This window comes from Streptomyces sp. NPDC051636 (genome assembly GCF_044453765.1).
Lineage (GTDB): Bacteria > Actinomycetota > Actinomycetes > Streptomycetales > Streptomycetaceae > Streptomyces.
Genome location: NZ_JBITDA010000001.1, coordinates 529669 through 587339, shown reverse-complemented (window position 1 = coordinate 587339; position 57671 = coordinate 529669). Strand labels below are relative to the sequence as shown.

49 protein-coding genes and 2 pseudogenes (2 of these 51 only partly in view) are annotated in these 57671 nt (G+C 70.8%); 19 read left to right on the top strand and 32 right to left on the bottom strand.

Annotation, left to right across the window (positions count from 1 at the left end; all coding sequences use genetic code 11):
- Window positions 1-892 carry the 5' portion of a 2,3,4,5-tetrahydropyridine-2,6-dicarboxylate N-succinyltransferase gene (dapD, locus tag ACIBBH_RS02760; protein WP_399401196.1) on the bottom strand. 98 nt of this gene lie to the left of the window's left edge, so only the first 892 of its 990 coding nucleotides appear in the window; it begins with the start codon at window positions 890-892; its stop codon lies off the left edge, out of view.
- A gap of 484 nt (window positions 893-1376) precedes the next feature.
- Between dapD and ACIBBH_RS02755 the strand changes: the two genes are divergently transcribed.
- On the top strand, window positions 1377-1601 hold the full coding sequence (locus ACIBBH_RS02755; RefSeq protein ID WP_399401194.1) for an AbfB domain-containing protein: 225 nt from the start codon (window positions 1377-1379) through the stop codon (window positions 1599-1601).
- A gap of 61 nt (window positions 1602-1662) precedes the next feature.
- Here the strand turns inward: ACIBBH_RS02755 and ACIBBH_RS02750 are convergent, their stop codons facing one another.
- The 8 genes from ACIBBH_RS02750 to ACIBBH_RS02715 all read right to left on the bottom strand — a co-directional run bounded on the left by ACIBBH_RS02750 (window position 1663) and on the right by ACIBBH_RS02715 (window position 8230).
- Window positions 1663-1995, bottom strand: a complete 333-nt coding sequence (locus ACIBBH_RS02750) for a metal-sulfur cluster assembly factor (protein WP_399401192.1) — start codon at window positions 1993-1995, stop codon at window positions 1663-1665.
- Entirely contained in the window at window positions 1992-2459 is a 468-nt protein-coding gene (sufU, locus tag ACIBBH_RS02745) for a Fe-S cluster assembly sulfur transfer protein SufU (protein ID WP_399401190.1), read from the bottom strand. Before sufU ends, ACIBBH_RS02750 begins: the two co-directional genes overlap by 4 nt.
- A gap of 16 nt (window positions 2460-2475) precedes the next feature.
- The gene (locus ACIBBH_RS02740; RefSeq protein ID WP_399401188.1) at window positions 2476-3732 is read right to left on the bottom strand and encodes a cysteine desulfurase; all 1257 of its coding nucleotides are present in this window, start codon (window positions 3730-3732) and stop codon (window positions 2476-2478) included.
- Window positions 3729-4493: a Fe-S cluster assembly ATPase SufC gene (gene sufC, locus ACIBBH_RS02735; protein ID WP_399401186.1), complete on the bottom strand. Its 765-nt coding sequence runs from the start codon at window positions 4491-4493 to the stop codon at window positions 3729-3731. The genes ACIBBH_RS02740 and sufC overlap by 4 nt, the downstream gene beginning before the upstream one ends.
- 7 nt (window positions 4494-4500) lie before the next feature.
- Window positions 4501-4824 (bottom strand): non-heme iron oxygenase ferredoxin subunit, encoded by a 324-nt coding sequence (locus ACIBBH_RS02730; RefSeq protein WP_399401184.1) that lies wholly within the window; start codon window positions 4822-4824, stop codon window positions 4501-4503.
- Entirely contained in the window at window positions 4821-6005 is a 1185-nt protein-coding gene (gene sufD / locus ACIBBH_RS02725) for a Fe-S cluster assembly protein SufD (protein ID WP_399401182.1), read from the bottom strand. The genes ACIBBH_RS02730 and sufD overlap by 4 nt, the downstream gene beginning before the upstream one ends.
- 63 nt (window positions 6006-6068) lie before the next feature.
- Window positions 6069-7490, bottom strand: coding sequence for a Fe-S cluster assembly protein SufB (sufB, locus tag ACIBBH_RS02720; RefSeq protein ID WP_399401180.1), 1422 nt, complete (start codon window positions 7488-7490; stop codon window positions 6069-6071).
- Window positions 7487-8230 (bottom strand): helix-turn-helix transcriptional regulator, encoded by a 744-nt coding sequence (locus ACIBBH_RS02715; RefSeq protein ID WP_399401178.1) that lies wholly within the window; start codon window positions 8228-8230, stop codon window positions 7487-7489. The genes sufB and ACIBBH_RS02715 overlap by 4 nt, the downstream gene beginning before the upstream one ends.
- A 162-nt stretch (window positions 8231-8392) precedes the next feature.
- Between ACIBBH_RS02715 and ACIBBH_RS02710 the strand changes: the two genes are divergently transcribed.
- From ACIBBH_RS02710 to ACIBBH_RS02695, 4 genes are read left to right on the top strand one after another with little or no spacing between them, the layout of a single operon-like run.
- Window positions 8393-9208 carry an aminoglycoside N(3)-acetyltransferase gene (locus ACIBBH_RS02710; protein WP_399401176.1) on the top strand — a complete coding sequence of 272 codons (816 nt, stop codon included), beginning with the start codon at window positions 8393-8395 and terminating at the stop codon, window positions 9206-9208.
- 31 nt (window positions 9209-9239) lie between these two features.
- Window positions 9240-10163: an ABC transporter ATP-binding protein gene (locus tag ACIBBH_RS02705; protein ID WP_399401174.1), complete on the top strand. Its 924-nt coding sequence runs from the start codon at window positions 9240-9242 to the stop codon at window positions 10161-10163.
- A gap of 50 nt (window positions 10164-10213) precedes the next feature.
- Window positions 10214-10930, top strand: a complete 717-nt coding sequence (locus ACIBBH_RS02700) for an ABC transporter permease (RefSeq protein WP_399401485.1) — start codon at window positions 10214-10216, stop codon at window positions 10928-10930.
- Window positions 10931-10964: 34 nt separating this feature from the next.
- A complete protein-coding gene (locus tag ACIBBH_RS02695) occupies window positions 10965-11975 on the top strand; it encodes a heme A synthase (protein WP_399401172.1) in 1011 nt (336 codons plus the stop codon).
- Window position 11976: 1 nt separating this feature from the next.
- Here the strand turns inward: ACIBBH_RS02695 and ACIBBH_RS02690 are convergent.
- The 4 genes and pseudogenes from ACIBBH_RS02690 to ACIBBH_RS02675 form a co-directional block, all read right to left on the bottom strand.
- Window positions 11977-12734 (bottom strand): annotated as a pseudogene (locus tag ACIBBH_RS02690) (nucleotidyltransferase domain-containing protein).
- 18 nt (window positions 12735-12752) lie between these two features.
- Entirely contained in the window at window positions 12753-13859 is a 1107-nt protein-coding gene (locus tag ACIBBH_RS02685; protein WP_399401170.1) for an amidohydrolase family protein, read from the bottom strand.
- Window positions 13860-13927: 68 nt separating this feature from the next.
- Window positions 13928-14260, bottom strand: a complete 333-nt coding sequence (locus tag ACIBBH_RS02680) for a hypothetical protein (protein ID WP_399401168.1) — start codon at window positions 14258-14260, stop codon at window positions 13928-13930.
- Between the two features lie 46 nt (window positions 14261-14306).
- Window positions 14307-15293, bottom strand: coding sequence for a heme o synthase (locus ACIBBH_RS02675; protein ID WP_399401483.1), 987 nt, complete (start codon window positions 15291-15293; stop codon window positions 14307-14309).
- Window positions 15294-15672: 379 nt separating this feature from the next.
- Here ACIBBH_RS02675 and tkt point away from each other — a divergent pair, with 379 nt between their 5' ends.
- From tkt to pgl, 5 genes are read left to right on the top strand one after another with little or no spacing between them, the layout of a single operon-like run.
- Window positions 15673-17760, top strand: a complete 2088-nt coding sequence (gene tkt / locus ACIBBH_RS02670; protein WP_399401166.1) for a transketolase — start codon at window positions 15673-15675, stop codon at window positions 17758-17760.
- Window positions 17761-17793: 33 nt separating this feature from the next.
- Window positions 17794-18912, top strand: coding sequence for a transaldolase (gene tal, locus ACIBBH_RS02665; RefSeq protein WP_399401164.1), 1119 nt, complete (start codon window positions 17794-17796; stop codon window positions 18910-18912).
- Between the two features lies 1 nt (window position 18913).
- Window positions 18914-20452 carry a glucose-6-phosphate dehydrogenase gene (gene zwf, locus ACIBBH_RS02660; protein WP_399401162.1) on the top strand — a complete coding sequence of 513 codons (1539 nt, stop codon included), beginning with the start codon at window positions 18914-18916 and terminating at the stop codon, window positions 20450-20452.
- Complete coding sequence (gene opcA / locus ACIBBH_RS02655; RefSeq protein ID WP_399401161.1) at window positions 20449-21519, top strand: glucose-6-phosphate dehydrogenase assembly protein OpcA; 1071 nt, start codon at window positions 20449-20451, stop codon at window positions 21517-21519. Before zwf ends, opcA begins: the two co-directional genes overlap by 4 nt.
- Window positions 21516-22298 (top strand): 6-phosphogluconolactonase, encoded by a 783-nt coding sequence (pgl, locus tag ACIBBH_RS02650; protein ID WP_399401160.1) that lies wholly within the window; start codon window positions 21516-21518, stop codon window positions 22296-22298. The genes opcA and pgl overlap by 4 nt, the downstream gene beginning before the upstream one ends.
- Before the next feature lie 50 nt (window positions 22299-22348).
- On the opposite strand, the gene ACIBBH_RS02645 is transcribed toward pgl, so the two are convergent.
- The 5 genes from ACIBBH_RS02645 to ACIBBH_RS02625 all read right to left on the bottom strand — a co-directional run bounded on the left by ACIBBH_RS02645 (window position 22349) and on the right by ACIBBH_RS02625 (window position 29065).
- On the bottom strand, window positions 22349-23188 hold the full coding sequence (locus ACIBBH_RS02645) for a carbohydrate ABC transporter permease (RefSeq protein WP_399401158.1): 840 nt from the start codon (window positions 23186-23188) through the stop codon (window positions 22349-22351).
- A complete protein-coding gene (locus ACIBBH_RS02640) occupies window positions 23185-24558 on the bottom strand; it encodes an ABC transporter permease subunit (RefSeq protein ID WP_399401156.1) in 1374 nt (457 codons plus the stop codon). The genes ACIBBH_RS02645 and ACIBBH_RS02640 overlap by 4 nt, the downstream gene beginning before the upstream one ends.
- Window positions 24559-24566: 8 nt before the next feature.
- Window positions 24567-25895 (bottom strand): ABC transporter substrate-binding protein, encoded by a 1329-nt coding sequence (locus ACIBBH_RS02635; protein ID WP_399401154.1) that lies wholly within the window; start codon window positions 25893-25895, stop codon window positions 24567-24569.
- 40 nt (window positions 25896-25935) lie between these two features.
- Complete coding sequence (locus ACIBBH_RS02630) at window positions 25936-27558, bottom strand: alpha-amylase family glycosyl hydrolase (RefSeq protein WP_399401481.1); 1623 nt, start codon at window positions 27556-27558, stop codon at window positions 25936-25938.
- A 208-nt stretch (window positions 27559-27766) separates the two neighbouring features.
- Window positions 27767-29065, bottom strand: a complete 1299-nt coding sequence (locus ACIBBH_RS02625; protein ID WP_399401152.1) for an ABC transporter substrate-binding protein — start codon at window positions 29063-29065, stop codon at window positions 27767-27769.
- Between the two features lie 123 nt (window positions 29066-29188).
- Between ACIBBH_RS02625 and ACIBBH_RS02620 the strand changes: the two genes are divergently transcribed.
- Genes ACIBBH_RS02620 through ACIBBH_RS02610 form a run of 3 tightly spaced genes read left to right on the top strand, consistent with a single transcriptional unit; the run spans window position 29189 to window position 32770 of the window.
- Window positions 29189-29704: a PadR family transcriptional regulator gene (locus tag ACIBBH_RS02620; RefSeq protein WP_399401150.1), complete on the top strand. Its 516-nt coding sequence runs from the start codon at window positions 29189-29191 to the stop codon at window positions 29702-29704.
- Entirely contained in the window at window positions 29701-30480 is a 780-nt protein-coding gene (locus ACIBBH_RS02615) for an ABC transporter ATP-binding protein (RefSeq protein WP_399401148.1), read from the top strand. The genes ACIBBH_RS02620 and ACIBBH_RS02615 overlap by 4 nt, the downstream gene beginning before the upstream one ends.
- 7 nt (window positions 30481-30487) lie before the next feature.
- Window positions 30488-32770 carry an FtsX-like permease family protein gene (locus tag ACIBBH_RS02610; RefSeq protein WP_399401146.1) on the top strand — a complete coding sequence of 761 codons (2283 nt, stop codon included), beginning with the start codon at window positions 30488-30490 and terminating at the stop codon, window positions 32768-32770.
- Window positions 32771-32987: 217 nt separating this feature from the next.
- Here the strand turns inward: ACIBBH_RS02610 and pgi are convergent, their stop codons facing one another.
- The 12 genes and pseudogenes from pgi to uvrC all read right to left on the bottom strand — a co-directional run bounded on the left by pgi (window position 32988) and on the right by uvrC (window position 48450).
- Entirely contained in the window at window positions 32988-34640 is a 1653-nt protein-coding gene (pgi, locus tag ACIBBH_RS02605; protein WP_399401144.1) for a glucose-6-phosphate isomerase, read from the bottom strand.
- A gap of 73 nt (window positions 34641-34713) precedes the next feature.
- Window positions 34714-35792: pseudogene (locus ACIBBH_RS02600) on the bottom strand (MFS transporter).
- Between the two features lie 190 nt (window positions 35793-35982).
- Window positions 35983-36318: an RNA polymerase-binding protein RbpA gene (locus ACIBBH_RS02595; protein WP_003976875.1), complete on the bottom strand. Its 336-nt coding sequence runs from the start codon at window positions 36316-36318 to the stop codon at window positions 35983-35985.
- A 212-nt stretch (window positions 36319-36530) separates the two neighbouring features.
- Window positions 36531-36767 carry a preprotein translocase subunit SecG gene (gene secG / locus ACIBBH_RS02590; protein WP_399401142.1) on the bottom strand — a complete coding sequence of 79 codons (237 nt, stop codon included), beginning with the start codon at window positions 36765-36767 and terminating at the stop codon, window positions 36531-36533.
- Between the two features lie 108 nt (window positions 36768-36875).
- On the bottom strand, window positions 36876-37652 hold the full coding sequence (gene tpiA / locus ACIBBH_RS02585) for a triose-phosphate isomerase (RefSeq protein WP_399401140.1): 777 nt from the start codon (window positions 37650-37652) through the stop codon (window positions 36876-36878).
- Window positions 37653-37658: 6 nt separating this feature from the next.
- The gene (locus ACIBBH_RS02580) at window positions 37659-38870 is read right to left on the bottom strand and encodes a phosphoglycerate kinase (protein ID WP_399401138.1); all 1212 of its coding nucleotides are present in this window, start codon (window positions 38868-38870) and stop codon (window positions 37659-37661) included.
- A gap of 137 nt (window positions 38871-39007) precedes the next feature.
- Window positions 39008-40015 (bottom strand): type I glyceraldehyde-3-phosphate dehydrogenase, encoded by a 1008-nt coding sequence (gene gap / locus ACIBBH_RS02575; protein ID WP_399401136.1) that lies wholly within the window; start codon window positions 40013-40015, stop codon window positions 39008-39010.
- A 248-nt stretch (window positions 40016-40263) separates the two neighbouring features.
- Window positions 40264-43218 (bottom strand): M14 family zinc carboxypeptidase, encoded by a 2955-nt coding sequence (locus ACIBBH_RS02570; RefSeq protein WP_399401134.1) that lies wholly within the window; start codon window positions 43216-43218, stop codon window positions 40264-40266.
- Between the two features lie 150 nt (window positions 43219-43368).
- On the bottom strand, window positions 43369-44358 hold the full coding sequence (whiA, locus tag ACIBBH_RS02565; protein ID WP_399401132.1) for a DNA-binding protein WhiA: 990 nt from the start codon (window positions 44356-44358) through the stop codon (window positions 43369-43371).
- Window positions 44349-45416, bottom strand: a complete 1068-nt coding sequence (gene yvcK / locus ACIBBH_RS02560; RefSeq protein WP_399401131.1) for a uridine diphosphate-N-acetylglucosamine-binding protein YvcK — start codon at window positions 45414-45416, stop codon at window positions 44349-44351. Before yvcK ends, whiA begins: the two co-directional genes overlap by 10 nt.
- Window positions 45413-46414 (bottom strand): RNase adapter RapZ, encoded by a 1002-nt coding sequence (gene rapZ / locus ACIBBH_RS02555; RefSeq protein WP_399401129.1) that lies wholly within the window; start codon window positions 46412-46414, stop codon window positions 45413-45415. Before rapZ ends, yvcK begins: the two co-directional genes overlap by 4 nt.
- Entirely contained in the window at window positions 46411-48450 is a 2040-nt protein-coding gene (gene uvrC / locus ACIBBH_RS02550) for an excinuclease ABC subunit UvrC (protein WP_399401127.1), read from the bottom strand. The genes rapZ and uvrC overlap by 4 nt, the downstream gene beginning before the upstream one ends.
- Window positions 48451-48741: 291 nt before the next feature.
- Here uvrC and ACIBBH_RS02545 point away from each other — a divergent pair, with 291 nt between their 5' ends.
- The 3 genes from ACIBBH_RS02545 (at window position 48742) to ACIBBH_RS02535 (ending at window position 51957) form a co-directional block, all read left to right on the top strand.
- Window positions 48742-49689, top strand: a complete 948-nt coding sequence (locus ACIBBH_RS02545; protein ID WP_399401125.1) for a hypothetical protein — start codon at window positions 48742-48744, stop codon at window positions 49687-49689.
- 328 nt (window positions 49690-50017) lie between these two features.
- A complete protein-coding gene (locus ACIBBH_RS02540; RefSeq protein WP_399401123.1) occupies window positions 50018-51049 on the top strand; it encodes a LacI family DNA-binding transcriptional regulator in 1032 nt (343 codons plus the stop codon).
- Window positions 51046-51957, top strand: a complete 912-nt coding sequence (locus ACIBBH_RS02535) for a carbohydrate kinase (protein WP_399401121.1) — start codon at window positions 51046-51048, stop codon at window positions 51955-51957. Before ACIBBH_RS02540 ends, ACIBBH_RS02535 begins: the two co-directional genes overlap by 4 nt.
- 63 nt (window positions 51958-52020) lie before the next feature.
- On the opposite strand, the gene uvrA is transcribed toward ACIBBH_RS02535, so the two are convergent.
- Complete coding sequence (gene uvrA, locus ACIBBH_RS02530) at window positions 52021-55017, bottom strand: excinuclease ABC subunit UvrA (RefSeq protein ID WP_399401119.1); 2997 nt, start codon at window positions 55015-55017, stop codon at window positions 52021-52023.
- Window positions 55018-55241: 224 nt separating this feature from the next.
- Between uvrA and ACIBBH_RS02525 the strand changes: the two genes are divergently transcribed.
- The gene (locus tag ACIBBH_RS02525) at window positions 55242-55931 is read left to right on the top strand and encodes a maleylpyruvate isomerase family mycothiol-dependent enzyme (RefSeq protein ID WP_399401117.1); all 690 of its coding nucleotides are present in this window, start codon (window positions 55242-55244) and stop codon (window positions 55929-55931) included.
- A gap of 46 nt (window positions 55932-55977) precedes the next feature.
- Window positions 55978-56634: an MBL fold metallo-hydrolase gene (locus ACIBBH_RS02520; RefSeq protein WP_399401115.1), complete on the top strand. Its 657-nt coding sequence runs from the start codon at window positions 55978-55980 to the stop codon at window positions 56632-56634.
- A 313-nt stretch (window positions 56635-56947) separates the two neighbouring features.
- Here the strand turns inward: ACIBBH_RS02520 and aroQ are convergent, their stop codons facing one another.
- A complete protein-coding gene (gene aroQ, locus ACIBBH_RS02515) occupies window positions 56948-57421 on the bottom strand; it encodes a type II 3-dehydroquinate dehydratase (protein ID WP_399401113.1) in 474 nt (157 codons plus the stop codon).
- Between the two features lie 145 nt (window positions 57422-57566).
- Here aroQ and ACIBBH_RS02510 point away from each other — a divergent pair, with 145 nt between their 5' ends.
- Window positions 57567-57671, top strand: partial view of a S66 peptidase family protein gene (locus ACIBBH_RS02510; RefSeq protein ID WP_399401480.1) — the 5' portion only. The gene runs 897 nt beyond the window's last position; 105 of the gene's 1002 nt are visible here — the first part of the coding sequence; its start codon is at window positions 57567-57569; the stop codon falls past the right edge of the window.

Sequence of the window (57671 nt, the reverse complement as noted above, 5' to 3'; positions counted from 1 at the left end):
TGTTGGAGGCGCCGGAGAGTTCGCGGGCCTTGACGATCTGGCCGTCGGGCATGGTGACGCGGGTGCCCGCGGTGACGTACAGGCCGGCCTCGACCACGCACTCGTCGCCGAGGGCGATGCCGACGCCCGCCTCGGCGCCGATCAGGCAGCGCTCGCCGATGGAGATGATCACGTTGCCGCCGCCGGACAGGGTGCCCATGGTGGAGGCGCCGCCGCCGATGTCGGAGCCGTCGCCGACCACGACGCCCGCGGAGATGCGGCCCTCGACCATGGAGGTGCCGAGGGTGCCGGCGTTGAAGTTCACGAAGCCCTCGTGCATGACCGTGGTGCCCTCGGCGAGGTGGGCGCCGAGGCGGACCCGGTCGGCGTCGGCGATGCGGACGCCCTTGGGGGCGACGTAGTCCGTCATGCGCGGGAACTTGTCGATCGAGGTCACCTGGAGGTGCAGGCCCTCGGCGCGGGCGTTGAGCCGCACCTTCTCGATGTCGTCCACGGCGACCGGGCCCAGCGAGGTCCAGGCGACGTTCGCGAGGTGGGCGAACATGCCGTCCAGGCTCTGGCCGTGCGGCTTGACCAGCCGGTGCGACAGCAGGTGCAGGCGCAGGTAGACGTCGTGCGCGTCGATCGGCTTGTCGTCGAGCGAGGCGATGACCGTGCGGACCGCGATCACCTCGACGCCCCGGCGGGCGTCCGGGCCGGTCGCCGCGGTCGCGCCACCGCCGAGCAGCTCCGCGGCCTGCTCGGCGGACAGCCGCTCGGTGCCGGCGGGGCCGGGTTCCGCCACCAGCTCGGGTGCGGGGAACCAGGTGTCGAGGACGGTACCGTCGGCGGCGATCGTGGCGAGGCCGGCGGCGACGGCACCGGTGGTGCGGGGAGCGTTCGTGTCGGTCATAAGGGCAACCTAACGTGGCCGGGGCGGCTTGGGCGAACCGTGTCTCACGTGCCGGGCCGGCACATACCGGTCCGCGCTGCGAGGGCGCCCCCGCAAGGACCGGCGCCGGCGGTGGCTCAGCCCGGCGATGCCCTTCCTGCCGGCCACCCGGGGGCGCCGCGACGGTGATCCGCTGCCGCCGCTCGGGGCCGTACCGCCGCGGCATCGGTGCGCCCCCGGATCGAGCACCACCACTCCCCCGGCGACCGGCAGGATCCCGGTGGTGCCGAGCCTGCTGAAGCCGTCGCCCTGTGCTCGGTCACCGGGCCCGGCTCGCGCAGCCGGGTCAGGCGGTCGAGCGTCCGCCGCTTGGCGCGGGCCTCGCGGCGCAGGGCGGCGACGCGGTGGTAACGGAGCCGTTCGGCCGGGTCGGGCCGGACCGCGCCGCGCGGCTCGCAGCCGTGCCGGGCCAGTCGTCGCGGCGGGCCGGGGCGGAGAGCCGGCTGTGCGACGCGGTGCTCGGCGCAACGACGGCTCGTCCCTGTTCCGGCGGGACGCCACCTTCTGCCCCCGGGCGTCCTCGTTCTCCGGCGCGGTCATGCTGGAGTCGGTCAACTACCCGGGCCGCTTCCTGCGCCACCAGGACCTCCAGCTGAAGCTGGACCCGTACCAGGACAGCGACCTGTACCGAGCCGACTCGGCGTTCCTGCTGGTGGACGGGCCGGCCTGAGCACCGGCAAAAGAAACGGCGAGGTCCGGTCGGACCTCGCCGCTCTTCACGCATCGAACGCTCAGACGTTGAAACCGAGCGCACGCAGCTGCTCGCGTCCGTCGTCCGTGATCTTGTCGGGGCCCCACGGCGGCATCCAGACCCAGTTGATGCGCAGCTCGCTGACCAGGCCGTCCGTGGCGGACTTGGCCTGGTCCTCGATGACGTCGGTCAGCGGGCAGGCCGCCGAGGTCAGGGTCATGTCGACGGTCGCGATGTTGGAGTCGTCGATGTGGATGCCGTAGATCAGCCCCAGGTTGACCACGTCGATGCCCAGCTCGGGGTCGACGACGTCCATCAGGGCCTCGCGGAGTTCCTCCTCAGAGGCCGGCTTCATCTCCACGGTGTCACTCATGCCGTCTTCCTTTCGGCGTCGGCTCCGCCCAGGGCCTGGGCCGTCGCGTCCTTCCACGCCATCCAGCTCAGGAGGGCGCACTTCACCCGCGCCGGGTACTTGGAGACACCGGCGAACGCGACCGCGTCCTCCAGGACCTCCTCCATCGCGTCGTCGGGCTCGATCTTGCCCTTGGACTGCATCAGCTCCAGGAAGGTCTCCTGGATCTTCCGCGCCTCTGCCAGATCCTTGCCGACCAGCAGTTCGTTCAGCACGGAGGCCGAGGCCTGGCTGATGGAGCAGCCCTGGCCCTCGTAACTGACGTCCTCGATCGTCGTGCCGTCGTACTTCACGCGGAGGGTGATCTCGTCGCCGCACGTCGGGTTCACGTGGTGTACCTCGGCGTCGCCATCCCGCAAGCCCCGCCCGTGCGGGTTCTTGTAGTGATCCAGGATGACTTCCTGGTACATCGAGTCCAGCTTCACGGTTTCAGCACGCCCTTCAGCCGAAGAAGTTCCGTACGTGCTCCAGGCCGTCGACCAGAGCGTCGATCTCGGCCGGCGTGGAGTACAGATAGAACGACGCTCGCGTGGTCGCGGGAATTCCGTAGCGGAGGCAGACGGGCCGCGCGCAGTGGTGGCCGACGCGGACCGCGATGCCCTGCTCGTCGAGGACCTGGCCCACGTCGTGCGGATGGATGTCGCCCAGGGTGAAGGAGATCGCCGCGCCCCGCTCCTCGGCCGTGGTCGGGCCGATGATCCTGAGGTCGGGGACCTCCGCCAGCTTGCGCACCGCGTACTCGGTGAGCGCGTGCTCGTGGGCGAGGATCTTGTCCATGCCGATCAACGACAGGTAGTCGATCGCCGCTCCGAGGCCGACCGCCTGCGCGATCGGCGGGGTGCCCGCCTCGAACTTGTGCGGCGCCGGGGCGTACGTCGAGGAGTGCATCGACACCGTCTCGATCATCTCGCCGCCGCCGAGGAACGGAGGCAGGTCCTCCAGCAGCTCCTGGCGTCCCCACAGCACGCCGATGCCGGTCGGGCCGCACATCTTGTGGCCGGTGAAGGCCACGAAGTCGGCCTGGAGGGCCTGCACGTCCAGCGGCATGTGCGGCGCGGCCTGGGAGGCGTCGACGCAGACCAGCGCGCCGACCTCCTGGGCTCGGCGGACTATCGCCTCGACCGGGTTCACGGTGCCCAGGATGTTCGACACCAGCACGAAGGAGACGATCTTCGTCTTCTCCGTGATGATCTCGTCGATGTTGGACAGGTCCAGGCGGCCGTCGTCGGTCAGGCCGAACCACTTCAGCTTCGCGCCCGTACGCTGCGCGAGCAGCTGCCAGGGCACGATGTTGGAGTGGTGCTCCATCTCCGTGATGACGATCTCGGTCTCGTGGTCCACCCGGTAGGGCTCGTCGGCCCAGCCGAGCATGTTCGCCACCAGGTTGAGCGACTCGGAGGCGTTCTTGGTGAAGATCACCTCGTCGCGGCTCGGCGCGTTGATGAACGCGGCGACCTTGTCGCGCGCGCCCTCGTACAGCGCCGTGGCCTCCTCGGCGAGCACATGCACACCGCGGTGGACGTTGGCGTTGTAGCGCTCGTAGTAATCGCTGAGAGCGTCCAGCACCTGGCGCGGCTTCTGCGAGGTCGCCGCGTTGTCCAGGTACACGAGCTTCTTACCGTCGTGGACCTGCCGGTCCAGGATGGGGAAGTCCTTGCGGATCGCCTCGGTGTCGAGGAGGCCCGGCAGCTGTGTCACGCGGATGCGCCACCCTTCGTGTATGCCTCGTAGCCCTCGTCCTCCAGCTTGTCGGCGAGCTCGGCGCCGCCGGACTCCACGATCCGGCCGGCGGAGAAGACGTGGACATAGTCGGGCTTGATGTAGCGCAGGATGCGCGTGTAGTGCGTGATCAGCAGGGTGCCGACCTCGCCGGTCCCGCGGACGCGGTTCACGCCCTCCGACACGATCCGCAGCGCGTCGACGTCCAGGCCGGAGTCCGTCTCGTCCAGGATCGCGATCTTCGGCTTGAGCAGCTCGAGCTGGAGGATCTCGTGGCGCTTCTTCTCACCGCCGGAGAAGCCCTCGTTGACGTTGCGCTCGGCGAAGGACGGGTCCATGTTGAGGCGCTCCATGGCCTCCTTGACCTCCTTCACCCAGGTGCGCAGCTTGGGGGCCTCGCCGCGGATGGCGGTGGCGGAGGTGCGCAGGAAGTTGGAGACCGAGACGCCGGGGACCTCGACCGGGTACTGCATCGCCAGGAACAGGCCCGCGCGGGCGCGCTCGTCGACGCTCATCTCCAGGACGTCCTCGCCGTCGAGGGTGACGGTGCCGCCGGTGATCGTGTACTTCGGGTGACCCGCGAGCGAGTAGGCGAGGGTCGACTTGCCCGAGCCGTTGGGGCCCATGATGGCGTGCGTCTCGCCCTGCTTCACGGTGAGGTCGACGCCCTTGAGGATCTCCTTCGTGGCGTTGTCGGCCTCGACGGTGACGTGCAGGTCTCGGATTTCAAGCGTTGCCATGGGTGCCTCAGGACTCCTGGGTGAGGGAGACGAGAACGTCGTCCCCTTCGATCTTTACGGGGTATACGGGGACGGGGCGCGTCGCGGGCAGGCTGTCGGGCTTGCCGGAGCGGAGGTCGAAGCGCGAGCCGTGCAGCCAGCACTCGATGTGGCAGTCGTCGACCTCGCCCTCGGAGAGCGAGACGTTCGCGTGGGAGCAGACGTCGTTGATGGCGAACACCTCGCCCTCGGTCTTCACGACCGAGACCGGCGTGCCGTCGAGTTCCACCCGCTTCGGGGTGTCCTCCTCCAGCTCGCCCAGCCCGCAGACGCGTACGAATGCGTCGCTCATGCGACCGACGCCTCCAGCTCTTCGTCGATCTTGGCGATGAGGCGCTCCTCGATGTCCGCGACGCCGATCTGCTGGACCAGTTCGGCGAAGAAGCCGCGGACGACGAGGCGGCGGGCCTCGTGCTCGGGGATGCCGCGGGCCATGAGGTAGAAGAGCTGCTCGTCGTCGAAGCGGCCGGTGGCGCTGGCGTGGCCGGCGCCGACGATCTCGCCGGTCTCGATCTCCAGGTTCGGCACCGAGTCGACCCGGGCGCCGTCCGTGAGGACGAGGTTGCGGTTCATCTCGTAGGTGTCCGTGCCCTCGGCCTTGGCCTCGATGAGCACGTCGCCGATCCACACCGCGTGGGCGTTGTCGCCCTGGAGCGCGCCCTTGTAGGCCACGTTCGACCTGCAGTGCGGGGTGTTGTGGTCGACGAGGAGGCGGTGCTCCTGGTGCTGGCCCGCGTCGGTGAAGTACAGACCGAACAGCTCGGCCTCGCCGCCGGTGCCGGCGTAGGCGACGCGCGGGTGCAGCCGTACGAGGTCGCCGCCGAAGGTGACCACGAAGGACTTGAAGGTGGCGTCCCGGCCGACCAGCGCGTTGTGCTGGCCGACGTGGACGGCCTTGTCGTCCCAGTCCTGGACGGAGACGACGGTCAGCTTGGCGCCGTCGCCCAGGATGTAGTCGACGTTGGCGGCGAGTACGGCGTCACCGGTGTGGTCGATGACGACGACGGCCTCGGCGAAGGCTCCGAGCTCCACGACCTGCTGGCCGTAGGCGACCCCGCCCTCGCCGTGCACGGCGATGCGGATCGGCTCGGTGAGCACCGTCTCCTTGGGGACGGTGACCACGCCGGCCTTCTCGAACGCCGAGTACGCCTGGGCGGCGACGCGGTCCACGGGGGTGCCGGCCCTGCCGAGGCGCGCGTCGTCGCGGCCGACGGTCTCGACGGTCACGCCCTCGGGGGCCTGGACGTCCACCTTCACGCCGTCGCCGGTCGCGACCGCGGTGCCGTCGTGCAGGCCGCGCAGCCGCTCCAGCGGCGTGAACCGCCACTCCTCCTCACGGCCGTGGGGGACCGGGAAGTCCGCCACGTCGAAGGACGGGGGCGCACTCATGCGCGTGGCGACGGTCGACTCGGCGGCCACCGCGATCTGGCCCGCGGTGGTGGACCCCACGGGGATGTTCTGAGCCTCAGCCATGGCTGTCGGTCTGCTCTCTTTCCTACGTCAGAATTCCGCTAGCTGTTTTCCGGAGGACGGGCCTCAGCCGACCGCGCCTTCCATCTGCAGCTCGATCAGCCGGTTGAGCTCGAGGGCGTACTCCATGGGCAGCTCCTTGGCGATGGGCTCGACGAAGCCGCGCACGATCATCGCCATCGCCTCGAACTCGCTCAGACCGCGGCTCATCAGGTAGAAGAGCTGGTCCTCGGAGACCTTGGAGACGGTCGCCTCGTGGCCCATGGACACGTCGTCCTCCCGGACGTCCACGTAGGGGTACGTGTCGGAGCGGGAGATGGTGTCGACGAGCAGCGCGTCGCACAGCACGTTGGACTTCGAGCCGTGGGCGCCCTCGCCGATCTCGACGAGACCGCGGTAGGACGTACGACCGCCACCGCGCGCCACCGACTTGGAGACGATGTTGGAGGAGGTGTTCGGCGCCATGTGGACCATCTTGGAGCCGGCGTCCTGGTGCTGGCCCTCGCCCGCGAAGGCGATGGACAGGGTCTCGCCCTTGGCGTGCTCGCCCATCAGGTAGACGGCCGGGTACTTCATCGTCACCTTGGAGCCGATGTTGCCGTCGATCCACTCCATGGTCGCGCCCTCGTACGCCACGGCGCGCTTGGTGACCAGGTTGTAGACGTTGTTCGACCAGTTCTGGATGGTCGTGTAACGGCAGCGGGCGTTCTTCTTGACGATGATCTCGACGACCGCGCTGTGCAGGGAGTCCGACTTGTAGATCGGGGCCGTACAACCCTCGACGTAGTGCACGTAGGCACCCTCGTCGACGATGATCAGGGTCCGCTCGAACTGGCCCATGTTCTCCGTGTTGATGCGGAAGTAGGCCTGGAGCGGGATCTCCACGTGGACGCCCGGCGGGACGTAGATGAAGGAGCCGCCGGACCACACGGCGGTGTTCAGCGAGGCGAACTTGTTGTCACCGACCGGGATGACCGTGCCGAAGTACTCCTTGAAGAGCTCGGGGTGCTCCTTCAGGGCGGTGTCGGTGTCGAGGAAGATGACGCCCTGCTCCTCCAGGTCCTCGCGGATCTGGTGGTAGACGACCTCCGACTCGTACTGGGCCGCGACACCGGCGACGAGGCGCTGCTTCTCCGCCTCGGGGATGCCGAGCTTGTCGTACGTGTTCTTGATGTCCTCGGGCAGGTCCTCCCAGGACTCCGCCTGCTTCTCCGTGGAGCGCACGAAGTACTTGATGTTGTCGAAGTCGATGCCCGACAGGTCCGAGCCCCAGTTCGGCATGGGCTTCTTCTCGAAGAGCCTCAGGCCCTTCAGGCGCAGCTTGGTCATCCACTCCGGCTCGGACTTCTTCGCCGAGATGTCGCGGACGACCTCCTCGTTCAGACCGCGCCTGGCAGAGGCGCCGGCCGTGTCGGAGTCGGCCCAGCCGTATTCGTAATTGCCCAGGCCCTCGAGCTCGGGGTGGGCAGTCTCCGTGGGGAGAGTCATGCGGGGTTCCTCCCGGCCGTGCTTGCAGATGCGTCGGTTGCGTCAGTGGAAATCTTGGGGATGAACGTCGTGCAGACGCCGTCGCCGTGGGCGATGGTCGCCAGTCGCTGGACGTGCGTTCCGAGCAGCTCGGCGAAGATCTCCGTCTCCGCCTCGCACAGCTGGGGGAACTGCTCCGCGACGTGGGCGACCGGGCAGTGGTGCTGGCAGAGCTGCTCGCCGACCGGTGCGCTGCGCGCCGTAGCAGCGTACCCGTCCGCGCTCAGGGCCTTGGCCAGCGCTTCGGTGCGCTTGTCGGGGGTGACACTCTCGATCGCCTTGCGGTACGCGCTCGCCTGCGCGGTGATCCGGGCCCGGGCGAAGGCGGCGACCGCCTCCCGGCCGCCCTCGCGCTCGGCGATCCAGCGGAGCGCGTCCGCGGCGAGCTTGTCGTACGACTGGTCGAAGGCGTCGCGGCCGCAGTCGGTGAGCGCGAAGACCTTCGCGGGCCGGCCGCGCGTCCGAGCGCCGTACACCCGCTGCTCGCGCGGCTCGACGACGTCGTCGGCGACGAGCGCGTCCAGGTGACGTCGTACGGCCGCCTGGGTGAGTCCCAGCCGTCCGGCCAGCTCGGCGACGGTCGACGGCCCGTGGTCCAGGATGGACCGCGCGACCCGGTTGCGGGTGGACCGCTCCCCGGTCGCGAGCTCCTCCTGAGGGGCCCCCGTGGGGGTCTCCCGAGCCTCGCCGACGTTTTTCACAACGCCATTGTTGCGTAATTCCTCAGAGGCAGGCAAGCCGCGTCCGCGCCGGTGGACGGTGCCCTGCGTCACTTAGGTTCACCTAATCCGACCTGCGGAAACGATCTTCTGACCGATCAGACGGGTGGCGGGCCCGAGCGTGGTCCGAGAGACTTCCGGACCATGCCCATACCCCCTCCGACCGGCCCTCTTGTCACCCGCGACACGGTCTCCGCCCAGTTGCGCCTGCTCGGCGTGGAGACCGGCGAGATCCTCCTCGTGCACGCCTCATTGAGCTCACTCGGCTGGGTCAACGGAGGCGCTGTCGCCGTCGTCCAGGGTCTGCTCGACGTCCTCGGCCCCGAAGGCACGCTCGTCGTCCCCGCCCAGTCCGGCGACCTGTCGGATCCGGCCGTGTGGGGCAGTCCGCCGGTGCCCGAGGAGTGGTGGGAGCGGATCCGGGCCACCATGCCGGAGTACGACCCGCTGATCACGCCCTCGCGCGGGGTCGGCGTGATCCCGGAGACCGTACGGACCTGGCCGGGCGCCCTGCGCAGCGCCCACCCGCAGACCTCCTTCGCCGCCCTCGGAGCGCGCGCGGCGGAGATCGTCGAGGGTCACGCCCCCGACTGCCGGCTCGGCGAGCGCAGCCCGCTGGCCCGGCTGGAGGAGCGGGGCGCCCGGGTGCTGCTGCTGGGCGCGGGGTACGAGACCTGCACCGGCTTCCATCTGGCCGAGTACCGCATCCCGGCGCCGCTCGTCCGGGTCGGCCGGCCGGCTCCCGGCGGGGGGTGGGAGGCGGTGACCGAGGTGTCGATCAGCTCGGACCGGTTCGACGAGCTGGGTCACGACTTCGAGCGGGACCGTCCCGTCGTACGGGGGAAGGTGGGCGCGGCCGACGCACGGCTGTTCCCGGTGGCGGACGCGGTGGCCTACGCCGAGCGGTGGCTGGCGCTGCACCGGCCCCGCGAGGAGGAGTTCCCGTACCCGCCCGCCTGAGCCGCGGCCCGGCTACCTAGACTCTGGACCCATGCGAAGCGAGCCCGTGGTCCAGGTCCAGGCCCTGGTGAAGCGGTACGGCACGAAGACCGCGGTGGACGGCCTCGACCTGGTGGCCCAGGCGGGTGTGACCGCCGTCCTCGGCCCCAACGGGGCGGGCAAGACGACCACGGTCGAGACCTGCGAGGGGTACCGGAGACCGGACTCCGGCACGGTGCGCGTCCTGGGCCTCGACCCGGTCAGAGAGTCCGCCGAGCTGCGCCCCCGGATCGGCGTGATGCTGCAGTCCGGCGGTGTCTACTCCGGCGCGCGGGCGGACGAGATGCTGCGCCACGTGGCCAGGCTGCACGCGCATCCGCTGGACGTGGACGCGCTGATCGAGCGGCTGGGGCTGGGCTCCTGCGGCCGGACCTCGTACCGGCGGCTGTCCGGCGGCCAGCAGCAGCGGCTCGCGCTGGCCATGGCCGTGGTCGGACGCCCTGAACTGGTGTTCCTGGACGAGCCGACGGCCGGGCTCGACCCGCAGGCCCGCCGGGCCACCTGGGACCTCGTACGGGACCTGCGCGCCGACGGCGTCTCCGTGATCCTCACGACCCACTACATGGAAGAGGCCGAGCAGCTCGCGGACGACGTCGCGATCATCGACGCCGGCCGGGTCGTCGCCCAGGGCTCCCCCGAGGAGCTGTGCCGCGGCGGCGCCGAGAACACGCTGCGGTTCACCGGCCGCCCCGGGCTCGACGTGGGGTCCCTGCTGAAGGCGCTCCCGGCCGACTGCACGGCCGCCGAGCTGACGCCGGGCTCCTACCGGGTCGTGGGCAAGGTCGATCCGCAGCTGCTCGCCACGGTGACCTCGTGGTGCGCCCAGCACGGGGTGATGCCGGACCGGATCTCGGTGGAGCGGCACACCCTCGAAGACGTCTTCTTGGAGCTGACCGGCAAGGAGCTGCGCTCGTGACCGCCACCGGTACGTACACCCCGAAGCCCGGGGCGGCCCCGCTCCCCCGCATGATCGCGGCCCAGGCGGCGCTGGAGACGAAGATGCTGCTGCGCAACGGCGAGCAGCTGCTGCTGACGGTCGTGATCCCGACGCTGCTGCTCGTCCTCTTCAGCGCCGTGGACATCGTGGACACCGGCGCGGGTGAGGCGGTCGACTTCCTCACCCCCGGCATCCTGGCGCTCGCCGTGATGTCGACGGCGTTCACCGGGCAGGCCATCGCGACGGGCTTCGAGCGGCGCTACGGCGTGCTGAAGCGGCTGGCCTCCTCCCCGCTGCCCCGCTGGGGCCTGATGACCGCGAAGACGGCGTCCGTGCTGGTCACGGAGGTCCTCCAGGTGATCCTGCTGACGGTGATCGCCTTCGCGCTGGGCTGGTCGCCGCACGGCAACCCCCTCGCCGTCCTGCTGCTGCTGATCCTCGGCACGGCCGCCTTCTGCGGGCTCGGCCTGCTGATGGCGGGCACGCTGAAGGCGGAGGCCACGCTCGCCGCCGCGAACCTGGTCTTCCTGCTGCTGCTCGTGGGCGGCGGGGTCATCGTCCCGCTCGACAAGTTCCCCTCCGGCGTCCAGCACGCGCTGGGGCTGCTGCCCGTCTCGGCGCTGTCCGACGGGCTGCGGGACGTGCTCCAGCACGGGGCCGGCATGCCATGGGGCGACCTGGGGATCCTGGGCGGGTGGGCGGTCGTGGGGCTGGCGGCGGCCGGAAGGCTGTTCCGCTGGGAGTGACCCTCGTGAACGCGTGCACAAGCGGCGGCCTACGATGGGGTACGTGCCAAAGCTGACCCCTGCCGACGCCCAAGCGGCCCTGCGCAACCCCCTCTCCTTCATCGCCGCACGCTGGACGCCCGGCCCCCGGACGGTCCGGCGGGCGGCGCTGGCCGCCCTCGTCATGTCGGTGGTCATCGTGGTCACGGGCGGTGCCGTACGGCTGACCGGCTCGGGCCTGGGCTGCCCGACCTGGCCCACCTGCACCGACGACTCGCTCACCACCACCCGGGCGATGGGCTTCCACGGCGCCATCGAGTTCGGCAACCGCATGCTGACGTACGTGCTGTGCGCGGCCGTCGGGTGGGCGATCATCGCCGCGCGGGCGCAGAAGCCGTGGCGCCGGAGCGTGACCCGCCTGGGCTGGGCGCAGTTCTGGGTCGTCATGGGCAACGCCGTGCTCGGCGGCATCGTGGTCCTCGTCGGCCTCAACCCGTACACGGTCGCGGCCCACTTCCTGCTCTCCTCGGCGCTCATCGCCGTCGCCACGGTGATGTGGCAGCGCACCCGCGAGGGCGACGGGGCGCCGCGGCCGCTGGTCGGCAAGGCCGTCCAGCAGCTGGTGTGGTTCCTGCTCGCCGCGTCCGTGCTGCTCGTCGCGGTCGGCACGGTGGTGACCGGCGCGGGTCCGCACGCGGGCGACTCCGAGGAGGTCGACCGCATCCCGATCGACTGGGAGACCGTCGCCAAGCTGCACGCCGTGCTCGCCTGGATCGTGGTGACGCTGACCTTCGCCCTGTGGTTCGTCCTGAAGGCGGTGGACGCGCCCAAGGGGCCGCTGGACCGGACGCGGGAGCTGTTCGTGATACTGCTCGCGCAGGGCGTCATCGGGTACGTCCAGTACTTCACGCACCTGCCCGAGGTCCTGGTCGGCCTGCACATGCTCGGCTCGTGCCTGGTGTGGATCGGGGCGCTGCGCGTGCTGCTGGCGTTGCGCGAGCGCCCGGAGGCCGTGGCGGACGTGCCGGGTCCGGCGACCGGGGCGACGGTCGGCACACGCGCATGAGTCACCCGTGGGCAGCGACGAGCCCGTCGATCGCCGGGCCCAGACAGCTCCTGGTCAGCTCGCCCCTGCGCGCCGTCCACTCCCGGGTGGGGGGCGCCGGTCGCGCGTACCGCCGTCGACCGATGTCCTCCACCACCTCCGCCGGCGCCCCTGGGGCGGGCAGCAGGTCCAGGGCCTCCCGCTTCGAGATCAGCCGGCCCTGGCGCAGCGTGGCGGTCGCCCGGGCGAAGGTCAGCAGCCCCAGGTCCACCCAGACGTCCTGACGCCACAGTCGGGCCCTGGCCACCGCGGGGCGCCAGAAGTCCCGCTGGTCACGGACGACGAAGTCACCCAGCTCGCGGTCCGGCACGGGCGGGAGCAGCTCGGCCGGCGGCGGACCGTACAGCACCCGTCCGAAGGCGTGCAGCTCCCGCCGGGTGACGGGGGTGACCGGTCGCCGCATCACGTGGTCGTGCGCCCAGGTCAGGTGCGAGCGCCCGGCGTCGGTCAGCGTGGCCGGGGTGAGATAGCTGCAGTGCAGCCTGGCCGCGAGCGGCTCGGCGCGCAGGCGGCGGTGCAACAGGACGGCCCTGCCTGCGGTGCGCGGCGTGACCGGACCCGGGAGGAAGGACCGTGATCAGGTCCAGGTCGCTGCGGCCCTCCTGGTAGTCGCCCCCGGCGTACGAGCCGTGCGCCCAGACGGCGACGGGGTCGAGCCGTCAGGGCACCGAGAAAGCGGTCGAGCAGGACGTCGGTCGGCTTCCGATCACCGGTCGGCATACGCTCAGTCTCCGCAGCTCAGTCCAGTCCGTAAACCCTGCGCGCGTTCCCTTCCGCCACCATTCCGGCCACCCGCTGCGCGTCCGCCAGGGACCACGCGCCCTCGGTCACCCAGGTGCCCAGCACCCGGCCGAGGGCCTCGCGGAACAGGCGGGCCGCGACGACGTGCAGCTCGGGCAGGCCGTGGGCGCCGCTGGAGAAGAGGATCTTGCCGAAGGGCGCCAGCTCCAGGACTTCGGCGAGGATCGTCGCGGCGCGGGCGCCGGTGCGGACCAGGGCGGCGCCCGAGTCGGCGTAGACGTGCGGGAAGACGCCGGCCAGGTGGGCGGCGTGGCGGTGGTACGGGTAGCCGTGCAGCAGGACCAGGTCGGTGCCGAGGCCCGCCGTGGCCCGTACGAAACCGGTCAGCAGGACCGGGTCGGTGCGGTCGATGCGGGCGCCCGGTTCGCCGAGCCCGGCGTGCAGCTGGAGCGGCGGGCCCGAGGCGACCGCGATCCACAGCAGGTGCCGCAGCAGCACCGGGTCGCTCAGCTGCCCGCCGACGCGCCGCCCGGCCAGCCAGCGGCCCGCCGCGCCCCGTACCTCCCCCGGCCCGGGCGGCTCGGGCGCCAGCGCCAGCCCGTGCCGCAGGCCCGCCACCGAGGTGAACGCGACGGCGTGCGCGGCGGCGCCGTGCACCGACTCGGCGAGGTTGGCGAGAAACGACTCGACCGTGCCGGAGGTGTCGGCGACCTGCTCCGCGAGCAGTTCCAGGCGGACGATCTCCCGGGCCTCGGCACCGCTCGCCGACGCCATCTCGGCGGGGCCGGTCAGGTCGCCCGGCAGGCCGGTGTCGACCAGGTACGTCGTGATGCCACTGCCGCGCAGCAGGCGGCGGTCCACCTCCAGCACGCCCAGTTCCCGTCGCCGGGCGAGATACCGGGCGGGAGGACAGTGCGGCTCCAGGCCGAGCAACGGCGGACACCAGCGGCGCACGGCGAAACCGGTCTGCGTGTCGAAGAGCGTGGTACCGGGCGCGGGCGGCCCCTCGGTGCGGGCCAACTGGGCCTCGAACGTGCCGAGGCCCAGCTCCGCGCGCAGGACGCCGTGGCAGTACTGGTCCACCAGGGACGGCGTTTCGATCATCCGGACTCCCCGTGACTGGACCTCGTCCTCCCACGGTCCTAACGGGTGAGCCGGGTGTCAGGTGTTGCTCAGGAGTTGCTCGGCCCGCCCACCTGGATTCCGGCCATCCGCGCCCACTCGTACCGGCCCGTCTTCACCTTGGCCGCGAACTCGCCGTCGAACGTCTCGTGGACGGTGATGCCGGCCTTCTGCACCGCCTGCTCGGCGATGGCGTGGCTGGGGGCCACCAGGTCGCCCCAGCCGCCGTCCTCGCCGACGAGCACGATCCGGGCGCCGCGCTCGCCGATGTGGGCCACCTGGCCCTCGGCCCCGCCGTGCGCCTTGGAGAAGGCGTGGATCTGCCGGGCGAGGCGCGCGGCCTTGCGCTCGGCCTTCGGGTCAACCTGCTGCGTGTCTGCCATGGCCAGGATGCTACCGACGAGTAGATCAAACGGGTACGGGCGGGGCCTAACGGAGGAAGGGGTCCACCGCCACGGCCACGAACAGGATCGACACGTAGGTGATGGACCAGTGGAAAAGGCGCATCTCCTTCAGCTTCGCTCCCGTCACCTCGGCCTTGGCGCGGTTCTGCAGGGCGTGCGCCTCCCACAGCCAGAAGCCGCCGGCCAGCAGGGCGACCGCCGTGTAGAACCAGCCCGTGTAGCCGAGCGGGGTCAGCAGCAGCGACACGACGACCATGACCCAGCTGTAGAGCACGATCTGCTTGGCGACGACCTTGTTGGAGGCGACGACCGGCAGCATCGGCACGCCGACGCGCGCGTAGTCCTCCCTGACCTTCATGGACAGCGGCCAGTAGTGCGGCGGCGTCCAGAAGAACATCACGAGGAAGAGGACGACCGGCGCCCAGGACACGGAGTCCGTGACGGAGGACCAGCCGATCAGCACCGGCATGCAGCCGGCGATGCCGCCCCAGACGATGTTCTGCGAGGTGCGCCGCTTGAGGAGCATCGTGTAGACGACGACGTAGAAGAGGAGCGCTCCGAGCGACAGCCAGGCCGACAGCCAGTTGACGGTGAATCCGAACAGCAGCGTCGAGACGACCGCCAGCGTGATGCCGAAGGCGAGGCACTCGCGCGGGCTGACCATCCCGGTGACGAGCGGACGCTGCGAGGTGCGGTCCATCAGCGCGTCGATGTCCCGGTCGATGTACATGTTCAGCGCGTTGGCGCCACCGGCGGAGAGGTAGCCGCCGAGGCAGGTGAGCAGGACCAGCGTCAGGTCCGGCACACCCCGCTGCGCCAGGAACATCACCGGAACCGTGGTGATGAGCAGCAGCTCGATGATCCGCGGCTTGGTCAGAGCCACGAACGCCTTGACACGGGCCCCGAACGGCCGGTGAACCGGGCTCTCGCTCGCACCGAGCTCCCCCACAGCCTTCAAGGCGTGGGAGGTGCCCCCACCCGCTGGACGGGATTCGACGGCCGTCACGCACACCCCTGACAGAGACATCCCAGCGAGCCCCTCCGTGTGAACCGGTGGTTGAGGCTCGCGCGTACCACGCCACTTTAGACGTTGCCCAGACCCGGACATTCGCGGGGGTGGCTTCGTGTTGGGCGGGGGGGAGCGGGCGGGCGTACCGAGGCTCGCTTGAGCAGTCAGACGAGCGGCTCCGTATTCATGTGCCGAATGCGGTTCCGGCCAGTCGGCAGGCGGATCACCGACATGCCCGGCAGTCTGGAATGGCTCGAAAAAACGCACGTACTTACAGGGGTAGGCTCGACAGCGGCCGGTGGGCACCCAGTGCACCGGCAGCCGGTGGGCGCGCGCCCAGAACACCGGTATTCGATCATGTGGAGAGGAGCCCTGACTCAGGGTGAGCACCAAGCCGACCACCACAGACCTCGAGTGGACCGAGTTGGACCAGCGGGCCGTCGACACCGCTCGCGTCCTGGCCGCCGACGCCGTACAGAAGGTCGGCAACGGCCATCCGGGTACGGCGATGAGCCTGGCGCCGGCCGCCTACACCCTCTTCCAGAAGGTGATGCGGCACGACCCCGCCGACCCCGACTGGGTGGCGCGCGACCGCTTCGTGCTGTCCGCCGGCCACTCGTCCCTGACCCTCTACACGCAGCTCTACCTGGCCGGCTTCGGCCTGGAGCTGGACGACCTGAAGTCCTTCCGCACCTGGGGCTCGAAGACTCCGGGCCACCCGGAGTACGGGCACACCAAGGGGGTCGAGACGACGACCGGCCCGCTGGGCCAGGGTGTCGCCAACGCGGTGGGCATGGCGATGGCCGCCCGCTACGAGCGCGGCCTGTTCGACCCGGAGACCCCGCAGGGCGAGTCCCCCTTCGACCACTTCGTCTACTGCATCGCCGGTGACGGCTGCCTCCAGGAGGGCATCTCCGCCGAGGCCTCCTCCCTGGCCGGGCACCAGAAGCTCGGCAACCTGATCCTGCTGTGGGACGACAACCACATCTCGATCGAGGGCGACACCGAGACGGCCGTCTCCGAGGACACCGTCAAGCGGTACGAGGCCTACGGCTGGCACGTGCAGCGGATCGCCCCGAAGCCGGACGGCGACCTCGACCCGCACGCCATCTACAACGCGATCGAGGCCGCGAAGAAGGTGACGGACAAGCCGTCCTTCATCGCGATGCGCTCGATCATCGCCTGGCCGGCCCCGAACGCGCAGAACACCGAGGCCGCCCACGGCTCGGCGCTCGGCGACGACGAGGTCGCGGCGACCAAGCGCGTCCTGGGCTTCGACCCCGAGCAGAGCTTCGAGGTCGCCGACGAGGTGCTGGACCACACCCGCCGGGCCCTCGACCGCGGCCGCCAGTTCAAAGCCGAGTGGGAGAAGTCCTTCCAGGAGTGGCGGAACAGCAACGCCGAGCGCGCCGCCGAGTTCGACCGCATCGCCAAGGGCGAGCTGCCCACCGGCTGGGAGACGAAGATCCCGGTCTTCGAGCCCGGCAAGGGCATCGCCACCCGTGCCGCGTCCGGCAAGGTGCTCCAGGCGCTCGGCGCGGTCATCCCCGAGCTGTGGGGCGGCTCGGCCGACCTCGCCGGGTCGAACAACACGACCATCGACAAGGACAGCTCCTTCCTGCCGGAGGGCAACCCGCTGCCGGAGGCGAACCCGTACGGCCGCACGATCCACTTCGGCATCCGCGAGCACTCCATGGCCGCGGAGATGAACGGCATCACGCTGCACGGCAACACCCGCGTCTACGGCGGCACCTTCCTGGTGTTCTCCGACTACATGCGCAACGCGGTGCGCCTGTCGGCGCTGATGCACCTGCCGGTGACGTACGTGTGGACGCACGACTCCATCGGCCTCGGCGAGGACGGCCCGACCCACCAGCCCGTCGAGCACCTGGCCTCGCTGCGCGCCATCCCGGGCCTGAACGTGGTCCGCCCGGCCGACGCCAACGAGACCGCGATCGCCTGGCGCGAGATCCTGCGGCGCTGGACGAAGGAGTTCGGCAAGGGCGCTCCGCACGGCCTCGCGCTGACCCGCCAGGGCGTGCCGACGTACGAGCCCAACGACGATGCCGCGCGCGGCGGTTACGTCCTGTTCGAGGCCGACGGCGGCGAGGCGCAGGTCGTGCTGATCGCCACCGGTTCCGAGGTGCACGTCGCCGTCGAGGCGCGCGAGCAGCTGCAGGCCGAGGGGATCCCCACGCGGGTCGTGTCCATGCCGTCCGTGGAGTGGTTCGAGCAGCAGGACCAGGGGTACCGGGACTCCGTGCTCCCGCCGTCCCTGAAGGCCCGTGTCGCCGTCGAGGCGGGCATCGGTCTGACCTGGCACAAGTACGTCGGGGACGCCGGCCGCATCGTTTCCCTGGAGCACTTCGGTGCTTCCGCCGACGGCAAGGTCCTCTTCCGCGAGTTCGGCTTCACCGCGGAGAACGTGGCCGCCAAGGCGCGGGAATCCATCGCCGCCGCCCAGCGCTGACGCTCATATACGACACGTAGGAGATGTAATTCCATGACAGACGCACTCAAGCGCCTCTCCGAGGAAGGCGTCGCGATCTGGCTGGACGACCTGTCGCGCAAGCGGATCACGTCCGGCAACCTCGCCGAGCTGATCGACCAGCAGCACGTCGTGGGCGTCACCACCAACCCGACGATCTTCCAGAAGGCGATCTCCCAGGGCGACGGCTACGAACAGCAGCTGTCGGACCTCGCCGCCCGCAAGGTCACCGTCGAAGAGGCCATCCGCATGATCACCACGGCGGACGTCCGCGACGCCGCCGACATCCTGCGCCCCGTCTTCGACGCCACCGGCGGCCAGGACGGCCGGGTCTCCATCGAGGTCGACCCGCGCCTGGCGCACAACGAGAAGGCGACCGTCGCCGAGGCCAGGCAGCTGGCCTGGCTGGTCGACCGCCCGAACACGCTGATCAAGATCCCGGCCACCATGGCGGGCATCCCGGCCATCGCCGGCACCATCGGCAACGGCATCAGCGTCAACGTCACGCTGATCTTCTCGCTCGAGCGCTACCGGGCCGTCATGGACGCGTACCTGACCGGCCTGGAGAAGGCGAAGGAGCGCGGCCTGGACCTGTCGAAGATCCACTCCGTGGCGTCCTTCTTCGTCTCCCGCGTGGACACCGAGATCGACAAGCGGCTCGACACGCTGGGCACCGACGAGGCCAAGGCGCTGCGCGGCAAGGCCGCCATCGCCAACGCGCGCCTCGCCTACCAGGCGTACGAGGAGGTCTTCTCCTCGGACCGCTGGAGCGTGCTGGAGCGCGCCGGCGCCAACAAGCAGCGTCCGCTGTGGGCGTCGACCGGTGTGAAGGACCCGGCGTACCAGGACACGATGTACGTCACCGAGCTGGTGGCGCCGAACACGGTGAACACCATGCCGGAGGCCACGCTGGAGGCCGTCGAGGACCACGGCGAGATCACCGGCGACACCGTCGCCGGCACCTACGAGCAGGCCCGCGCCGACCTCGACGCGCTGGAGAAGCTCGGGATCTCGTACGACGACGTGGTCCAGGTCCTGGAGGACGAGGGCGTCGAGAAGTTCGAGGCGTCCTGGAACGACCTGCTCAAGTCGACCGAGGCGGAGCTTCAGCGCCTCGCTCCCTCGGAGGGCTGAATTGTCCCCCTTCTCCGGTTCCGGAGCGAACCCGCTTCGTGACCCCGCGGACCGACGGCTCCCGCGTATCGCGGGGCCGTCGGGCCTGGTCATCTTCGGCGTCACCGGCGACCTGTCCCGCAAGAAGCTGATGCCCGCCGTGTACGACCTCGCCAACCGGGGTCTGCTGCCGCCCGGCTTCTCGCTGGTCGGCTTCGCCCGCCGCGAGTGGCAGCACGAGGACTTCGCGGCCGAGGTCCACGACGCCGTCAAGGAGCACGCCCGGACCCCGTTCCGCGAGGAGGTCTGGCAGCAGCTCATCCAGGGGATGCGCTTCGTCCAGGGCACCTTCGACGACGACGAGGCCTTCGAGCGGCTGCGCGGCACGATCGAGGAGCTCGACAAGGCGCAGGGCACGGGCGGCAACTTCGCGTTCTACCTGTCGGTGCCGCCGAAGTCCTTCCCGGTGGTCATCCAGCAGCTGAAGAAGCACGGCCTTGCCGACCAGCAGGGCGGTTCCTGGCGGCGCGCGGTCATCGAGAAGCCGTTCGGCCACGACCTGAGGTCGGCCGAGGAACTGAACGCGATCGTGCACGAGGTGTTCGAGCCGGAGCAGGTGTTCCGGATCGACCACTACCTCGGCAAGGAGACCGTCCAGAACATCCTGGCGCTGCGCTTCGCCAACACCATGTTCGAGCCGATCTGGAACCGGTCCTTCGTGGACCACGTGCAGATCACCATGGCCGAGGACATCGGCATCGGCGGCCGGGCCGGCTACTACGACGGCATCGGCGCCGCCCGGGACGTCATCCAGAACCACCTGCTCCAGCTCATGGCCCTGACGGCCATGGAGGAGCCCGCCTCCTTCGACGCGGACGCGCTGGCCGCGGAGAAGACCAAGGTGCTCGGTGCGGTACGGCTGCCGAAGGACCTGGGCAGCTCCACCGTCCGCGGGCAGTACGCGGCGGGCTGGCAGGGCGGCGAGAAGGTCATCGGCTACCTCGAAGAGGACGGCATCGACGCCAAGTCGAAGACCGACACCTTCGCGGCGATCAAGCTGGAGGTCGACAACCGCCGCTGGGCGGGCGTCCCCTTCTATCTGCGCACCGGCAAGCGCCTGGGCCGCCGGGTGACGGAGATCGCGGTGGTCTTCCAGCGGGCCCCGCACTCCCCCTTCGACCACACGGCGACGGAGGAGCTGGGCTCGAACGCGGTCGTCATCCGCGTCCAGCCGGACGAGGGCATCACGGTCCGCTTCGGCTCGAAGGTGCCGGGCACGTCGATGGAGATCCGGGACGTGTCGATGGACTTCGCGTACGGCGAGTCCTTCACGGAGTCCAGCCCGGAGGCGTACGAGCGGCTGATCCTCGATGTGCTGCTGGGCGACGCCAACCTCTTCCCGCGCACGGAGGAGGTCGAGCTGTCCTGGAAGATCCTCGACCCGATCGAGGAGTACTGGGACAGCAACGGCAGGCCCGCGCAGTACAAGTCGGGCACCTGGGGCCCCGCGGAGGCCGACGAGATGCTCGCACGAGACGGACGGAGCTGGCGCCGGCCATGAAGATAGACCTCACGGACACCACGGCCAGCAAGATAAACAAGGCGCTGGTGCAGGGCCGCCGGGCCATCGGCACGCCCGCCGTGGGCATGGTGCTGACCCTGGTCATCGTCACCGACGAGGAGAACGCCTACGACGCGCTGAAGGCCGCCAACGACGCCTCCCGCGAGCACCCCTCGCGCACGCTGGTGGTCATCAAGCGCGTCTCCCGCTCGCCCCGCGACCGCACGCAGTCCCGGCTGGACGCCGAGGTGCGGGTGGGCGCGGACGCGGGCACCGGCGAGACGGTGGTGCTGCGGCTGTACGGCGAGGTCGTCGACCACGCCGACTCCGTGGTGCTGCCGCTGCTGCTGCCGGACGCCCCGGTCGTCGTCTGGTGGCCGGTGAACGCCCCGCTCGACCCGGCCAACGACCCGCTGGGCGCCCTCGCCCAGCGCCGGGTCACCGACACCTACGCCGCCGAGCAGCCGGTACGGGAGCTGGCCGTCCGCGCCGACGCCTACACGCCCGGCGACACGGACCTGTCCTGGACCCGGATCACCCCCTGGCGCTCGATGCTGGCCGCCGCACTGGACCAGGTCGTGTGCGAGGTCAAGGCCGTCGAGGTGGAGGGCGAGGAGTTCAATCCGAGCTGCGAGCTGCTGGCGATGTGGCTCGCGCACCGGCTGGACGTCCCCGTCAAGCGCTCCCTCTCCTCCGGCCCGGGGCTCACCGCGGTCCGCATGGACACCAACTGCGGCCCGATCGTGCTGGACCGGGCGGACGGCTCGCTGGCCACCCTGTCCATCGAGGGCCAGCCGGTCCGCGCGGTGGCGCTGAAGCGGCGTGACACGGCCGAGCTGATCGCGGAGGAACTGCGGCGGCTCGACCCGGACGACACGTACGCCTCGGCGTTGCGGTACGGGGTGGAGCGGCTGACACCAACGCCCGAGGTGCCCGGGCAGCCGGCCGCCGAGGCCGCGGTGGCGGTCGAGACCCCGGTCGAGGAGGCCGCGAAGGCGCCCGTGGAGAAGGCGGCCGGGAAGGCCCCCGTCAAGCAGGCACCGACGAAGAAGGCGGCGGCGAAGTGAGCACCCCGCAGCTGGTCGTGCACCGCGACAAGGAACTGATGGCGCAGGCCGCGGCGGCCCGGCTGATCACGAGGATCGTGGACGCGCAGGCCTCCCGGGGCCACGCGTCCGTCGTCCTCACCGGCGGCCGCAACGGCAACGGCCTGCTGGCGGCGCTGGCGGCCGCCCCCGCCCGCGACGCCATCGACTGGCCCCGGCTCGACCTGTGGTGGGGCGACGAGCGCTACCTCCCCGAGGGCGACCCGGAGCGCAACGTCACCCAGGCCCGCGAGGCGCTGCTGGACTCCGTGCCGCTGGACCCGGAGCGCGTGCACGCCATGCCCGCCTCGGACGGTCCGCACGGCGCCGACGTGGACGCGGCGGCGGAGGCGTACGCGGCGGAGCTGGCCAAGGCCGCGGACCCGGAGAACCACGGCCCCGTCCCGACGTTCGACGTCCTCATGCTGGGCGTCGGCCCGGACACCCACGTTGCCTCGCTCTTCCCCGAGCTGCCCGCCGTACGGGAGACCGAGCGCACGGTGGTAGGCGTCCACGGCGCCCCGAAGCCGCCGCCGACCCGCATCACCCTGACGCTGCCCGCGATCCGGGCAGCCCGCGAGGTCTGGCTCCTGGCCGCCGGCGAGGACAAGGCCCAGGCCGCCGCGATCGCCCTCTCGGGCGCGGGCGAGATCCAGGCCCCGGCGGCGGGCGCCCACGGCCGCTCCCGCACTCTGTGGCTGCTGGACGCGGCGGCGGCCTCCCAGCTGCCGCGGTCGCTGTATCCACCGGCTTCGCCGTGAACGAAAGGGGCGGCGCGGGCATGTCCCGCGCCGCCCCTTTTCGCTCTCCCCTACTTCACGGACCCTGCCATCACCCCTTGCACGAAGTGCCGCTGGAACGCGAAGAACACGACCACCGGCACGATCAGCGACAGGAACGCGCCGGGTGCCAGCACGTCGATGTTGCTGCCGAACTGCCTGATCTGGGACTGCAGTTGCACCGTCAGCGGCTGGGAGGAGCTGTCGGCGAAGAGCAGCGCCACCAGCATGTCGTTCCAGACCCACAGGAACTGGAAGATGGCGAGGCTGGCGATGGCGGGCCGGCCCACGGGCAGGACGAGGCGGGTGAAGATGCGCCACTCGCTGCCGCCGTCCATGCGGGCCGCCTCCAGCATCTCCTTGGGCATCTCCGCGAAGTAGTTGCGCAGCAGGAACACCGCGAACGGCAGGCCGTAGGCCACGTGGAAGAGGACGACGCCGGGGATCGTGCCGAACAGGCCCAACTGCCCGAAGAGTTTGGCGACCGGCAGCAGGCCGATCTGCACGGGCACCACCAGCAGGGCCACCACGAGCAGGAAGACGGGCTCGCGTCCCGGGAAGTCCAGCCAGGCGAAGGCGTATCCGGCGAGGGAGGCGATGACGACGACGAGAACGGTCGCCGGCACCGAGATGAGGACCGTGTTCCAGAAGGCCTGGGTCATCCCGGCGTTCTTCAGCAGCGCCGAGTAGTTGTCGAAGGACAGCTGGCCCGGACTGGCCAGTGCCGTCCACCAGCCGCCCTTGGCGGTGTCCTGCGCCGAGCGCAGGGAGGAGAGGAACAGTCCCGCCAGCGGGGTCAGCCAGACCAGGCCGATCACCACCAGGAAGGCCTGCACCAGCCCGTTGCCCAGGCCCCGCCTGACCGCGTTCATCGCTGACTCCTTCGGAAGCGGCGGACGTTGAAGACCATCGCGGGGACGACGAGCAGCAGCAGGAGTACGCCCAGCGCGCTGCCGAGGCCCTGGTTGTTGCCGCCGCCGAAGGACACCAGCCACATCTGGGTCGCGAGGACGGTGGCGTCCTCCTGCACCGGGCCGGGCGCGATGATGTAGACGAGGTCGAAGACCTTCATCACGTTGATCACGAGGGTCACGAAGACGACGGTCAGGACCGGGGCCAGCAGCGGGACCGTGATCCGGCGGAAGATCTGCCACTCGTTCGCGCCGTCCATCCGGGCCGCCTCCAGGGCGTCCCGGGGCAGGGTGGACAGGCCCGCGCCGATCAGCACCATCGCGAAACCGGTCCAGATCCACAGGTACGCCCCGATGATCGCCGGTGTCACCAGTGCCGGCCCGAGCCAGGAGACTCCCTGGTACGGCTGCGCGAAGTTCGACTCCGGCAGCTTCACCGTGTACGAGCCCGCGTGCAGCCCGGAGAAGCGGAAGGAGCCGTCGGACGCGGTCGTGGCGCTCGCGACCGTCCTGCCGTCGCGCACCGCCTCGACCTTCATCCCGGGCAGGCCGCTCTCGCGCCGGTCGACCTTGCCCTGCGTGCCGCCGCCGCCCGGGGTGAAGTCCAGGTAGACGACGCCGCGCAGTTCGTCGGCCGCGGCCTTCTTCCCGGCCGCCGGGTACGCGGGCGAGGCGTCCTCGGGCAGGTCCTTGGGCAGGACGCCGACCATCGGGAGCGTCACCAGGTCACCCGGCGAGACGCCCGCGTTCGTCGCGTAGGAGCCGTCCCGGCCCTGGGTCAGGTCCTGTCCGACGCGGGCGCGTGCCGTCGGGTACGACGACGTGCCCGTGAAGGCGTCGTGGACCGAGACCACGGCGGCGTTGAGCACGCCCTTGTCGGGGTCCTCGTCGTAGGCGAGCCGGAAGATGATGCCGGCGGCGAGGAAGGACACCGCCATCGGCATGAACAGCAGCAGCTTGAACGCCGTGGCCCAGCGGACCTTCTCGACCAGGACGGCGAGGATCAGGCCGAGTCCGGTCAGCAGAGCCGGGGCCACGACCACCCAGATCACCGTGTTCCGGATGGCCCTGAGCGTCGCCGGGTCGCGGAACATCTCGGTGTAGTTGTCGCCGCCGACGAAGCGGGTGCCTGAGGCGTCGAAGAAGCTGCGGCCGACGGAGAACAGCACCGGGTAGACGACGAGCGCGCCGAGCAGGAGCAGCGCGGGGAGGACGAAGAGCAGGGCGATGATCCGGCCGCGCCGTCGCGAGCGCCGTGCGCGCTCGGCGAGCGTAACGGGCGGCGGCGGAGGGCTCGCCCCTTTCTCCTTCACGAGTGTGGTGGCAGTCATCGGTCAGCTCAGTCCTGGTACGCCTTGGCCGCCGCGGCTTCCAGCTTCGCCGCGGTCCCCTTCGGGTTCGAGGGGTCGCGCAGGAAGTCCTGCAGCAGCTTCCACTCCCCCACGCCCTTGGTGCCGCCGAAGGCCGCGGGCGCCTGGTCGGACATGTCGAAGCGGACCGAGTCGCCCGCAGCGATCAGGGACTTGGCGGTGGCGCGGGTGACGTCGTCGCCGTAGGAGGAGAGGCCGAGCTGCTTGTTCGGGGACAGGAAGCCGCCCGCCTTCGCCCACACGGCCGCGGCCTCGGGGGTGGCAAGGTACTCGAGGAGCTTCATGCCGGCCTTGGCGTTCTTGCCGTCCTTCAGCACGACGGCCGCGTCACCGCCGCTGACGACCGGCGCCTTGCCGCCGCCGACCGCCGGGAAGGGGAAGAAGTTCGCGTCCTTGCCGACGCTCCTGCCGAACTGGTCGTGGGCGACCCCGGCGACGAAGTCGCCCTCGTAGACCATGCCGGCCTCGGGCTTGGGCCCGAACACCTTCTCCACCGAGCCCGGGAAGTCGGTGTTGAGGGCCTCCTTCTGGCCGCCCGCGATGAGCTGCTTGTCCTTGAAGAGCTTGCCGAGCGTGGTGAGCGCCTTGACCACGCTCGCGTCGGTCCACTTCAGCTGGTGGGCGGCGAGGGCGTCGTACTTCTCGGGCCCGGCCTGGGAGAGGTAGATGTTCTCGAACCAGTCGGTGAGGGTCCAGCCGTCCTGCCCGGCGACCGCGAAGGCGGCGAGGCCGGAGTCGGAGACGGTGTGCCCGGCCTTCAGCATCGCGTCGTACGTCTTGGGCGGCTTGATCCCGGCCTGGGTGAGCGCGTCGGGGCTGTACCAGACGGTCGACTTGTGGGCGGCCTTGAAGTACAGGCCGTAGAGGGTGCCGTCGACGCTGCCGTACTTCTTCCAGACGGGCGCGTACCCCGCGTCCACGGACTTCTGGGTGGTGGCGGACAGCGGCTTGAGCCAGCCCTTCTTCGCGAACTGCTGGAGCACGCCGACCTGCGGGACCATCACGACGTCGGGGGCGTTGCCGCCCTCGATCTTGCTGCCGACGACGGTGGAGACGTTGTCGCCGGTGGACACGAACTGCGTCTTGGCGCCGGTCTTCGCGCTGAACGCGTCCAGCACCTTCTGGAAGTTCTTCTGCTCGCTGCCGGTCCATACGCCGGCCACGGTGACCGTCTGGCCGCTGAGCGCCTTGTCTCCGCCGCCGGCGGAGACCGGGTCGCCGCCTCCGCAGGCGGTCGCGCCGAGCGCCAGGGCGAGGGCCGTGCAGCTGGTGAGCAGGGTGGTACGTCGTCGCATCATCGTTGATGTCCCTTCGGGGGGTGGGGAGTTGACGGGCGGGTCAGAGGTCGTTGATCCACCAGGCGGCCGTCGAACCGGGGAGCACCCCGGCCGGGCACGGGCCGCTGGACAGCAGAGGGGTCCCGGAGACCGGTGCGGGCGTGGGCGCCGTACCGAAGTTGACGGCGCAGACCAGGCCGTCGCCGCGGACGAAGCCGAGGACGCCCGGCGGGGTGTCCAGCCAGCGCAGCGAGCCTTCGCCCAACTGGGGCAGCGCGGAGCGCAGTTGCAGGCCGTCGCGGTACAGGTGCCAGAAGGAGCGGGTGTCGGCGAGGGCCCGGTCGGTGGCGTACTCGGCGAAGTACTCGGGCTGCGGCAGCCACGGCTTGGCCCCCTCCGCGCCGGAGGTGAAGCCGAACGGGGACGCCTGCCCGGACCACGGCAGTGGCACCCGGCAGCCGTCGCGGATGCGGGCGCGGCTGCCGGTGCGGCGGAAGATCGGGTCGGTGAGCACGTCGTCGGGCAGGTCGACGACCTCGGGCAGCCCCAGTTCCTCGCCCTGGTAGATGTACGCGGCTCCGGGCAGCGCCAGCATCAGCAGCGCGGCGGCGCGGGCGCGGGCGGTGCCGAGGCCGCTGCCCTCGGTGGCGGGTTCGCCGTAGCGGGTGACGGTGCGGACCTGGTCGTGGTTGTTCAGGACCCAGGTGACCGTCGAGCCGGTGCCGGCGATGTCCGCCATGGCCTCCGAGATGACCTTGCGGAAGGCGTCGGGGTCCCAGGGGGCGCTGAGCAGGTCGAAGAAGAAGGCCTGGTGGAGCTCGTCCGGGCGGACGTACCGCGCGTGTTCGCGGGCGGTCGGGACCGAGACCTCGCCGACCAGCAGACGTTCGTGGCCGTCGCGGGCCGTGTTCTCCTCGCACACCGCCCGCCAGTGCCGCCACACGTCGTGCACCTCGGGCTGGTTCCAGGCGAGCGGGTTGACCGAGTCGCGGGTGCGGGCGTCGGCCTCGGGGTCCGGGGAGTCGGGCAGGTCCGGGTGCTTGAAGAGGCCGGCGGCGACGTCGATGCGGAAGCCGTCGACGCCCCGGTCCAGCCAGAAGCGCAGGATGCGGTCGAACTCGGCGGGGACCTCGGGGTGGCGCCAGTTCCAGTCGGGCTGCTCGGGGGTGAACATGTGCAGGTACCACTGGCCGGGGCGGCCGTCCGCCTCGGTGACCCGGGACCAGGCCGGGCCGCCGAACATGGCGTGCCAGTTGTTGGGCGGCTCGCAGCCGTCGGGGCCGCGGCCGTCGGCGAAGTGGAAGCGGGCGCGGGCGGGGCTGCCGGGCGGTGAGGCCAGCGCCTCGCGGAACCAGGGGTGCTCGCTGGAGCAGTGGTTCGGGACGATGTCGAGGAGCACCTTGATGCCGAGCCGCCGGGCGGCCGCCATCAGCAGGTCGAACTCGGCGAGGTCGCCGAAGACCGGGTCGACGTCGCAGTAGTCGGCCACGTCGTAGCCGTGGTCGTGCTGCGGCGAGGGGTAGAAGGGGCTCAGCCAGATCCCGTCGACACCGAGCTTCTTCAGGTACGGCAGCCCGGCCCGGACCCCGGCCAGATCGCCGATGCCGTCGCCGGTGCTGTCCAGGAAGCTGCGGACGTACACCTGGTAGATCACTGCGTCGCGCCACCAGTGGTGGGTGCGGATGCGCTGGAGACTCACCCCGTTGACCTGTCTGTGTGTGTGCTAGCGGTTATGCATGCATGTTAAGTAGACGTGTCGCACGGGTGTCAACGAATTGGCGGGAAGCTACTGGGGCGTTGGCCGGGGAAATAGGGACTCATCCGGTCACAATGGACACGAATGAGACGTCCGCGTTACCTAACATGTAACTAGGAAGGGGTGCAGTGGTGGGTCAGCGGTGCGAGATCGCCGCGAGTTCGCGCGCCAGCCGGCGCACCGCGGACTCGGGCGTCTCCCGCCCGGTCAGCGCGTCGTGCACGACCGCCTGCACCACCAGGCTGACCTGGTCGTAGTGCGGGCTCTTGGGGCGCGGCGCCGCCGCGCGCACGGCGGCGCGGCCCTGCGCGCCGCCCACGGCGGCGCGCAGGGTCGGCAGATACGGGAACTTCCGGATGAGCTCGGGATCCTTGTACAGCGCCGCGCGTACGGGCGGCAGCGCGCCACGCGTGAGGACCTGCCGCTGGACGGGCTCACTGGTGAGGTACGCGATCAGGCGCGCGGCCGAATCGGGATACCGGGCGTGCGTGTTGACGGCCAGGTCGGAGCCGCCGAGGACGCTCCTGCCCGGCCCGTCGGGGCCGGGCAGCGGTACGGCGCCGATCTTCCCGGCGACCGGTGACCCCTTGGCCGAGGCGACGGCGTACGCGTAGGGCCAGTTGCGCAGGAAGAGAAGGTGGCCGTCCTGGAAGGCCTGCTTGGACTCCTCCTCCTTGTACGTCAGCGCCGCCTTCGGGATCCAGCCCTCGCGGAAGCCGCGCGCCAGGAACCCGATGCCCTCGCGGGCGGCGGACGAGTTCACCGTGACGCGCTCGCCCTCGTCGCCGAGGATGCTCCCGCCCGCCGAGTACACGGCCTCGGCCGCGTTCACGGTGAGCCCCTCGTAGGGCAGGAACTGGCCGGCGTAACCGTCGAGCCCGTACTTCGGCGCGATGGTCTTCGCGTCGTGCTCCAGCTCGGCCCAGGTGCGCGGCGGCGGGACGCCCTCCTTGGCGAGGACGTCCTTGCGGTACAGGAGCAGTCCGGCGTTGGTGATGTACGGCACGGCGTACAGGCGTCCGTCGTAGGTGGCCGTGTCGACGACCGGCGGCAGGAAGGTCCGCAGGGGGAAGCGGTTCCTCGGCAGGGGCCGTATCCAGCCGGCCGCGGCGAACTCCGAGGTCCAGTTGACGTCGATGTTGAGCACGTCGAACCGGCTGCGGTCGCCGCCGCGCAGGTCGGTGGTCATCTGCGCGTGGGTCTCGTCGGCGGAGTCCGGCAGCTCGACGAGGGTGACCTTCTCGCCGGGGTGGGTGCGGTTCCAGCCCTCCAGCAGCGGGCCGAGGTAGCCGGTGAGGTCCCCGGCGGTGGCGAGGGTCAAGGGCCCTCTGCCGTCCGCGGCACCCTCGTCCGTGCGGGCACCCGAGGCCACGTAACCTGCCATGACCACGACGAGGACAAGAAGGCCCCTACCGGCGGCGTGTATCCACCGCATAGGTTCCTCCCTGTACACCGGCACCACGGGCATCCTCGCCCGGGGACAGAGGCCATGTATACCTGTTAGGTATGCGCGATACTAGGGCCTGGAGCACATTACAAGGACAGGAGGAGAGCACGAGTGCGCCTGCCCCTCCTGGCACTCCTCGCGCGCGGCCCCGCCCACGGCTACGAGCTCAAACAGGACCTTGAGCAACTGCTGGGCTCCGCGTACCCTCAGCCGAACGTGGGCCAGATCTATGTGACCCTCGGCCGCCTCGAGAAGTCGGGACTGATCGAGGGCGAGGAAGTCGAGCAGTCCAGCCGGCCCAACAAGAGGATCTACCACCTCACCGACGCCGGGCGTGAGGCGCTGCACGCCTGGTACGAGGAGACCGAGGACGAGCCGCGGGTACGGGACGAGTTCTTCATGAAACTCGCCCTCGCCCCGCAGACCGGTCTCGCCGACCAGATCGCCCTCATCAACAAACAGCGACGCGAGTACCTCAACACCATGCGCAACCTGTCGAAACTGGCCGCGGCCGAGAACCGGGACAACCGAATCGCCCATCTGCTGATCGAGGGCGCGATGCTGCACCTGCAGGCCGACCTCGACTGGCTGGAGCGGTGCCAGGAGGAACTGGAGGAGCTGGAGTGAGCGAGAGCCCCACTCCTCTGCTGCGCGCCGAGGGCCTGGTCAAGACCCACTACGGCGAGGGCGCGCCCGCCCGTGCCGTGCGCGGGGTCGACCTGTCCGTGCGACCGGGCGAGTTCGTGGCCGTCACCGGCCCGTCCGGGGCCGGCAAGTCGACGCTGCTGCACCTGCTCGGCGGGCTGCAGCGGCCGGACGAGGGCAGCATCTGGCTGGACGGCCGGTGCACGGACGCCTACTCCGAGGCGCGCTGGGCCGAGGAACGCAGGAAGCGGATAGGGATCGTCTTCCAGTTCTTCAACCTGGTATCCAACCTGTCGGTCGCCGACAACGTCGAGCTGCCCGCGCTGCTGGTCGGCCGCTCGCCGAAGCAGGCGCGCGCCGAGCGGGAGGAGCTGCTGGCCGAGCTGGGCCTCGACGGCAAGGAGCGCAGCATGCCGGGCGAGCTGTCCGGCGGCGAGCAGCAGCGTGTCGCGCTCGCCCGCGCCCTGGTCAACCATCCGCCGCTGCTGCTGGCCGACGAGCCCGCCGGCAGCCTGGACAGCAAGGGCACCCGCGAGGTCATGCGGCTGCTGTCCCGCTTCCACCAGCGCGGCCAGACGATCGTGCTGGTCACCCATGACGCCCGGCTCGCGAGCGCCGCGGACCGCGTCATCAGCTTCTTCGACGGCCGGATCGCCGACGACGCGGAGCTGGGCGGGGCGCCGGCGCGGCGAGGTGCTGGGACCTCGGGTGCCCCGGGTGGCCGGGGTGTCTCGGGTGTGCTGGAACTGAGGGACTGACCGACCTATGCGGGCCACCCTGCGCTGGGCGCACTCCGATCTGCGCACGCACCGCGGCGAGGCGCTGTTCATCGTGCTGGCCACCGCCGGCATCGTCGTCTCGCTGCTGCTGGCCACGGCGCTGTTCGGCTACGCGACCAACCCCTGGCAGCGGGTCTTCACGCAGTCCCGGGGCGCCCATGTGTGGATCCACACGGTGAAGTCCGCCGACACGGGCCGCCTCGCCGCGCTGGACGGCGTGGAATCGGTCGCCGGTCCCTACCCCACCGAGTCGGCCACCGTCTCCTCCCGCGGCACCCGCGCCTCCGTCGAACTGCGCGGCACCCCCTCACAGCCCTCCGTGGGCCGCCCGCTGCTCGCCTCGGGCCACTGGCTCGACCCGCGGGAGCCCGACGGAGTGGTCCTGGAGAGCCGCCTCGCCCGCGCGCTGCTGGCCGAGCCCGGCGACACACTCACCCTGCCCCGTACGGCGCGGACGCTGACCGTGGTGGGCGTCGCCGACAGCGCGGAGCCCCGCTACCGGGCGGGCGAGCAGCCCGGGCTGGTCTGGGCCCCGCCGTCCGCCGTGCGCGACCCGGGCGGCCGGGTGATCGGGCTGCGCCTGACCGATCCCGGCGACACGGACTACGCCGTCCAGCGCGCCGTCACCGTGCTCGGCGCCGGCGCGGTCGGCGAGGTCTCCACCTGGCAGCAGGCGCGGTCCGAGGCGCAGGGTGACAACCGGCTGCTCGGCCAGGTGCTGGGCCTGTTCGGGCTCGGTGCGCTGCTCGCCGCCGGATTCGCGGTGCACGGCGCGATCGGCACCCGCATCCGCGGCCATCTGCGGGACATCTCGGTCCTGAAGGCGATCGGCTTCACGCCCGCCCAGGTCGTACGGATCTTCCTGCTCCAGCACGTGACCTACGCCCTGCTCGGTGCGGTGGCGGCGGCCGGGCTGACCCAGGGGCTGGGCACGTGGATCCCCGGGCGGCTGGGCGACGCGGTCGGCGTGTGGCAGGGGCTGCCGGGGCACACGGTGGCCCTGTTCGCGGTGCCGGTGGGCGCGGTGCTGTTCATCGGCGCGGTGACCGGGCTCGCGGCCTGGCGGGCGGGACGCGTACCCCCGGTGCCGGTGCCACGCCCCGCCGCTCCGTCCGGCGGCCGGCTGACGGGCGTGGCACGCCGGGCCCTCGGCCTGCGCCTGCCCCCGGCACTCGTCCTGGGCTGGCACCAGGCCTTCACCCGCCGCCCGCGCACACTCGCCGCCATCGGGCGACTGGCCCTGCCCCTGCTGCTCATCGTGGTGGCGATGAGCGCCTGGACCACCATCGACCGCTTCCACGACAATCCCGAGCGGATGGGCCTCCCGGCGGCGCTCACCGTACGGGCGGACAGCGGCATGAGCGACGGCGAGACCCGGACCCTGCTGGACCACGACCCGCGGGTCGCCGACGTCTACCCGGGCGTCGAGGTGGCCGCCCTGGTCCCCGGCCAGACCGCGACGATCGCCCTGCGGGGCCTGGGCACCCGCCACGACCCCTACCCGTACACGCTCGCCGCGGGCCGCCCCGCGACGGGCCCGGACGAGGCGGTGGCCGGCCAGGGCCTGCTCGACCTGCTCGACGTGCACGTCGGCGACTGGGTCCGGATGACGGTCGGCGACCAGCCGCAGATCCTGCACATCGTGGGCCGCAGCATCGAACCGGAGAACGCCGGCCGGGTCATCTCCACCTCACTGGACACCCTCCGCGAGAACGACCCGCGCCTGGCCCCGGCCCTCTACCAGCTGCGCCTGCGCCCGTCCGCCGACCCGAACCGCGTGGCGGCCGGCCTCACCACGGCCGGCCGCGGACACCTGGACGTGCACGCCGTCACGAACCCGGCCGACGGGCTGTCCCCGCTGCGCGGAGTCGTGGCCGGGCTGATCGCCGTGCTGGCGTTGATCGGTCTCATCGAGCTGCTGACCGCGATCGGCGGGACGGTCCGCGAGAGCGAGCGGGACCTGCTGGCGCTCAAGGCGATCGGCATGTCCCCGCGCCAGATCACCGCGATCACCGTCACGGCGACGAGCTGCACCGCCCTGGCCGCAGTCGTCGCCGGTACGACCCTGGGCCTGCCCCTGGCCCACTGGCTGATCGACACCCAGGGCCGCTCCAGCGGCATCGGCGCAGGGATCGCGCAGGGGCCGTCGCCGGTGCTTCTGCTGCTGTTCGGGCTGGCCGCGATACTGGGCGCGGCCACCCTGGCCACCCTGCCCGCCGGACGGGCGGCGCGGCGAAGGCTGGCGGACACGTTGAGCGCGGTGGCCTGAGACCGGGATCGACCTACCCCAGGGAGTGCAGGGGGCGGAGCCCCCACCGGGATCTACGGCGAACCCCGGGGGCGCAGAGAGCGAAGCCCCCGCCGGGATCTACGGCGAACCCCGGGGGCGCAGGGGGCGAAGCCCCCGCCGGGGTCTGGGGCGGAGCCCCAGGGCGAGGGCCACCTCCTGGCCGACCGAGACGGGTGGGCGGGTGGGCAAGAACCCGTCAACGCCCGCGCAGCGACCGGTACTTGGCCACCAGCGCCTTCGTCGACGCGTCCAGCCCGGGCACCTGGGCCCCCTCCGCCAGCGCGGGCTCGACCCGCTTGGCGAGGACCTTGCCCAGCTCCACACCCCACTGGTCGAAGGAGTCGATGTTCCAGATCGCGCCCTGTACGAACACCTTGTGCTCGTACAGCGCGACGAGCTGACCGAGCACCGACGGCGTCAGCTCACGCGCGAGGATCGTCGTCGTCGGCCGGTTGCCCTTGAACGTCTTGTGCGGGACCAGTTCCTCGGGCACCCCCTCGGCCCGCACCTCGTCCGCCGTCTTGCCGAAGGCCAACGCCTGGGTCTGGGCGAAGAAGTTGGCCATGAGCAGATCATGCTGCGCCTTGAGCCCGTCACTCAGCTCGCCGACCGGCTCGGCGAAGCCGATGAAGTCCGCCGGGATCAGCTTCGTACCCTGGTGGATCAACTGGTAGTACGCGTGCTGCCCGTTGGTGCCCGGCGTCCCCCACACCACGGGCCCGGTCTGCCAGTCGACCTCCTGCCCGTCCCGCGCGACGTACTTGCCGTTGGACTCCATGTCCAGCTGCTGCAGGTAGGCGGTGAACTTGGACAGGTAGTGGCTGTAGGGCAGCACCGCGTGCGACTGGGCATCGTGGAAGTTGCCGTACCAGATCCCCAACAGGCCCAGCAGCAACGGCACGTTGGACTCGGCGGGCGCGTTCCGGAAGTGCTCGTCGACGATCCGGAAACCGTCGAGCATCTCCCGGAAGCGGTCCGGGCCGATGGCGATCATCAGCGACAGCCCGATCGCCGAGTCGTACGAGTACCGCCCGCCGACCCAGTCCCAGAACTCGAACATGTTGGCCGTGTCGATGCCGAACTCGGCGACCTTCCCGGCATTCGTCGACAGCGCCACGAAGTGCTTGGCGACCGCATCCTGTCCGGCGTTCAGCTCGCTCAGCAGCCAGTCGCGGGCCGAGGTGGCGTTGGTGATGGTCTCGATGGTGGTGAAGGTCTTGGAGGCGATGACGAACAGCGTCTCCGCCGGGTCCAGGTCACGCGTGGCCTCGTGCAGGTCCGCACCGTCCACGTTCGACACGAAGCGCACCGTGAGGTCGCGGTCGGTGTAGCTGCGCAGCACCTCGTACGCCATCGCCGGGCCCAGGTCGGAGCCGCCGATGCCGACGTTGATGACGTTCCTGATGCGCCTGCCGGTGTGCCCCGTCCACTCACCCGAGCGGACGCGTCCGGCGAAGTCGCTCATCTTGTCGAGCACGGCGTGCACCGCCGGGACGACGTTCTCCCCGTCGACCTCGATCACCGCGTCGCGCGGCGCGCGCAGCGCGGTGTGCAGGACCGCCCGGTTCTCGGTCGTGTTGATCTTCTCGCCGCGGAACATCGCGTCCCTCAGGCCGAAGACGTCGGTGGCGGCGGCCAGCTCGCGCAGCAGCCGCAGCGTCTCGTCGGTGACCAGGTGCTTGGAGTAGTCGACGTACAGGTCACCGACCTGGAGGGTGTACCCGGCGCCGCGCCCCGGATCGGCGGCGAACAGGTCCCGCAGATGGGTGTCGGCGAGTTCCTCCCGGTGCTTGGCGAGAGCGGTCCACTCGGGCGTCTGGTTGAGCCTGGTACGGCCGTCTGCGTTCATTTCGGACTTCAGCCTTCTTTCCTACCTGTCCCTGCTGTGTACCTTGCCCCGCTGCCGGTTCCAACCTAGTTGATCAGCGCGCGACGTGAGCGGTCGTCGCGCCGTCGTCCGAGGCGACAACAGGTACGTCCGGCTTGCGCGCCGGTATCAACGAGGTGACCCCCGGGGCGAGGAGCGCGGCCGCCAGGAGGGCGGGTCCGTTCAGCCCGCAGGCCCGGGCCACGGCTCCGCAGAGGAGCGCGCCGAGCGGGGCGCCGGAGGTCGAGGCGGTACGGAAGACGGACGCGATGCGCCCACCATCGCCGCCGAACCGCGCTGCTGCGTCGGCGTGACCTGGTTGACGTCCCACACCATGTTCATCGCGCCCAGCAGCAGCATGCCGCGAGGAGGGCGCCGTGAGGCCGGACGGTGCGGATGAGCCCGAGGGACGACGTCGGGACGCCACCCGCGACCAGCAGGGCGCCGACCCCCCCGGTGCGCCGGGCGGGTCGCCGGGCGGCGAGGCCGCCGAGAAGGCTCCCGGCCGCGTACGCCGTCATGGCGGCCGCGCATCCCGCGTCGCCCGCGTCCAGCCACCGCGTCACCTGCAGCACCAGCGTGGCGATCAGGGCGCCCATGCCGATGGTGCACAGCAGGGTGGCCACGCAGACCGCCCGCAGCGCCCGGTCGCCCCGCAGTACGCGCAGCCCCGCGCCGATCTCCGCCCGCTGGGTGCTGCCGGCCGGGCGCGGCTCCCGCTCGGGCGGCCGTATCCCCGGGGAGGCCACGAGGGCGGCGGTCACCAGATACGTTCCCGCGCCGGCCGCGAACGGCATGAACGCCCCCACGGTGAGCGGCAGCGGCACGAAGGGACCCGCCGGCAGACCGCCGGCGAGCTGCTGTCCGGTCATCAGGCAGGCGTTGGCGCCGCCCAGCGCCTCACGGGTCGGCCAGGGACGGCAGCAGGGCCGTGGAGGCGTTGTCCGAAGAGGGTCTGGAGGGCGGTCAGCGAGAAGGCGAGGGCGAACAGGCCGAACAGCAGCCAGGGAACGTACCCGCAGGCGGTCACGGAGGCGATGACGAGCGGCTCGTCGGTGAGGCGCCGGCGAGCAGGGGCAGCGCGGACGTCCGTAACGCGTCCCCGAAGCGGGAAACCACGGCGGCCGTCCACAGCCGCCCGAATCCCCCGCGCCACGCGAGCCCGGTCCCGCTCTTGGCCTCGACCGTCGCCACAACTGCCCCTCACGGCCGGCCCGTGCACCCCATGCACAAACCGTAAAGGGCACCACTGACAATCGGTCGGCCGCAGCCGGGCGAAACGGCTCCGGCCAGGCGCCCGCAGGCACCCGGCCGGTCTCAACTCCTAGATCTCGCCCCGCAGTTTGGCGAGCGCCTCGGCGAGGATCGCCTCGCCGTCCGCGTCGCTGCGCCGCTCCCGGACGTACGCGAGGTGCGTCTTGTAGGGCTCGGTGCGCGGCGGGTCCGGCGGGTTGTCCCGGTCCTGACCGGCCGGGAAGCCGCAACGCGGGCAGTCCCAGGTCTCGGGCACCTGCGCGTCGCTGGCGAAGCTCGGCTGGGTCTCGTGCCCGTTGGAGCACCAGAAGGAGATGCGCAGACGCGGCGCGGACTCGCCGCGCTCGGCCTCGCCCATCGGCCCCGCCCCGACCCGGCTTCCTCGGATCGCGTTGCCACTTGCCACGGTCGTAACTCCCTGCGTGATGGTGCCGCAAAGCGAGTCGGCGTTTCGCTTGCTGCGAGCGCCTCAGTCTACGTAAGGCCCAACGCGCGTCCAGTGATTGGAGTTACAAGACCCCCCGCTCATAGACGCGAGCCCCATGATAGGCCGCGCTCAGGAGCGCGTACCGAACATGGGGCCTTACGTGCGGAATGTGCGTTCTTGTGGAACGCTGATCAGCTGTTCGTCTTCATCGCGATGCCGAGGACGACGATGCACGCGAACCACAGCACACCGATCACGATGGTGATCCGGTCGAGGTTGCGCTCGGCGACCGAGGAGCCGCCGACGGAGGACTGCATACCGCCACCGAACATGTCGGAGAGGCCGCCGCCCTTCCCCTTGTGCATCAGCACCAGCAGCATCATCAGCAGGCTGAAGACGATCAGGGCGATCGAGAACCCCAGAACCACGGCTGGACCAACTTCCTCGGATACGGATGGACGACGGGGGCACGGCACCACGGCTGTGCCCCCGCAAGAGTACGACGAATCGCCGTTACCGCATACTCACGGCCCGGCTCACTGGTCGCGGAAGCGCACGATCTTGACGAACTCGTCCGCGTCCAGCGACGCACCCCCGACCAGGGCGCCGTCGATGTCGGCCTGGGCCATGATCTCGGCGACGTTGCCCGCCTTCACGGAGCCGCCGTACTGGATGCGGACCTTGTCGGCCACGTCCTGCGAGTACAGCTCGGCGATCTTGCCGCGGATGGCGGCGCAGACATCCTGCGCGTCCTCGGCGCCGCAGACCTTGCCGGTGCCGATGGCCCACACCGGCTCGTAGGCGATCACGATGGTCTCGGCCTGCTCGGCCGGGAGGTCCTTCAGCCCGCCCTCGACCTGGGCGAGGGTGTGGGTGACGTGGTTGCCCGCCTCCCGGACGTCCAGTTCCTCGCCGACGCACAGGATCGGGGTCAGGCCGTGCTTGTAGGCCGCCTTGACCTTGGCGTTGACCAGCTCGTCGGTCTCGTTGTGGTACTGGCGGCGCTCGGAGTGGCCGATCGCCACGTACGTGCACTTCAGCTTGGCCAGCATCGAACCGGAGATCTCGCCGGTGTACGCGCCGGAGTCGTGCGCCGAGAGGTCCTGGGCGCCGTACTTGATCTTCAGCTTGTCGCCGTCGACCAGGGTCTGCACGGAGCGCAGGTCGGTGAAGGGCGGCAGGACGGCGACCTCGACGGCCTCGTAGTCCTTGTCCGCGAGGGCGAAGGCGAGCTTCTGGACGTGGGCGATGGCCTCGAGGTGGTTGAGGTTCATCTTCCAGTTGCCCGCCATCAGCGGCGTGCGAGTGGTCATGCGGGGTCAGTCCTCCAGTGCGGCGAGGCCGGGGAGCGTCTTGCCCTCGAGGTATTCGAGGGAGGCGCCACCACCGGTCGAGATGTGGCCGAAAGCGTTCTCGTCGAAGCCGAGCGTACGCACGGCCGCGGCGGAGTCGCCGCCGCCGACGACGGTGAAGCCGTTCGAGTCGACGAGGGTCTGGGCGACCGCCTTGGTGCCCTCGGCGTAGTCGGGGTGCTCGAAGACACCCATCGGACCGTTCCAGAAGACGGTCTGGGCGTCGGCGAGCTTCGTGGCGTACAGCTCGCGGGTCTTCGGGCCGATGTCCAGGCCCTCCTGGTCGGCGGGGATCTTGTCCGCGTCGACCACGGTGTGCTCGGTGGGCGCCTTCGCCTTCAGGTCCGGGAACTCCCGGGCGACCACGACGTCGACGGGGAGCACCAGCTCCACGCCCTGCTTCTCGGCGCGCTCCATGTACTCCCTGACGACCGGGACCTGGTCCTCCTGAAGGAGGGAGATGCCGACCTCGTAGCCCTTGGCCTTGAGGAAGGTGTAGGCCATGCCGCCGCCGATGAGCAGGCGGTCGGCCTTGCCGAGCAGCTGGTCGATGACGGCGAGCTTGTCGGAGACCTTGGCGCCGCCGAGGGCGACGACGTAGGGGCGCTTGACGTCCTCGGTGAGCTTCTTCAGGACGCCGACCTCGGTGGCGATGAGATGACCGGCGTAGTGCGGCAGGCGGGCCGGCAGGTCGTACACGGAGGCGTGGCCCCGGTGGACCGCGCCGAACCCGTCGCTGACGTACACGTCGGCGAGTTCGGCGAGCTGGTCGGCGAAGGCGCCGCGCTCGGCGTCGTCCTTGCTGGTCTCGCCCGGGTTGAAGCGCAGGTTCTCGATGACGGCGACCTGGCCGCCCGTCAGGCCCGCGACGGTGGCCCTGGCGGACTCGCCGACCGTGTCGGTCGCGAACGCCACGGCGGAGCCGAGGAGTTCACCGAGGCGCGAGGCGGCGGGGGCGAGGGAGAAGGCCGGGTCCGGGGCGCCCTTGGGGCGGCCCAGGTGCGAGGCGACGACCACCTTGGCGCCCGCGTCGGCGAGGGCCTTGACGGTGGGCAGGACGGCGCGGATACGGCCGTCGTCGGTGATGGTGCCGCCGGAGAGCGGCACGTTGAGGTCGGCACGGACGAAGACCCGCTTGCCGTCCACGCCGTCGGCGAGTAGTTCGTCGATCGTCTTCATTGAGGGGGACTCCTGAGGAGGACTCGTGATGCTCGTGATCGTAAAGTGGGCCTGATCTGCACGTGAGTCAGGGCTCGGACAGCACGATCATGCGCTGCCCGAGCCCTGTCCTCACACCGAGGTGCCTGCTTCGGCGATCAGAGCTGGTTGCCGACGAAGACCGTCAGGTCGACGAGGCGGTTGGAGTAGCCCCACTCGTTGTCGTACCAGCCGATGATCTTCACGTTCTTGCCCTCCTGGACCATGGTCAGGGAGGAGTCGAAGGTGCAGGACGCCGGGGCGTTGACGATGTCGGAGGAGACGATCGGGTCCTCGGTGTAGTCGAGGAGACCCTTCAGCTCGCCCTCGGCGGCCTTCTGGAAGGCGGCGTTGATCTCTTCCTTGGTGACCTCGCGGGAGAGCTCGACGACGAGGTCGGTGACCGAGCCGGTCGGGACCGGGACGCGCATGGCGATGCCGTCCAGCTTGCCCTTGAGCTGCGGCAGAACCAGCGCGGTGGCCTTCGCGGCACCCGTGGTGGTCGGGATGATGTTCTCGGCGGCGGCACGGGCGCGGCGCAGGTCCTTGTGCGGGAAGTCCAGGATGCGCTGGTCGTTCGTGTACGCGTGCACCGTCGTCATCAGGCCCTTGACGATGCCGAAGTTCTCGTCGAGGACCTTCGCCATCGGCGCCACACAGTTGGTGGTGCAGGAGGCGTTGGAGATGACGTGGTGGTTCGCCGGGTCGTACTTGTCCTGGTTGACGCCCATCACGATGGTGATGTCCTCGTCCTTGGCCGGGGCCGAGATGAGGACCTTCTTCGCGCCGCCGGCGATGTGCTTCGCGGCGTCTTCCTTCTTGGTGAAGATGCCGGTCGACTCGATGACGATGTCGACGCCCAGCTCGCCCCACGGGATGTCGGCGGGGTTGCGCTCCGAGAGGACCTTGATGGTCTTGTCGTCGACGGTGATCGTGTCGGCGGTGTGGGTGACCTCCTGCTTGAGGCGGCCCAGGATGGTGTCGTACTTCAGCAGGTGGGCAGTGGTCGCGGTGTCACCCAGGTCGTTGACAGCCACGATCTCGATGTCCGCACCCTGCTCCAGCAGCGCGCGGAAGTAGTTACGACCGATGCGGCCAAAGCCGTTGATGCCTACGCGGATCGTCACGAACCGATCTCCTCGTTGGTACGCCGGTTTCGAGACCGGCGAGCTGTATGGGATGTCCCCGACCACCCCCGACCCTACCTTCCTGGGAGCCCGGTGGTGACATCCAGATGCCCCATACACGGCACTGCGGTCCGTACCCGCCAGTAGGGGTACGGACCGCCCCGGCGCTGCGCCGGGATCACCCCGTTTCGCTATGGAGTGTCAGTGCCGGTTGACCACCTGGATCACTCGTTCGTGAGCGCGTCGGCTCACTTGTCGAGTGCCGCCAGAGCCTTCCCGACCAGGGCAGTGCGGTCAGCTGCCACCGGGACCTGTTCCAGGCCGAAGCCGAGCAGCACGGTCCGGTCAGTGGTGACCGCTCCGTACGTCTTGAAGAGGGCACCGGTGCGGGTCCAGTCCTTCAGGACCGCCGGACTGCCGGAGGGCGGTCCGGTCACGCTCCAGGCGCCCAGGGACGTCTCGAAGCCCTCGGTCTCCTTGGCCGTGCCGCCGACGACGAGCGAGGCGTCGTCGGCGAGGACGCCTCGGCCGCCGGTGCCCGGGTCGGTGATGTAGCTGATCGAGACCTCGACCGGTTTCCCGGCGTAGCCGCTCAGGTCGAAGCTGACCGCCCGCCAGCCGCCCGAGCCGCCGGTGAGGCTGCTCCACGAGCCGGTGCTGCCGGTCGCCGTGCAGCCACTGGCGGCGGAGGTCAGGTAGTGCTTGAGCCACGGGTGCTCGTTGACCAGGAACCCGGCCTCGCAGTCGGTCGGCACCGCGGTGGAGGTGGCGCCGCCCGCCTCCGGGAGCGTCGTCCAGTCGTCGGCGCCGGTGGTGTGTGCCTCGACCACCACGTGGTCGTAGCCGGGCTCGGTGTCCCACAGCAGCCGGGTGCTCAGCGTGGGCTTGTCGGCGGCGCTGACACCGGTGAGGTCGACGGTGCGGGTGAGGCGTTTGTAGGCGTCGTCGGTGTGCACCGCGGCGGCCATGTAGGAGCCCGTGTACGGCCCGTACGGGTTGACCGTCCCGGCGAACTGTCCCGCGCCCGCACTGGCGAACTGCGGATGGGCGGACGTGGGCAGTTCGTCGGAGGTGACGCTGTAGGTGCCGGCTTTGTCGAGCGGGTTGCCGGGCGCGTCGCCGAGGGCCCCCGCATAGCCGCCGAGTTCGCCTGAACCGGTGAAGCCGGTGGCCCCGGAGAGCGACGTGCGCGAGTAGGCGCCGAGGTAGTACTGGCTGAAGTCGTCCGACGGGGTGCCGTCGGCGAGGGCGACGCTGCCTCCGGCGAGTTCACCGGCCTCGACCAGCTTGCCGCCCTCGTTGAGGTAGGAGCGCAGCTGGAGCTGGGTGGCGTTGCCCGGGCCGCTCGCGCCGGAGTAGTGGACGACGGTCCCGAAGTGCTTCAGCACGCCGAGCGCGTCGGGCGCGCCCCGGGTGGCGGCGTCCCAGACGATCGCCTTGCGGCCGTTGGCCTTCAGCGCGTCCACGTACTTGCGCGCCTGTGTGGCGGCCGCGCCCTCCTCGGCGACCACGAGGGTGTCCGCCTTGGGCCGCTTGGCCACGGTGTACGTGAAGTGCGCGCTGGAGGTGGGCCTGCCGCTCCTCGTCTCGCCGGTGAACCACACCTCGACCTTGTCGCCGGGCCCGCCGTCCTGGACCTTGGCCCGGTACTCGTCGAAGTAGAGGTTGTCCTCACCGCCGTAGGTCTCGCCGCCCTTCCAGGGCCTGAGCGCCTGGTCCAGCGTGCGGCCGCCGTTGACGCGGTACTTGAGCTCCTTGTCGCGCACCGACTTGCGGACGACGACCGAGACCTGCTGGTCGGCGCCGCGCGAATACGACGTGGAGAACGTCGCCGGGGTGAAGTCGGCGGCGCTCAGGCCGACCGAGGAGGCCGGCTTGTCGGGGTGGGCGGCGGTCTCGGCGACGGAGAGCGCGAACGGGATGTTCTTGGTGAACTCCTGCTGGATCAGCTTCTTGTCGTCGGGGAAGTTGAAGACCGACTGGCAGTCGGACGCCTTCCAGGCGTCGTTCGGGTCGAGGTTCGACGCGGTCTGGCAGGTCGACATCTCGGGCGTGAACATCGCCATGCCGTTGACGTTGGAGGCGTGACCGTCCGCCTCGCCGTTGGTGGTGTACAGCTCCGAGGAGACCTGCGGGTGGTAGCCCGGAACCGCGGAGTTGTCCGGGGTGCCGGCGAGCGCCTTGTAGAGGACGTCGTCCGGGGTCGGAGTGGCGACCTGCCAGCCGACGCCGTAGAGGAGGAGTTCGGCGGCCGAGTGGTAGTTGATGCCGTACGTGAAGCCGATGCGCTTTTCGAGGCCGTCCAGCGCCTTGGTCTCGGGCTCGGACTCCGGGCTCGGGCCGCGGTACGTCTCGCTGGTGGGGTTGGGGGACGAACCCTCGTCGTCGTAGCCCCACTTGTAGGCGAAGTTGCGGTTGAGGTCGACGCCGTCGCCGGTGGAGACGACGCCGTCGCCGTTGATGTCCCGCAGGTTCTTGCGCCACAGGCGGGTGTCGGAGTTCTTGAAGGTGTAGTCGTAGCCGTCGGGGTTGGCCGAGAGCACGAACCACAGCTCGGTCGAGTCGACGATCTTCTTGACCCGCTTGTCGGTCTTGTAGTGGTCCAGGTAGTAGTGCATCAGGCGCCGGGTCGTCTCCGGCGTGATCCACTCGCGCGCGTGCTGGTTGGACAGGTACAGCACGGAGGGCTTGGAGCCGTCCTTGGACTTCTTCGCGTTCTTGGTCAGTTTCAGCGCGAGGATGTCCTGGCCGCCCACGGTCCTGCCGATGGACTCGACCTTGGTGAGGCCGGGGTTCTCCTGGCCGGTGCGGAGGATCTCCTCCTTCAGGCCGCCGCTGCCGCTGTACGGGCGGAACACGCCCTGGGCCGCGTCCTCGACGCGGGTGGCCGCCTTCGCCGAAAGGGTGTGCTCGGTGAGGTCGACGCCCTGTTTCCCGAGCTTCTTGGCCTGCTTGTCGGTGAGGTAGAGCTCGACGGTGTGCTTCCCGGATCCGGTTACCTGGTCGCCGAGTTCATGGCCGTCCTGCCCGGCCGCGAGCAGCAGGGGTACCTGCTTCTGGGTGACTTCGGCGCGGAAGACTTTGACCGCGTCCGGGTCGGGTCGAGCGGATGTACCGCTCTGTGCCTGGGCGATGGGTGCGAGGCTCGCTCCGCCGAGCAGAAGCGCGCCGACAGCGAGGATCGATCTCGCTCTGTGTCTCATGACCCCCCTTAGCCGTGGTCCGCCACAGCGGCGAACATCTGCCAGGCTCATGACACATCATGATCGAGTCAAGGGCGCCTCAAGGACAGCGAAACGCCGGTGCCGATCACCCGAATGGGCGCCGGCACCGGCGGGCTGACGAGCCGTCATTCAGCCCACGAGGTTGTCCGCCAGCTCCTCGTTGAGGTTGGCCTCCGTCCCCGGAATACCCAGGTCGGCGGCGCGCTTGTCGGCCATCGCCAGCAGCCGGCGGATACGGCCCGCGACCGCGTCCTTCGTCAGCGGCGGGTCGGCGAGGGCGCCCAGCTCCTCCAGGGAGGCCTGCTTGTGCTCCATGCGCAGTCGCCCGGCGGCGGCGAGGTGCTCGGGAACCTCGTCGCCCAGGATCTCCAGCGCCCGCTGCACGCGGGCACCGGCGGCCACGGCGGCGCGGGCCGAGCGGCGCAGGTTGGCGTCGTCGAAGTTGGCGAGACGGTTCGCCGTGGCCCGCACCTCGCGGCGCATCCGGCGCTCCTCCCAGGCCAGCACGGACTCGTGCGCGCCGAGCCGGGTGAGCAGGGCACCGATCGCGTCGCCGTCGCGGACGACCACCCGGTCCACGCCCCGCACCTCACGGGCCTTCGCCGCGATCGACAGCCGGCGGGCGGCGCCGACCAGCGCGAGCGCGGCCTCGGGACCGGGGCAGGTCACCTCCAGGGAGGAGGAACGGCCGGGCTCGGTCAGCGAGCCGTGCGCCAGGAAGGCTCCGCGCCAGGCCGCCTCGGCGTCACAGGTGGCCCCCGAGACCACCTGCGGGGGCAGGCCCCGGATCGGACGGCCCCGGCCGTCCACCAGGCCGGTCTGCCGGGCCAGCTGGTCGCCGCCCGCGACCACCCGCACGACGTACCGCGAGCCGCGGCGCAGCCCGCCGGGTGCCATCACGATCAGCTCGGAGCCGTGGCCGAAGATCTCCAGGATGTCCCGCTTGAGGCGGCGGGCCGCCATCGCGGTGTCCAGCTCCGCCTCGATCACGATGCGCCCGCTCACCAGGTGGAGGCCGCCGGCGAACCGCAGAAGGGCGGAGACCTCCGCCTTCCTGCAGCAGGTCCGGGTGACGGGGAGCCGGGAGATCTCGTCCTTCACCGCTGCCGTCATCGCCATGGGCCGATCCTTCCATGCATCCGAAAAATACGGTCGTACGCGGCGGCCAACAGCTCCGGGTCGTGCCTCGGGGTCCCGTCGGTCCGGGCCACGGGCGCCAGCTCGACCGCGGCTCCCAGCCGCTTGGCGGCCTCGGTGAGCGAGTCGCGGTCGGGCACGGCGGCCTCGTCGGCCAGCACCACGTCCAGGGCGAGTTTAGGGGCGTGTCGCCCCAAAACCTCCAAATGACGCTGCGGAGAGAACCCCTCGGTTTCTCCGGGCTGCGGGGCGAGGTTCAGGGAGAGGACGCGGCGCGCCTTGGTCTGGGTGAGCGCGTCCAGGAGCTCGGGGACGAGCAGGTGCGGGATGACCGAGGAGAACCAGGAGCCCGGGCCGAGCACCACCCAGTCCGCGTCCAGGACGGCGGCGACGGCCTCCGGGACGGCGGGCGGGTCGTGCGGCACGAGGTGCACGGACTGCACCTCGCCCGGGGTCAGGGCGACGGTGGCCTGGCCGCGGACGGTGTCCACGTCCTCGGGCCGGCCGGGGTCGTGCCCCTTCACCAGGGCCTGGAGCTCCAGCGGCACGGCCGACATGGGCAGCACGCGGCCGTGCGCGCCCAGCAGCCTGCCGACCAGGTCCAGGGCCTGCACGTGGTCGCCGAGCTGCTCCCACAGAGCGACGATCAGCAGGTTGCCGACCGCGTGGTCGTGCAGGTCGCCCTGGGACTGGAAGCGGTGCTGGATGACCCGGGCCCAGGTCTGGCCCCAGTCGTCGTCCCCGCACAGCGCGGCCAACGCCTTGCGCAGGTCGCCGGGCGGCAGCACGCCGAGCTCGTCGCGCAGGCGCCCGCTGGAGCCGCCGTCGTCGGCCACGGTGACGACGGCGGTGAGGTCGCCGGTGATCCGGCGCAGCGCGGCGAGCGAGGCGGACAGGCCCATGCCGCCGCCGAGGGCGACGACCTTGGGCTGGGCGCCGCGCCGGCGCGGCCTGGCGCCGCGGACCTCGGCGGACCGGCTCGCGCGGGCCTCCGGCACCATCCGGCGCAGCCTGCTCAGCCGCGGTGTGCGTTCCGTCATTCCCGTCCCATGTCCCGGTGTACGACCACCGTCTCCACACCCTCGGCCGCGAGGCGCGCGGCGAGCTTCTCCGACATGGCGACCGAGCGGTGCTTGCCACCGGTGCAGCCGATCGCGATGGTCACATACCGCTTGCCCTCACGGCGGTAGCCGGCCGCGATGAGCCGCAGCAGTTCCGCGTACCGGTCGAGGAACTCCTTGGCGCCGGGCTGGTTGAAGACGTACGCGGCCACCTCCTCGTTGAGGCCGGTGAACGGGCGCAGCTCCGGGACCCAGTGCGGGTTGGGCAGGAAACGCATGTCCGCGACCAGGTCGGCGTCGACCGGCAGGCCGTACTTGAAGCCGAAGGACATCACGGTGGCCCGCAGCTCGGGCTCCTCGTCGCCGGCGAACTGGGCGTCCATCTTGGCGCGCAGCTCGTGCACGTTGAGGCTGGAGGTGTCGATGACCAGGTCGGCGTCGCCGCGCAGCTCGCGCAGCAGCTCCCGCTCGGCGGCGATGCCGTCGACGATCCGGCCGTCGCCCTGCAGGGGGTGCGGGCGGCGCACCGACTCGAACCGGCGCACCAGGGCCTCGTCGGAGGACTCCAGGAAGACGATCCGCCGGGTGACGCCCCGGGTGTCGAGGTCCGCGAGGGACTCGCGCAGGTTGTCGAAGAAGCGCCGGCCGCGTACGTCGACGACGACCGCGATCCGCGCCACGTTGCCCTGCGAGCGGGCGCCGAGCTCCACCATGGTGGGGATCAGGGCGGGCGGGAGGTTGTCGACGACGAACCAGCCGAGGTCCTCCAGACACTTGGCGGCCGTCGAGCGGCCGGCTCCGGACATACCGGAGATGATCACCAGCTCGGGGATGGCCGTCTCGGGGACCCCGGCTGTCTCGCTGCCCGTACTCACCTGTGCTCCGTTGTCCTGGGCCACCTGCTGCGACTGATCATCACCGGTTTCCCTGTGGGCCCGATCTCGCTCCGCTGTGGGGTGTGCTTCGTGCTCGGTCATGGCTCCTGCCCCCGTCGTTCGTCCGGGGTGCCCGCGATCACGGGCTCCCCCGAGTCACCCGCTGTCGTTCCGGGTTCCTCGTCTTCAATGATCTCTCCGGTCGCCGTGTTCACGGCGGGTGCGGCCGGAGCCGCCTCGGCGAGGGCCACGGCGATCGTCTCGGCCGTCTTGCGGCCTATGCCGGGCACCTCCTGGATCTGGTCGATGGTGGCGGCCCGCAGCTTCTTCACCGACCCGAAGTGCTTGATCAGCGCCTGTTTGCGGGTCTCGCCCAGGCCGGAGACGTCGTCCAGGGGGCTCGCCCTGAAGCGCTTGGCGCGCTTGGTCCGCTGGTAGCTGATCGCGAACCGGTGCGCCTCGTCCCGGACGCGCTGCAGCAGGTAGAGGCCCTCGCTGGTGCGGGGCAGGACCACCGGGTCGTCCTCGCCCGGCACCCAGACCTCCTCCAGCCGCTTGGCGAGGCCGCAGACCGCGATGTCGTCGATGCCGAGCTCGTCCAGGGCGCGCTGGGCGGCCGCGACCTGCGGCCGGCCACCGTCGACGACGACGAGCTGGGGCGGGTAGGCGAACTTCTTCGGGCGGCCGTCCTCCTCGGTGAGGCCGTTGTCCTCGCCGTCGGCCCACTCCCCCGTCCTCTCCTTCTCGGCGAGGTAGCGCCGGAAGCGGCGGGTGATCACCTCGTGCATGGAGCGGACGTCGTCCTGCCCGGCGAATCCCTTGATCTGGAAGCGCCGGTACTCGCTCTTGCGCTGCAGGCCGTCCTCGAAGACGACCATGGAGGCGACCACGTCGTCGCCCTGGAGGTGCGAGATGTCGTAGCACTCGACGCGGAGGGGGGCGCTGTCCAGGTCGAGGGCTTCGGCGATCTCCTCCAGGGCGCGGGAGCGCGTGGTGAGGTCGGAGGCGCGCTTGGTCTTGTGCAGGGCGAGGGCCTGCTTCGCGTTGCGCTCCACCGTCTCCATCAGGGCCCTCTTGTCGCCGCGCTGCGGAATGCGCAGGGAGACGCCCGACCCGCGGCGCTCGGTCAGCCACTCCTGCACGGGCTCCGGCGGCTCGGGCAGGGCGGGGACCAGCACCTCCTTGGGGACCGCGTCGCCGCTCTCCTCGCCGTACAGCTGCTGGAGGGCGTGCTCGACGAGGGCGCCGGTGGTGATCTCCTCGACCTTGTCGGTCACCCAGCCGCGCTGACCGCGCACCCGGCCGCCGCGCACGTGGAAGATCTGGACGGCCGCCTCCAGCTCGTCCTCGGCGACGGCGATGAGGTCGGCGTCGGTCGCGTCGGCGAGCACGACCGCGTTCTTCTCCATGGCCTTCTTCAGGGCCTCGATGTCGTCGCGCAGGCGGGCGGCCCGCTCGTACTCCATCTCGTCGGCCGCCGCCATCATCTGCTTCTCCAGGCGGCGCAGATACGTGCCCGTGCGGCCGGCCATGAAGTCGCAGAACTCGTCGGCCAGTTCGCGGTGGTCCTCGGCGGAGATCCGGCCGACGCAGGGCGCGGAGCACTTCTCGATGTAGCCGAGCAGGCAGGGGCGTCCGGTGCGGGCGGCGTTCTTGAAGACGCCGGCCGAGCAGGTGCGCACCGGGAAGACGCGCAGCAGCAGGTCGACGGTGTCGCGGATGGCCCACGCATGCGCGTACGGCCCGAAATACCTGACGCCCTTCTTCTTGTGACCGCGCATCACCTGCACGCGGGGGAACTCCTCGCTCATCGTCACCGCGAGGTAGGGGTAGCTCTTGTCGTCGCGGTACTTGACGTTGAACCGGGGGTCGTACTCTTTGATCCACGAGTACTCCAGCTGCAGCGCCTCGACCTCCGTGGACACGACGGTCCACTCCACGGACGCGGCGGTGGTGACCATCGTCCGGGTGCGGGGGTGCAGGCCCGCCAGGTCCTGGAAGTAGTTCGCCAGGCGCTGGCGCAGGCTCTTCGCCTTTCCGACGTAGATCACCCGGCGGTGCTCGTCTCGGAACCGGTACACCCCGGGGGAGTCCGGGATCTGTCCCGGCTTGGGGCGGTAGCTGGAGGGATCGGCCATGTCTCACACCCTACTGGCGGGGACCGACACCGCGACGGGCCTGTGGACAACGCCGCGCACCCGCGCCCCGCCCCGGGGTCGCGGCTCGGCCAGGTGCGGTCAGCGGCCGAACGCGAGGTGTTGTCGGAGCAAGGTCAACACGCTTCAATGCGGGGGAACTCGGGGGCCGTGACCGACGGCGCATGGATACGGCGTACGGATGTGCGGACGCCCCGGCGCCGGCGGGGTGGCCCCAAAGGCCGCGAACGGTCTGACCAGCCGTAGTGAACCTTCACAGAAAGGCCCCTCTGCATGCGGCACGCCACACAGCACGCGGACTTCGCCACCGCGGAACTGGACACGGCCCTGCGGGGCGGCCCCTTCCATGTCGCCCTGCGCGCCGCGATCGCCGCCCGCGGACTGCCACTCCAGCGTGTGCAGCACCATCTGTCACGCCACGGGGTCAAGGTGGGCGTGACCAGCCTGAGCTACTGGCAGCAGGGCGCCCGGCGCCCGCAGCGCCCCGAGTCGCTGCGGGCCGTGCGGGCGCTGGAGGAGATCCTGCAGTTGCCGGACGAGTCGCTGATCCGGCTGCTCGCCGAGTCCGACGAGCGTCAGGCCGCCTCGCGCCCGGCGGCCCGGTCGTACCGCTCCCTGATCGAGGCCTCCGACGTCCTGGACCGGCTCCAGGCCGACCTGGGCTGGTCCCTCGACGGCGGGCTGCACACCCTCGGCCACCACGAGCGGATACGGATCGGCGCGCGGCGGGAGCTGGCAGGCCACGAGTCGCAGCACATCGTGCGCGCCCACCGGGACGGCGTGGACCGCTTCGTGGCCGTCCACCACGGCGACCCGGGCTGCCTGCCGCGGCGGGTGAGGGTGCACGCCCTGGAGAACTGCCGCACCGGCCGGATCCGCTGGGACCAGGACACCGGTGTGCTCGTCGCCGAACTGCTCTTCGACACCCGGCTGCGCTCCGGCGACACCTTCCTCTTCCGGTACGGCATCGAGGACGGCACGGCCGGCGTCTCGCGCGAGTACGCCCGCGGCTTCGCCTTCCCCGGCGGCCAGTACGCCCTGCAGGTGCGCTTCGACGCGGGCGCGCTGCCGGTGCGCTGCCACCGGTTCGCCCAGCACTCCACGGCGGCCCCGCGCAGCGGCCGGCAGGAGCTGCCGCTCAGCGGGCTGCACCGCTCGGTGCACCTGGTCGAGCCGCGGACCCGGCCGGGCATCGTCGGCATCGACTGGGACTGGGACTGAACCGGCCGGCTCCGCCGGCACCACCCCTGGGGCCGCCGACGAGGCCGATCACCATGGACTGGTCGGCCGTCCTGCTGGAGGGTCCGCAAGCACGGCGGCATGATGACCTCGCGCCCACCTGGAGCGCCCGCAGCGGCATACGACGGGCAGGCACGGCGGCTGGGCGAGCGAAGTCGGTCTCCATCAGCGAAGAAGGTGACCTGGTTGCCCGCCTCGCCGATCGCCCGTCCCGCCGCACGTAAACGCTTGCGCAAACGTTTACGTCTGAGCCGTAATGGGATACCTTCCGCCCAGAAGCCCGCCGCGGCCCAGGAGGGGACCCGATCCGATGCCCACCATGGCCGACGTCGCCCGGAGCGCCGGTGTCTCCGTGGCGACCGTGTCGCACGTGCTCAACGGCACGCGTCCGGTGCTGCCCCGCACCCGCCAGGCGGTCCTGGACGCCATCGACGAGCTCGGCTACACGCACAACACCCTCGCCCGCTCCTTGGTGACCTCCCGTACCCGCTCCGTCGGGCTCGCGGTGTCGGCGATCAGCAACCCGTACTTCACGGAGATCCTCCAGGGAGTCGAGGCCGCCGCCCTGGAGGAGGGCTACAGCCTCCTCATCGCCGACCCGCACGACGACCCGGCGCACGAGCGCAAGGTCGTCCAGCTCCTCCATGAGCGCCGGGTGGACGGCATGATCGTCGCCCCGTCCGCGGACCCGCGCGACCTCGTCGCCTACCTCGGCCGGCACACCGTGCCCACGGTGTTCCTGGACCGGGTGATCGACGACCGCAAGGACACCGCTCCGCGCTTCGACCAGGTCTGCGCGGACAACACCGAACCGATGACCCGCCTCGTGACCCACCTCGCCGGACTCGGCCACCGCCGGATCGGGCTGGTCGCCGGCCTGCCCGGGCTCAGCACCACCAGCGAGCGGATCACCGGCTACCGGCACGGTCTCGCCGCCGCCGGGCTGGCCCACGACGAACGCCTCGTGGTCTCCGGCAACTCCGAGTCGGCCGGCGCCGAGCGGGCCACCGCGGCCCTGCTGGCCCTCACCCCCGCGCCCACGGCACTTCTCACCGCCAACAACGCGATGACCATCGGCGCCCTGCGCGCCCTGCGCGAGCGGGGACTGTCCGTGCCCGAGGACATCGCCCTGTGCTGCTTCGACGACTTCGCCTGGGCCGACCTGTTCTCGCCCCGGCTCACCGCGATCGCCCAGCCCAGCAGAGAGATCGGCGCCCAGGCCGTCCGGGTGCTGCTCGACCGCCTGGCCGCGCCGGCCGCGCCCGCCCGGACCGTCCGGCTGCCCTGCTCCTTCATCCATCGCACGTCGTGCGGGTGCCCCGAGAAAGGAACCGACTCGTGATCGTCGTCGCCGGTGAGGCACTGATCGACCTGGTACCGCAGGGCCCGGGTGCCCTCGCGGGGCTCAAGCCGGCGCTCGGCGGCGGCCCCTACAACACGGCCGTGGCCCTCGGCCGCCTCGGCTCCCCCACCGTCTTCTGCTCCCGCACCTCCTGCGACGCCTTCGGTGAGGCTCTGCTCGACGGGCTGCGGCAGGCGGGCGTGGACGTCTCGGCCGTGCAGCGCGGCACGGAGCCGACCACGCTGGCGGTGGCGACCATCGGCGCCGACGGTTCGGCCGCCTACTCCTTCTACGTCCAGGGCACCGCCGACCGCCTGTTCACGGCCCCCGCGGGTCTTCCCGCCACGGCGCGCGCGGTGTCCTTCGGCACCTGCTCGCTCGTCCTGGAACCGGGGGCGAGCGCGTACGAGGAACTGATGCGGACCGCGGCCGGGCAGGGTCTGTTCACCGCCCTCGACCCGAACATCCGGCCGGGTCTGATCCCCGACGCGGACGCCTACCGAGCACGTTTCAAGAGCTGGCTGCCGTCGGTGACGCTGCTGAAGCTCTCCGAGGAGGACGCCCGGTGGCTGGGCGGCACCCCGGGCGAGTGGCTGGCGGCGGGCCCCTCGGCCGTGGTGATCACCCGGGGCGGCGACGGTCTCACCGTCTTCACCCGGGACGGCGCGCAGTACTCCGTACCCGGCGTGGAGGTCGACGTCGTGGACACCATCGGCGCCGGTGACACGGTGAACGCGGCCCTGCTGCACGGTCTGTCCGCACAGGACGCCCTCTCCCCCGGGACCGTCGCCGCCCTGGGTGCCGACGGCTGGACGCGGCTGCTGCGGTTCGCGGCCCGCGCGGCGGCGATCACCTGCTCACGGGCGGGGGCGGAGCCGCCGTTCGCCGCTGAGCTGGGGAACATCTGACGAGCGGCGCCCGCGGGGGAGTTCCCGGGGGGCACCGTGATTCTCCGCGACCTGTCAGGACGCTCAGGCCTTGCGTGCCCGCGTCGTCTTCTGCGCGGGCACCTTCTTGGTGACCGCAACGGCCTTCTTGGCCGCCGTGTTGTTGGCGGCCTTGGCGGCGCGGGCCGTGGTCGTCCTCTTCGCCGGTGCCTTCGCCGACGGTGTGGCGTCGCTGATCGTCTCCGGCTGCAGGATCTCGCGCAGGAACTTGCCGGTGTGGCTGGCCGGCACGCCGGCGACCTGCTCGGGGGTGCCCTCCGCGACGACGAGGCCGCCGCCGGCGCCGCCCTCGGGACCCATGTCGACGACCCAGTCGGCGGTCTTGATCACATCGAGGTTGTGCTCGATGACGATGACCGTGTTGCCCTTGTCGACCAGGCCGGAGAGGACCTTCAGCAGCTTGCTGATGTCCTCGAAGTGCAGACCGGTGGTCGGCTCGTCCAGGACGTAGACCGTGCGGCCGGTGGAGCGCCGCTGGAGCTCGCTGGCGAGCTTCACGCGCTGTGCCTCACCGCCGGACAGCGTGGTCGCGGACTGGCCGAGACGGACGTATCCGAGGCCGACGTCGTTCAGCGTCCTGAGGTGCCGCGAGATGGCCGGGACCGCCTCGAAGAAGTCCATCGCCTCCTCGATCGGCATGTTCAGGACGTCGGCGATGGACTTGCCCTTGTAGTGGACCTCCAGGGTCTCCCGGTTGTACCGGGCGCCGTGGCAGACCTCGCACGGGACGTAGACGTCCGGGAGGAAGTTCATCTCGATCTTGATGGTGCCGTCGCCGGCGCAGTTCTCGCAGCGGCCGCCCTTGACGTTGAAGGAGAAGCGGCCGGGCATGTAGCCGCGGACCTTCGCCTCGGTCGTCTCCGCGAACAGCTTGCGGATGTGGTCGAAGACGCCGGTGTACGTCGCCGGGTTCGACCGCGGGGTGCGGCCGATGGGCGACTGGTCGACGTGCACCACCTTGTCGACCAGGTCGTCGCCGTTCACGCGCGTGTGCCGCCCGGGCACGTTGCGCGCGCCGTTCAGCTCGCGGGCCAGATGCGTGTACAGGATGTCGTTGACCAGCGTCGACTTGCCGGAGCCGGACACGCCCGTGACGGCCGTGAAGACCCCCAGCGGGAAGGACACGTCGATGTCCTGGAGGTTGTTCTCCCGGGCGCCGTGCACCGTGAGCTGCCGGGACGGGTCGCGCGGGCGGCGGATGTCCGGCACCGGGATCGACTTCTTGCCGGAAAGGTACTGGCCGGTCTGCGACTCGGCGTTGACGAGCAGTTCCTTCAGGGAGCCGCTGTGCACGACCTTGCCGCCGTGCTCGCCCGCGCCGGGGCCGATGTCGACGACCCAGTCGGCGACCTTGATGGTGTCCTCGTCGTGCTCGACGACGATCAGCGTGTTGCCCATGTCCCGCAGCCGGACCAGGGTCTCGATCAGCCGGTGGTTGTCACGCTGGTGCAGGCCGATGGACGGCTCGTCGAGGACGTACAGGACGCCGACGAGGCCGGAGCCGATCTGGGTGGCCAGGCGGATGCGCTGGGCCTCGCCGCCGGAGAGGGTGCCGGCCGCGCGGTTGAGCGAGAGGTAGTCCAGGCCGACGTCGACCAGGAACCGCAGCCGCTCGTTGACCTCCTTCAGCACGCGCTCGGCGATCTTCTTGTCGCGGGCGCTCAGCTTCAGCTCGCCCAGGAAGTCCGCGCAGTCGCTGATGGACATCGCGGAGACCTCGGCGATCGACCTGCCCATGATCGTGACCGCGAGGACGATCGGCTTCAGGCGCGTGCCCTCACAGGTGGGGCAGGGCACCTCGCGCATGTAGCCCTCGAAGCGCTCGCGGCTGGCGTCGCTCTCGGCCTCGCTGTGCCGGCGCTTGACGAAGGGGACGGCTCCCTCGAAGGGTGTGGTGTAGACGCGCTCGCGCCCGTACCTGTTGCGGTAGCGGACCTCGATCTGTGTCTTGTGGCCGTGGAGCAGGGCCTTCCTGGCGCGCTGCGGCAGGCCTGCGAAGGGGATGTCCGTCCGGAATCCCAACGCGTCCGCGAGGGCGCCGATCAGACGGCCGAAGTAGTCCTTGGTGTGCCCGTGCGACCAGGGGTGGATGGCGCCCTCGTCGAGGGACTTGTCCTCGTCCGGGACGATCAGCTCCGGGTCGACCTCCATGCGCGTACCGATGCCGGTGCACTCGGGGCAGGCGCCGAAGGGCGAGTTGAAGGAGAAGGAGCGGGGCTCGAGCTCCTCGAAGGACAGGTCGTCGTACGCGCAGTACAGGTGCTCCGAGTACATGCGCTCGCGCTCGGGGTCGTCCTCGGGGAGGTCGACGAAGTCGAGCACGACCATCCCGCCGGACAGCCCGAGGGCGGTCTCGACGGAGTCGGTGAGACGGCGCTTGGCGGAGTCCTTCACCGTGAGGCGGTCGATGACCACCTCGATGGTGTGCTTCTCCTGCTTCTTCAGCGTCGGCGGGTCGGAGAGCTGGATGGTCCGGCCGTCCACGCGCGCGCGGGAGTAGCCCTTGGTCTGCAGGTCGGCGAACAGGTCGACGAACTCGCCCTTGCGCTCGCGCACCAGCGGCGAGAGCACCTGGAAGCGGCTTCCCTCCGGCAGCTCCAGGACCTTGTCGACGATGGCCTGCGGCGACTGGCGCGAGATCGGCCGGCCGCACTCGGGGCAGTGGGGCTTGCCGATGCGCGCGAAGAGCAGACGCAGGTAGTCGTAGACCTCGGTGATCGTGCCGACCGTCGAGCGCGGGTTGCGCGAGGTCGACTTCTGGTCGATCGAGACCGCCGGGGACAGGCCCTCGATGAAGTCGACATCCGGCTTGTCCATCTGGCCGAGGAACTGCCGTGCGTACGAGGAGAGCGACTCCACGTAGCGGCGCTGGCCCTCGGCGAAGATGGTGTCGAAGGCCAGGGAGGACTTGCCCGACCCGGACAGGCCCGTGAAGACGATGAGCGAGTCCCTGGGCAGGTCGAGCGAGACGTTCTTCAGATTGTGCTCGCGCGCGCCACGGACGATGAGACGGTCGGCCACGCCGGTCCGCACCTTTCTTGAGAGAAGTGACAGGGGCGGGGCCCCCGTGCTTCTTCAGACTAGGGGGAGCCACTGACAACGCCGGTCGGATTCCCCGGTTGCATAACAATCCCCGGCCATCCAGCATGCCCGACGCCGCACCCGACCATATAGCACGCACATTCGATTTGCGGGCTCGCTCCGCCACCTTCACCCGAAGGAGTGGCGGGGCTAGGGTCGGCCTCATGATGGATCACGTGCGTGACCTGGCGTCTGTACGCGAAGCGACCGAGCGGCTCCTCACCGCAGCGGCCGCACTGGACGACGCGGCTGTGACCGAGCCGTCACGGCTGCCCGGCTGGACCCGCGGCCACGTCCTCGCCCACCTCGCCCGCAACGCGGACGCGCTCGTGAACGTCCTCCAGGGGCGTCCCATGTACGCCTCCGCGGAGACCCGGGACGCCGACATCGAGCGCGACGCCCCGCGCCCCCTGGACGTCCAGCTCGCCGACCTGCGCGACAGTGCCGCCCGCTTCCAGGAGGCGGGGGCCGCCCCCACGGACTGGTCGCGCACGGTGGAGCTGCGCAACGGGGTCACCGACTCCGCGGCCCGGGTTCCCTTCCGGCGCTGGATCGAGGTCGAGCTGCACCATGTCGATCTCGGGATCGGGTACGAGCTGGAGGATCTTCCGGCGGAGTTCGTGGAGCGGGAGATCGACTTCCTCGCCGAGCGCTTCGGCCGGCACAAGGACGTACCCTCGACCGGTCTGCGTACCGACGACGGCCGGATCTGGACCACCGGGGGCGGCGCCGAGGGCGGCCCGATCGCGGTCGAGGGGCGGGCCGCCGATCTGCTCGGCTGGCTCGCCGGCCGCCGCGACGGCTCCGGGCTCGCGGTCAGGGGCGGCCCACTTCCGTCGCTGCCCCCGGTGTAGCACGTGAGCGGCCCTCGGACCGCTCCCCCGCTATAGGCTGATCGCCATGACGTACAGCGGAGAGGTGACGGTCGGCGGACCGGCCGACGTGCATGAGCTCAAGGACCTGATGATCACGAAGATCGCGGTCGGCCCGATGGACAACAACGCCTATCTGCTGCGCTGCCGGGCCACCGACGAGCAGTTGCTGATCGACGCCGCCAACGAGGCGCAGACGCTGCTCGGGATGATCGGTGACGACGGCATCGCGTCCGTCGTCACCACGCATCAGCACGGTGACCACTGGCAGGCGCTCGCCGAGATCGTCGCGGCCACGGGCGCCCGTACGTACGCGGGCCGGGAAGACGCTCCCGGCATCCCGGTGCCGACCGACGTCCTCGTCGACGACGGCGACATCATCCGAGTGGGGCGTGTGGAGCTCACCGCGCGCCATCTGGTCGGCCACACGCCGGGCTCGATCGCGCTGGTCTACGACGACCCGCACGGTCACCCGCACGTCTTCACCGGGGACTGCCTCTTCCCGGGCGGCGTCGGGAACACGCACAAGGACCCGAAGGCGTTCGCCAGTCTGATCCATGACGTCGAGACGAAGATCTTCGACGTGCTGCCGGACGAGACCTGGGTCTATCCGGGCCACGGCAACGACACGACCCTGGGCGCCGAGCGACCGCATCTGCCGGAGTGGCACGCGCGCGGGTGGTGACGTCCCGCCCATCCGGCGCGTTCGCCGCACCCTCGCGCCCCGCGTGAGCCCGTACAAGCGCCGCGCGTAAGGCTCTTGCGCGCCCCGTGTGAATAGCGCACACGTGCTGATGCCCCGTGCGCGCTCCCGGGGCGCGTTGTTACGCGCTCAACTGGAAGGAGCCACGCGCGGGAAGACGGCACCCACGCGGATTGGGCCGCCGGTCTTTCGTTCCCCCGCCCTCGGCCGGCGGCTCAGGCGAGCCGCACAGGAAGTGTTCAGGAGAACGGCGATCGTGCGCGCGCTGGCGGTGCGTCCCCGTCGTGGCCGGTGGTTACGCGTCGGCCTGCGCCGCCCCCGCCAGCGCCGCGACCCGCTCCACGCCGAAGACGTAGCCCTGCACGCCGCATCCGGCGATGACGCCGTCGGCGCGCAGGGAGACGTACGAGTGGTGCCGGAACGACTCGCGCCGGTGGATGTTGGAGATGTGGACCTCCAGGACCGGCAGGCCGTCGCAGGTGTTGAGTGCGTCCAGAATCGCGACCGACGTGTGCGAGTAGGCGCCGGGGTTGATGACGATCCCGCAGTGGCCCAACCGCGCCTCGTGGATCCAGTCGACCAGCTCACCCTCGTGATTGGACTGCCGGAAGTCGACCGTGCCGCCGTGCGCGGCGGCCGCCTTGGCGCACAGGGCCTCGACGTCGGCGAGCGTGTCGGAGCCGTAGATCTCGGGCTGGCGCTGGCCGAGCAGGTTCAGGTTGGGCCCGTTGAGGATCATGATCGGGGCGTTGGCCAGGGTGCGGGGCACGGTTCCTCCGGTCCGTTCGGGGTGGGCGGTCCGCCGGGACCGCTGCTCAGACCCGGTTTATCACGGTGAAACAGGGGAGCAGGAAGCCGTACCCTCCCGGCATGATGACACCCTCCTCCCTCCCAAGCCCTCGCCCGGCGACCGCATAGCCGTCATCTCACCCTCCGCCGGCCTGCCCGAGCTTTTCCCCCGCCCCTACGAACTGGGCCTGGAACGGCTGCGCGGAGAGTACTGCCTCGAACCGGTCGAG

Coding starts and splice junctions, on each gene's coding strand:
- rapZ (WP_399401129.1), bottom strand. CDS start 46,414: ATGACCGAGCACGAAGCACACCCCACAGCGGAGCGAGATCGGGCCCAC.
- ACIBBH_RS02580 (WP_399401138.1), bottom strand. CDS start 38,870: ATGAAGACGATCGACGAACTACTCGCCGACGGCGTGGACGGCAAGCGG.
- pgi (WP_399401144.1), bottom strand. CDS start 34,640: ATGAACGCAGACGGCCGTACCAGGCTCAACCAGACGCCCGAGTGGACC.
- ACIBBH_RS02730 (WP_399401184.1), bottom strand. CDS start 4,824: ATGAGCGACGCATTCGTACGCGTCTGCGGGCTGGGCGAGCTGGAGGAG.
- ACIBBH_RS02705 (WP_399401174.1), top strand. CDS start 9,240: ATGCGAAGCGAGCCCGTGGTCCAGGTCCAGGCCCTGGTGAAGCGGTAC.
- ACIBBH_RS02685 (WP_399401170.1), bottom strand. CDS start 13,859: ATGATCGAAACGCCGTCCCTGGTGGACCAGTACTGCCACGGCGTCCTG.
- ACIBBH_RS02625 (WP_399401152.1), bottom strand. CDS start 29,065: ATGCGGTGGATACACGCCGCCGGTAGGGGCCTTCTTGTCCTCGTCGTG.
- whiA (WP_399401132.1), bottom strand. CDS start 44,358: ATGGCGATGACGGCAGCGGTGAAGGACGAGATCTCCCGGCTCCCCGTC.
- ACIBBH_RS02570 (WP_399401134.1), bottom strand. CDS start 43,218: ATGAGACACAGAGCGAGATCGATCCTCGCTGTCGGCGCGCTTCTGCTC.
- ACIBBH_RS02520 (WP_399401115.1), top strand. CDS start 55,978: ATGACGTACAGCGGAGAGGTGACGGTCGGCGGACCGGCCGACGTGCAT.
- yvcK (WP_399401131.1), bottom strand. CDS start 45,416: ATGACGGAACGCACACCGCGGCTGAGCAGGCTGCGCCGGATGGTGCCG.
- ACIBBH_RS02750 (WP_399401192.1), bottom strand. CDS start 1,995: ATGAGTGACACCGTGGAGATGAAGCCGGCCTCTGAGGAGGAACTCCGC.
- ACIBBH_RS02710 (WP_399401176.1), top strand. CDS start 8,393: ATGCCCATACCCCCTCCGACCGGCCCTCTTGTCACCCGCGACACGGTC.
- sufC (WP_399401186.1), bottom strand. CDS start 4,493: ATGGCAACGCTTGAAATCCGAGACCTGCACGTCACCGTCGAGGCCGAC.
- sufB (WP_399401180.1), bottom strand. CDS start 7,490: ATGACTCTCCCCACGGAGACTGCCCACCCCGAGCTCGAGGGCCTGGGC.
- ACIBBH_RS02635 (WP_399401154.1), bottom strand. CDS start 25,895: ATGATGCGACGACGTACCACCCTGCTCACCAGCTGCACGGCCCTCGCC.
- tpiA (WP_399401140.1), bottom strand. CDS start 37,652: ATGACCACTCGCACGCCGCTGATGGCGGGCAACTGGAAGATGAACCTC.
- ACIBBH_RS02610 (WP_399401146.1), top strand. CDS start 30,488: ATGCGGGCCACCCTGCGCTGGGCGCACTCCGATCTGCGCACGCACCGC.
- opcA (WP_399401161.1), top strand. CDS start 20,449: ATGAAGATAGACCTCACGGACACCACGGCCAGCAAGATAAACAAGGCG.
- ACIBBH_RS02640 (WP_399401156.1), bottom strand. CDS start 24,558: ATGACTGCCACCACACTCGTGAAGGAGAAAGGGGCGAGCCCTCCGCCG.
- ACIBBH_RS02695 (WP_399401172.1), top strand. CDS start 10,965: ATGGGGTACGTGCCAAAGCTGACCCCTGCCGACGCCCAAGCGGCCCTG.
- sufD (WP_399401182.1), bottom strand. CDS start 6,005: ATGGCTGAGGCTCAGAACATCCCCGTGGGGTCCACCACCGCGGGCCAG.
- tal (WP_399401164.1), top strand. CDS start 17,794: ATGACAGACGCACTCAAGCGCCTCTCCGAGGAAGGCGTCGCGATCTGG.
- ACIBBH_RS02540 (WP_399401123.1), top strand. CDS start 50,018: ATGCCCACCATGGCCGACGTCGCCCGGAGCGCCGGTGTCTCCGTGGCG.
- ACIBBH_RS02545 (WP_399401125.1), top strand. CDS start 48,742: ATGCGGCACGCCACACAGCACGCGGACTTCGCCACCGCGGAACTGGAC.
- ACIBBH_RS02525 (WP_399401117.1), top strand. CDS start 55,242: ATGATGGATCACGTGCGTGACCTGGCGTCTGTACGCGAAGCGACCGAG.
- uvrC (WP_399401127.1), bottom strand. CDS start 48,450: ATGGCCGATCCCTCCAGCTACCGCCCCAAGCCGGGACAGATCCCGGAC.
- ACIBBH_RS02645 (WP_399401158.1), bottom strand. CDS start 23,188: ATGAACGCGGTCAGGCGGGGCCTGGGCAACGGGCTGGTGCAGGCCTTC.
- ACIBBH_RS02700 (WP_399401485.1), top strand. CDS start 10,214: ATGATCGCGGCCCAGGCGGCGCTGGAGACGAAGATGCTGCTGCGCAAC.
- ACIBBH_RS02680 (WP_399401168.1), bottom strand. CDS start 14,260: ATGGCAGACACGCAGCAGGTTGACCCGAAGGCCGAGCGCAAGGCCGCG.